The sequence below is a fragment of the Pantoea sp. X-Soil-TKNS-1279 genome (assembly GCF_059730565.1).
This window is the reverse complement of the sequence record NZ_AP035948.1, coordinates 1,779,710-1,835,388: the sequence shown is the minus strand read 5'-3', so window position 1 is coordinate 1,835,388 and position 55,679 is coordinate 1,779,710. Positions and strand designations below refer to the sequence as shown.

At 54.8% G+C, this 55,679-nt stretch carries 60 protein-coding genes and 1 pseudogene (2 of these 61 running past the window's edge); 30 read left to right on the top strand and 31 right to left on the bottom strand.

Translation table 11 applies throughout. From position 1 onward, the window contains the following. A protein-coding gene (locus tag AC6I8N_RS08725; RefSeq protein WP_497830515.1) for a CoA transferase crosses the window boundary here: on the top strand, positions 1-1,187 show its 3' portion. 178 nt of this gene lie to the left of the window's left edge; the window shows 1,187 of its 1,365 coding nt (coding positions 179-1,365); the start codon falls outside the window, past its left edge; its stop codon occupies positions 1,185-1,187. 1 nt (position 1,188) lies between these two features. Here the strand turns inward: AC6I8N_RS08725 and AC6I8N_RS08720 are convergent, their stop codons facing one another. Both AC6I8N_RS08720 and AC6I8N_RS08715 read right to left on the bottom strand, forming a co-directional pair. Then, the gene (locus tag AC6I8N_RS08720) at positions 1,189-1,749 is read right to left on the bottom strand and encodes a TorD/DmsD family molecular chaperone (protein WP_497830514.1); all 561 of its coding nucleotides are present in this window, start codon (positions 1,747-1,749) and stop codon (positions 1,189-1,191) included. A gap of 27 nt (positions 1,750-1,776) precedes the next feature. Further along, positions 1,777-1,884, bottom strand: a pseudogene (locus tag AC6I8N_RS08715) (phosphatase); the annotation flags it as partial. A gap of 165 nt (positions 1,885-2,049) precedes the next feature. Here AC6I8N_RS08715 and AC6I8N_RS08710 point away from each other — a divergent pair. After that, a complete protein-coding gene (locus AC6I8N_RS08710; protein WP_497830513.1) occupies positions 2,050-2,310 on the top strand; it encodes a type II toxin-antitoxin system RelE family toxin in 261 nt (86 codons plus the stop codon). A gap of 69 nt (positions 2,311-2,379) precedes the next feature. Beyond that, complete coding sequence (locus tag AC6I8N_RS08705; RefSeq protein WP_497830512.1) at positions 2,380-2,745, top strand: helix-turn-helix domain-containing protein; 366 nt, start codon at positions 2,380-2,382, stop codon at positions 2,743-2,745. 69 nt (positions 2,746-2,814) lie between these two features. On the opposite strand, the gene AC6I8N_RS08700 is transcribed toward AC6I8N_RS08705, so the two are convergent. Further along, on the bottom strand, positions 2,815-3,552 hold the full coding sequence (locus tag AC6I8N_RS08700; protein WP_497830511.1) for a phosphatase: 738 nt from the start codon (positions 3,550-3,552) through the stop codon (positions 2,815-2,817). A 47-nt stretch (positions 3,553-3,599) separates the two neighbouring features. Next, complete coding sequence (ghrA, locus tag AC6I8N_RS08695) at positions 3,600-4,538, bottom strand: glyoxylate/hydroxypyruvate reductase GhrA (RefSeq protein WP_208725279.1); 939 nt, start codon at positions 4,536-4,538, stop codon at positions 3,600-3,602. A gap of 207 nt (positions 4,539-4,745) precedes the next feature. On the opposite strand from ghrA, the gene treA reads away from it, so the two are divergent. Both treA and AC6I8N_RS08685 read left to right on the top strand, forming a co-directional pair. After that, positions 4,746-6,428, top strand: coding sequence for an alpha,alpha-trehalase TreA (gene treA, locus AC6I8N_RS08690; RefSeq protein ID WP_497830510.1), 1,683 nt, complete (start codon positions 4,746-4,748; stop codon positions 6,426-6,428). Positions 6,429-6,660: 232 nt separating this feature from the next. After that, the gene (locus tag AC6I8N_RS08685) at positions 6,661-8,760 is read left to right on the top strand and encodes a TonB-dependent siderophore receptor (RefSeq protein ID WP_497830509.1); all 2,100 of its coding nucleotides are present in this window, start codon (positions 6,661-6,663) and stop codon (positions 8,758-8,760) included. Positions 8,761-8,930: 170 nt separating this feature from the next. Here AC6I8N_RS08685 and AC6I8N_RS08680 read toward each other — a convergent pair whose 3' ends face one another. The 4 genes from AC6I8N_RS08680 to AC6I8N_RS08665 all read right to left on the bottom strand — a co-directional run bounded on the left by AC6I8N_RS08680 (position 8,931) and on the right by AC6I8N_RS08665 (position 10,492). Then, positions 8,931-9,137 carry a hypothetical protein gene (locus AC6I8N_RS08680; protein WP_497830508.1) on the bottom strand — a complete coding sequence of 69 codons (207 nt, stop codon included), beginning with the start codon at positions 9,135-9,137 and terminating at the stop codon, positions 8,931-8,933. Further along, the gene (locus AC6I8N_RS08675) at positions 9,107-9,838 is read right to left on the bottom strand and encodes an SDR family NAD(P)-dependent oxidoreductase (protein WP_497830507.1); all 732 of its coding nucleotides are present in this window, start codon (positions 9,836-9,838) and stop codon (positions 9,107-9,109) included. Before AC6I8N_RS08675 ends, AC6I8N_RS08680 begins: the two co-directional genes overlap by 31 nt. Positions 9,839-9,848: 10 nt before the next feature. Beyond that, the gene (locus tag AC6I8N_RS08670; RefSeq protein ID WP_497830506.1) at positions 9,849-10,103 is read right to left on the bottom strand and encodes an AraC family transcriptional regulator ligand-binding domain-containing protein; all 255 of its coding nucleotides are present in this window, start codon (positions 10,101-10,103) and stop codon (positions 9,849-9,851) included. Between the two features lie 140 nt (positions 10,104-10,243). Further along, positions 10,244-10,492 (bottom strand): GlsB/YeaQ/YmgE family stress response membrane protein, encoded by a 249-nt coding sequence (locus AC6I8N_RS08665; RefSeq protein ID WP_021185669.1) that lies wholly within the window; start codon positions 10,490-10,492, stop codon positions 10,244-10,246. A gap of 183 nt (positions 10,493-10,675) precedes the next feature. Here AC6I8N_RS08665 and AC6I8N_RS08660 point away from each other — a divergent pair, with 183 nt between their 5' ends. Then, positions 10,676-11,410 (top strand): flagellar brake protein, encoded by a 735-nt coding sequence (locus AC6I8N_RS08660; RefSeq protein ID WP_021185668.1) that lies wholly within the window; start codon positions 10,676-10,678, stop codon positions 11,408-11,410. Between the two features lie 216 nt (positions 11,411-11,626). On the opposite strand, the gene AC6I8N_RS08655 is transcribed toward AC6I8N_RS08660, so the two are convergent. The 7 genes from AC6I8N_RS08655 to AC6I8N_RS08625 all read right to left on the bottom strand — a co-directional run bounded on the left by AC6I8N_RS08655 (position 11,627) and on the right by AC6I8N_RS08625 (position 19,165). Next, a complete protein-coding gene (locus tag AC6I8N_RS08655) occupies positions 11,627-13,111 on the bottom strand; it encodes an FGGY family carbohydrate kinase (protein ID WP_021185667.1) in 1,485 nt (494 codons plus the stop codon). A 2-nt stretch (positions 13,112-13,113) separates the two neighbouring features. Next, positions 13,114-14,058, bottom strand: coding sequence for a transketolase family protein (locus AC6I8N_RS08650; RefSeq protein WP_497830505.1), 945 nt, complete (start codon positions 14,056-14,058; stop codon positions 13,114-13,116). Beyond that, complete coding sequence (locus tag AC6I8N_RS08645) at positions 14,051-14,881, bottom strand: transketolase (protein WP_021185665.1); 831 nt, start codon at positions 14,879-14,881, stop codon at positions 14,051-14,053. The genes AC6I8N_RS08650 and AC6I8N_RS08645 overlap by 8 nt, the downstream gene beginning before the upstream one ends. A gap of 91 nt (positions 14,882-14,972) precedes the next feature. Next, positions 14,973-16,082 (bottom strand): ABC transporter permease, encoded by a 1,110-nt coding sequence (locus tag AC6I8N_RS08640; protein ID WP_021185664.1) that lies wholly within the window; start codon positions 16,080-16,082, stop codon positions 14,973-14,975. After that, entirely contained in the window at positions 16,082-17,599 is a 1,518-nt protein-coding gene (locus AC6I8N_RS08635) for a sugar ABC transporter ATP-binding protein (protein ID WP_208725520.1), read from the bottom strand. The genes AC6I8N_RS08640 and AC6I8N_RS08635 overlap by 1 nt, the downstream gene beginning before the upstream one ends. Then, positions 17,599-18,210 (bottom strand): DUF2291 family protein, encoded by a 612-nt coding sequence (locus tag AC6I8N_RS08630; protein WP_497830504.1) that lies wholly within the window; start codon positions 18,208-18,210, stop codon positions 17,599-17,601. The genes AC6I8N_RS08635 and AC6I8N_RS08630 overlap by 1 nt, the downstream gene beginning before the upstream one ends. A 13-nt stretch (positions 18,211-18,223) precedes the next feature. Further along, complete coding sequence (locus AC6I8N_RS08625) at positions 18,224-19,165, bottom strand: D-ribose ABC transporter substrate-binding protein (protein WP_021185661.1); 942 nt, start codon at positions 19,163-19,165, stop codon at positions 18,224-18,226. A 183-nt stretch (positions 19,166-19,348) separates the two neighbouring features. Between AC6I8N_RS08625 and AC6I8N_RS08620 the strand changes: the two genes are divergently transcribed. Then, positions 19,349-20,299, top strand: coding sequence for a sugar-binding transcriptional regulator (locus tag AC6I8N_RS08620; RefSeq protein WP_021185660.1), 951 nt, complete (start codon positions 19,349-19,351; stop codon positions 20,297-20,299). A gap of 39 nt (positions 20,300-20,338) precedes the next feature. On the opposite strand, the gene emtA is transcribed toward AC6I8N_RS08620, so the two are convergent. Further along, on the bottom strand, positions 20,339-20,980 hold the full coding sequence (gene emtA / locus AC6I8N_RS08615; protein ID WP_152521912.1) for a membrane-bound lytic murein transglycosylase EmtA: 642 nt from the start codon (positions 20,978-20,980) through the stop codon (positions 20,339-20,341). Positions 20,981-21,130: 150 nt separating this feature from the next. On the opposite strand from emtA, the gene ldcA reads away from it, so the two are divergent. Both ldcA and AC6I8N_RS08605 read left to right on the top strand, forming a co-directional pair. Beyond that, positions 21,131-22,054, top strand: a complete 924-nt coding sequence (gene ldcA, locus AC6I8N_RS08610; RefSeq protein WP_497830503.1) for a muramoyltetrapeptide carboxypeptidase — start codon at positions 21,131-21,133, stop codon at positions 22,052-22,054. A 24-nt stretch (positions 22,055-22,078) separates the two neighbouring features. Beyond that, entirely contained in the window at positions 22,079-22,741 is a 663-nt protein-coding gene (locus AC6I8N_RS08605; protein WP_497830502.1) for an MBL fold metallo-hydrolase, read from the top strand. On the opposite strand, the gene AC6I8N_RS08600 is transcribed toward AC6I8N_RS08605, so the two are convergent. The 3 genes from AC6I8N_RS08600 to AC6I8N_RS08590 form a co-directional block, all read right to left on the bottom strand. After that, positions 22,742-23,155 (bottom strand): GNAT family N-acetyltransferase, encoded by a 414-nt coding sequence (locus AC6I8N_RS08600; protein WP_021185656.1) that lies wholly within the window; start codon positions 23,153-23,155, stop codon positions 22,742-22,744. It lies immediately after the preceding gene. A 24-nt stretch (positions 23,156-23,179) separates the two neighbouring features. Then, on the bottom strand, positions 23,180-23,563 hold the full coding sequence (locus tag AC6I8N_RS08595) for a hypothetical protein (RefSeq protein WP_497830501.1): 384 nt from the start codon (positions 23,561-23,563) through the stop codon (positions 23,180-23,182). A 123-nt stretch (positions 23,564-23,686) separates the two neighbouring features. Beyond that, positions 23,687-23,911, bottom strand: a complete 225-nt coding sequence (locus AC6I8N_RS08590) for a YgdI/YgdR family lipoprotein (RefSeq protein WP_013508714.1) — start codon at positions 23,909-23,911, stop codon at positions 23,687-23,689. Between the two features lie 99 nt (positions 23,912-24,010). Here AC6I8N_RS08590 and AC6I8N_RS08585 point away from each other — a divergent pair, with 99 nt between their 5' ends. Beyond that, positions 24,011-24,367, top strand: a complete 357-nt coding sequence (locus tag AC6I8N_RS08585) for a DUF4186 domain-containing protein (protein ID WP_208725270.1) — start codon at positions 24,011-24,013, stop codon at positions 24,365-24,367. Between the two features lie 3 nt (positions 24,368-24,370). On the opposite strand, the gene AC6I8N_RS08580 is transcribed toward AC6I8N_RS08585, so the two are convergent. After that, complete coding sequence (locus AC6I8N_RS08580; RefSeq protein WP_036627398.1) at positions 24,371-24,553, bottom strand: hypothetical protein; 183 nt, start codon at positions 24,551-24,553, stop codon at positions 24,371-24,373. A gap of 213 nt (positions 24,554-24,766) precedes the next feature. Between AC6I8N_RS08580 and AC6I8N_RS08575 the strand changes: the two genes are divergently transcribed. Genes AC6I8N_RS08575 through AC6I8N_RS08565 form a run of 3 tightly spaced genes read left to right on the top strand, consistent with a single transcriptional unit; the run spans position 24,767 to position 26,736 of the window. After that, the gene (locus tag AC6I8N_RS08575; RefSeq protein ID WP_497830500.1) at positions 24,767-25,096 is read left to right on the top strand and encodes a hypothetical protein; all 330 of its coding nucleotides are present in this window, start codon (positions 24,767-24,769) and stop codon (positions 25,094-25,096) included. Positions 25,097-25,139: 43 nt separating this feature from the next. Continuing rightward, the gene (locus tag AC6I8N_RS08570) at positions 25,140-25,691 is read left to right on the top strand and encodes a hypothetical protein (RefSeq protein WP_497830499.1); all 552 of its coding nucleotides are present in this window, start codon (positions 25,140-25,142) and stop codon (positions 25,689-25,691) included. Between the two features lie 37 nt (positions 25,692-25,728). Beyond that, on the top strand, positions 25,729-26,736 hold the full coding sequence (locus AC6I8N_RS08565) for a Ppx/GppA phosphatase family protein (protein WP_497830498.1): 1,008 nt from the start codon (positions 25,729-25,731) through the stop codon (positions 26,734-26,736). A 34-nt stretch (positions 26,737-26,770) separates the two neighbouring features. On the opposite strand, the gene AC6I8N_RS08560 is transcribed toward AC6I8N_RS08565, so the two are convergent. Then, positions 26,771-26,980, bottom strand: a complete 210-nt coding sequence (locus AC6I8N_RS08560; protein ID WP_021185649.1) for a DUF2767 family protein — start codon at positions 26,978-26,980, stop codon at positions 26,771-26,773. Positions 26,981-27,109: 129 nt separating this feature from the next. Between AC6I8N_RS08560 and AC6I8N_RS08555 the strand changes: the two genes are divergently transcribed. Both AC6I8N_RS08555 and AC6I8N_RS08550 read left to right on the top strand, forming a co-directional pair. Next, positions 27,110-27,358: an ElaB/YgaM/YqjD family protein gene (locus AC6I8N_RS08555; protein ID WP_021185648.1), complete on the top strand. Its 249-nt coding sequence runs from the start codon at positions 27,110-27,112 to the stop codon at positions 27,356-27,358. A gap of 188 nt (positions 27,359-27,546) precedes the next feature. Beyond that, complete coding sequence (locus AC6I8N_RS08550; RefSeq protein WP_497830497.1) at positions 27,547-30,540, top strand: glycoside hydrolase family 18 protein; 2,994 nt, start codon at positions 27,547-27,549, stop codon at positions 30,538-30,540. Positions 30,541-30,598: 58 nt separating this feature from the next. On the opposite strand, the gene AC6I8N_RS08545 is transcribed toward AC6I8N_RS08550, so the two are convergent. The 3 genes from AC6I8N_RS08545 to AC6I8N_RS08535 all read right to left on the bottom strand — a co-directional run bounded on the left by AC6I8N_RS08545 (position 30,599) and on the right by AC6I8N_RS08535 (position 32,069). Continuing rightward, on the bottom strand, positions 30,599-30,874 hold the full coding sequence (locus tag AC6I8N_RS08545) for a hypothetical protein (protein ID WP_235056625.1): 276 nt from the start codon (positions 30,872-30,874) through the stop codon (positions 30,599-30,601). A 38-nt stretch (positions 30,875-30,912) separates the two neighbouring features. Continuing rightward, complete coding sequence (locus AC6I8N_RS08540; RefSeq protein ID WP_021185645.1) at positions 30,913-31,110, bottom strand: DUF6404 family protein; 198 nt, start codon at positions 31,108-31,110, stop codon at positions 30,913-30,915. A gap of 329 nt (positions 31,111-31,439) precedes the next feature. Beyond that, positions 31,440-32,069, bottom strand: a complete 630-nt coding sequence (locus AC6I8N_RS08535; protein WP_497830496.1) for a hypothetical protein — start codon at positions 32,067-32,069, stop codon at positions 31,440-31,442. A gap of 649 nt (positions 32,070-32,718) precedes the next feature. Between AC6I8N_RS08535 and AC6I8N_RS08530 the strand changes: the two genes are divergently transcribed. Then, entirely contained in the window at positions 32,719-32,904 is a 186-nt protein-coding gene (locus tag AC6I8N_RS08530) for a ribbon-helix-helix protein, CopG family (RefSeq protein ID WP_208725265.1), read from the top strand. A 306-nt stretch (positions 32,905-33,210) separates the two neighbouring features. Here AC6I8N_RS08530 and AC6I8N_RS08525 read toward each other — a convergent pair whose 3' ends face one another. Together AC6I8N_RS08525 and icd are read right to left on the bottom strand one after the other, a co-directional pair. Then, a complete protein-coding gene (locus AC6I8N_RS08525; protein WP_497830674.1) occupies positions 33,211-33,456 on the bottom strand; it encodes an antiterminator Q family protein in 246 nt (81 codons plus the stop codon). 65 nt (positions 33,457-33,521) lie between these two features. After that, on the bottom strand, positions 33,522-34,772 hold the full coding sequence (gene icd, locus AC6I8N_RS08520; protein WP_013508701.1) for an NADP-dependent isocitrate dehydrogenase: 1,251 nt from the start codon (positions 34,770-34,772) through the stop codon (positions 33,522-33,524). A gap of 131 nt (positions 34,773-34,903) precedes the next feature. Here icd and rluE point away from each other — a divergent pair, with 131 nt between their 5' ends. From rluE to AC6I8N_RS08480, 8 genes are all read left to right on the top strand, one after another. After that, complete coding sequence (gene rluE, locus AC6I8N_RS08515) at positions 34,904-35,557, top strand: 23S rRNA pseudouridine(2457) synthase RluE (RefSeq protein ID WP_497830495.1); 654 nt, start codon at positions 34,904-34,906, stop codon at positions 35,555-35,557. Between the two features lie 16 nt (positions 35,558-35,573). After that, a complete protein-coding gene (locus tag AC6I8N_RS08510; protein WP_497830494.1) occupies positions 35,574-36,050 on the top strand; it encodes an NUDIX domain-containing protein in 477 nt (158 codons plus the stop codon). A 38-nt stretch (positions 36,051-36,088) separates the two neighbouring features. Then, positions 36,089-37,201 carry a tRNA 2-thiouridine(34) synthase MnmA gene (gene mnmA / locus AC6I8N_RS08505; RefSeq protein ID WP_497830493.1) on the top strand — a complete coding sequence of 371 codons (1,113 nt, stop codon included), beginning with the start codon at positions 36,089-36,091 and terminating at the stop codon, positions 37,199-37,201. Positions 37,202-37,235: 34 nt separating this feature from the next. After that, positions 37,236-37,877 carry a high frequency lysogenization protein HflD gene (gene hflD, locus AC6I8N_RS08500; RefSeq protein ID WP_497830492.1) on the top strand — a complete coding sequence of 214 codons (642 nt, stop codon included), beginning with the start codon at positions 37,236-37,238 and terminating at the stop codon, positions 37,875-37,877. Positions 37,878-37,925: 48 nt separating this feature from the next. Continuing rightward, positions 37,926-39,296, top strand: a complete 1,371-nt coding sequence (gene purB / locus AC6I8N_RS08495) for an adenylosuccinate lyase (protein WP_021185639.1) — start codon at positions 37,926-37,928, stop codon at positions 39,294-39,296. A gap of 104 nt (positions 39,297-39,400) precedes the next feature. Beyond that, a complete protein-coding gene (gene phoP / locus AC6I8N_RS08490; protein ID WP_021185638.1) occupies positions 39,401-40,069 on the top strand; it encodes a two-component system response regulator PhoP in 669 nt (222 codons plus the stop codon). Positions 40,070-40,072: 3 nt separating this feature from the next. Continuing rightward, positions 40,073-41,533 (top strand): two-component system sensor histidine kinase PhoQ, encoded by a 1,461-nt coding sequence (gene phoQ / locus AC6I8N_RS08485; protein WP_021185637.1) that lies wholly within the window; start codon positions 40,073-40,075, stop codon positions 41,531-41,533. 57 nt (positions 41,534-41,590) lie between these two features. Beyond that, a complete protein-coding gene (locus tag AC6I8N_RS08480; RefSeq protein WP_208725260.1) occupies positions 41,591-42,712 on the top strand; it encodes a ribosomal protein uL16 3-hydroxylase in 1,122 nt (373 codons plus the stop codon). A 51-nt stretch (positions 42,713-42,763) separates the two neighbouring features. Here AC6I8N_RS08480 and pepT read toward each other — a convergent pair whose 3' ends face one another. Beyond that, positions 42,764-43,990, bottom strand: a complete 1,227-nt coding sequence (gene pepT, locus AC6I8N_RS08475) for a peptidase T (RefSeq protein WP_021185635.1) — start codon at positions 43,988-43,990, stop codon at positions 42,764-42,766. A gap of 306 nt (positions 43,991-44,296) precedes the next feature. On the opposite strand from pepT, the gene potA reads away from it, so the two are divergent. The 4 genes from potA to potD are packed head-to-tail and all read left to right on the top strand — an operon-like array spanning position 44,297 to position 48,080. Then, complete coding sequence (gene potA, locus AC6I8N_RS08470) at positions 44,297-45,412, top strand: spermidine/putrescine ABC transporter ATP-binding protein PotA (protein ID WP_497830491.1); 1,116 nt, start codon at positions 44,297-44,299, stop codon at positions 45,410-45,412. Then, the gene (gene potB, locus AC6I8N_RS08465; RefSeq protein WP_200864680.1) at positions 45,405-46,256 is read left to right on the top strand and encodes a spermidine/putrescine ABC transporter permease PotB; all 852 of its coding nucleotides are present in this window, start codon (positions 45,405-45,407) and stop codon (positions 46,254-46,256) included. The genes potA and potB overlap by 8 nt, the downstream gene beginning before the upstream one ends. Further along, complete coding sequence (gene potC / locus AC6I8N_RS08460) at positions 46,253-47,026, top strand: spermidine/putrescine ABC transporter permease PotC (RefSeq protein ID WP_497830673.1); 774 nt, start codon at positions 46,253-46,255, stop codon at positions 47,024-47,026. Before potB ends, potC begins: the two co-directional genes overlap by 4 nt. A 10-nt stretch (positions 47,027-47,036) precedes the next feature. Next, positions 47,037-48,080: a spermidine/putrescine ABC transporter substrate-binding protein PotD gene (gene potD, locus AC6I8N_RS08455; RefSeq protein ID WP_415175147.1), complete on the top strand. Its 1,044-nt coding sequence runs from the start codon at positions 47,037-47,039 to the stop codon at positions 48,078-48,080. A 78-nt stretch (positions 48,081-48,158) separates the two neighbouring features. Here potD and cobB read toward each other — a convergent pair whose 3' ends face one another. The 4 genes from cobB to lolC are packed head-to-tail and all read right to left on the bottom strand — an operon-like array spanning position 48,159 to position 52,182. After that, positions 48,159-48,992 (bottom strand): Sir2 family NAD+-dependent deacetylase, encoded by an 834-nt coding sequence (gene cobB / locus AC6I8N_RS08450; protein WP_497830490.1) that lies wholly within the window; start codon positions 48,990-48,992, stop codon positions 48,159-48,161. Between the two features lie 52 nt (positions 48,993-49,044). Then, positions 49,045-50,289 carry a lipoprotein-releasing ABC transporter permease subunit LolE gene (lolE, locus tag AC6I8N_RS08445; RefSeq protein WP_415175146.1) on the bottom strand — a complete coding sequence of 415 codons (1,245 nt, stop codon included), beginning with the start codon at positions 50,287-50,289 and terminating at the stop codon, positions 49,045-49,047. Next, complete coding sequence (lolD, locus tag AC6I8N_RS08440) at positions 50,289-50,990, bottom strand: lipoprotein-releasing ABC transporter ATP-binding protein LolD (RefSeq protein WP_021185628.1); 702 nt, start codon at positions 50,988-50,990, stop codon at positions 50,289-50,291. Before lolD ends, lolE begins: the two co-directional genes overlap by 1 nt. Beyond that, on the bottom strand, positions 50,983-52,182 hold the full coding sequence (lolC, locus tag AC6I8N_RS08435; protein WP_497830489.1) for a lipoprotein-releasing ABC transporter permease subunit LolC: 1,200 nt from the start codon (positions 52,180-52,182) through the stop codon (positions 50,983-50,985). The genes lolD and lolC overlap by 8 nt, the downstream gene beginning before the upstream one ends. A 230-nt stretch (positions 52,183-52,412) precedes the next feature. Between lolC and AC6I8N_RS08430 the strand changes: the two genes are divergently transcribed. Together AC6I8N_RS08430 and mfd are read left to right on the top strand one after the other, a co-directional pair. Next, positions 52,413-52,622, top strand: a complete 210-nt coding sequence (locus AC6I8N_RS08430) for a hypothetical protein (RefSeq protein WP_021185626.1) — start codon at positions 52,413-52,415, stop codon at positions 52,620-52,622. A 94-nt stretch (positions 52,623-52,716) separates the two neighbouring features. Then, a protein-coding gene (gene mfd / locus AC6I8N_RS08425) for a transcription-repair coupling factor (RefSeq protein WP_497830488.1) crosses the window boundary here: on the top strand, positions 52,717-55,679 show its 5' portion. It continues 481 nt past the right edge of the window; the window shows 2,963 of its 3,444 coding nt (coding positions 1-2,963); it begins with the start codon at positions 52,717-52,719; the stop codon falls past the right edge of the window.

The window sequence follows — 55,679 nt, the reverse complement described above, 5'->3', positions numbered from 1 at the left end:
TGGGACGTTCGGCTCCGGTGAGTGTCAATGTGCGTCTGGCCTCGCGCTGGTTCCAGCACAGTTTTATACCGCTTAACCGCCCATCGGCGGCATTGTGGGATCCGTTCGCCGGGGATTACGCCACGCGTGATGGTTGGATCCGCCTGCATACCAACGCCAGTCATCACCGCCAGGCGATGGAGAAGGTGCTTGGTGTGCATCGCGATCGCACGGCACTGGCAACTGAAGTGCTGAACTGGTCGGCAGCAGCCCTGGAACAGGCGGTGGTGGATGCCGGCGGTTGCGCCGCACAGATGCGCAGCGTCGAGCAGTGGCAGCAACATGCGCAGGGCATTGCCGTAGGTCAGGAGCCGCTGTTCGCGCAACAAGCCACCGCGAGCGGAGAAATTCCCGACTGGCCGCTCAGCGCAGCACGTCCGTTACGGGGCATCCGCGTGCTGGATCTGACGCGCATCATCGCTGGCCCGGTCGCCACACGTTTTCTCGCCAGCCTGGGTGCCGAGGTGCTGCGCATCGATCCTCCCGACTGGCAGGAACCCTCGCTGGAAGAGGAGATCACCAGCGGCAAACGCTGTGCGCGGCTTGATTTGAAAAGTGTGGTCGGACTGGATCAGTTGCGCACGCTGCTCAGTCAGGCTGATGTACTGGTGCACGGCTATCGCGCCGATGCGCTGGAAAATCTCGGACTGGATGCCGCCACTCGCCAGCAACTCGCGCCGGGACTGGTTGATGTCAGCCTGAATGCCTGGGGCTGGCGCGGCCCGTGGCGTAACCGACGCGGTTTCGACAGTCTGGTGCAGATGGCTTGCGGCATTGCACATCAGGGGATGCAGTGGAGCGGCAGCACCAAACCCACACCTTTGCCGGTGCAGGCGCTGGATCACGCCACCGGTTATATGCTGGCAGCCGCCGCGCTGGAGGGATTACGTCAGCGCCGCCTGAATGGCACGGGCTGGCAGGCACGTCTGTCGCTGGCGCGCACCGCTCTGCTGTTGCAGCAACACGGCTTTGCCCCCAGCGGAACGCAGAACGGCATCACGCCGCAGCCTGATGATGTGCTGCCAACGCTGGAAATCACCCATTGGGGGATCGGTGAGCGACTGCGTGCGGCGTCATACTTGCCCGGCACGCCGCAGCTGTGCGCTACGCCGGGCGTCCCGCTCGGCAACAGCGCCGCTCGCTGGTAACTTATTCCGCGTCGCCGGCTTCTTCCGCCAGCTCGTCACGCATCGCCTGAATCGCTTCGCGGCTCAGCATCGCCAGGGTGCGATAAAACGCGGTGCTGGCGTGCGTCTCCACCTTGCCAAGGAAGGTGCCGCACCACGGCAGCAGGTAGTCATCAAACAACGCCGTTTGCGCGGCAGATTCATCTTCCGCCGACTGATCTTCCAGCCAGGATGCCGCCAGCAGCAGTACGCCGAAATGATCGGCAGGCGCGTCGCTCAGTGGCATGCCGCGTGAGCTGAGAAACGCGCGCACCTCCGCTTCGGTCGCACCATTCGGCCACTGTGAGGCATAGGGCGGCACGCTACAGTCGCTGCCGACAAATAACGCGTTATAGTCGGCGGCCAGCGCCTGTGGGTCGCTATTCTGCTGCAACCGGGTCAGCAGCTCATCCTGCTCCAGCGGCCACTGCGCCTGTAATTTCCCCTCACGCAGTAAGGTGAACAGGGGCACCAGCAGCGGGTCCTGCGGCTGACGATTGAACAACGAGCCGATGACACGGCAGAGAATGGAAAACTCATTCATGCAACAGAATTCCTTGAGGCAAAAAAGTTAAAAATCCGCCAGTTCGGCAATGTGCTTGCCGGTACGCTGTTCGAGAAAATCGAGCAGGCGGCGCGGCGTGACATTTAACACGCGATCTTCCGGAAAATCCACTTCACACCTGTCATGTTCCGGAACAACCAAGTTTAGCCAACAAACGGTCCCGCAGTCAGTCATTTCCTGGTAATTAGATATCAATATAAAAAATTGTCAAAGATAAGATAAAAAGCTTATTATCTAATCATCCCTGTCGGGATATGTTCTTAGGGAATTGGGGGCATAATGGTTGAAGTGATTTGGTCGAAGTATGCATTGAAGCAGCTCACCAAAATCGATAACCGTTACCAGAAAGCCATCAGAGAAAAGACCAATCAGTTAATATCCTTCCCTGCGGTGCCACTTGATATCAAGCGGTTGCAGGATCGCAACAGTCAGTACAGATTGCGGGTTGGGGATTACAGGATAATCTTTGAATTGATTAATGGTGAACCGGTAGTGATAACGATTCAGGAAGTGAAACGCAGAACCACCAGAACCTACTGATACAAGGCGGGGCAACCCGCCGCTATGCTCCATGACATTTACTACGACGAGTGGCAACCCGGATAAACTATGTCAAAACAGTACATCTATGATGAAGCAGGAAAACCACAATTCGTTGTACTGCCTGTTTCAGAATACGAAAAACTTCTCGCGGACGCTGAAAGCGAATGGGAGTCTATAGCCATCGTCGCTGGCGAAGAGGATGATGAAACCATCCCTAACGATGTTGTGAACATCATGATGGATCAGGACATCAGTTTGCAGGCTGCATGGCGTGTTCATAGCGGCCTTTCACAATATGATGTGGCTGAAAAATTAGGCACGACGCAAAGTGCGATTTCTCAGTTGGAACGTAAAGAGAGTAGACCCCAGAAGAAAACCCGAGAGCGGCTGGCAAAACTGTACGGCTGCCGCCCGGAACAGTTAGTGCTTTAAAGCCAAAAAGGCCACCTTTGCCGGGTGGCCTGTTCTTGCTTGCCATCACATCCGCTAAGGCAAAAGAGTTTAAAAATCCGCCAGTTCGGCAATATGCTTGCCGGTACGCTGTTCGAGAAAATCGAGCAGGCGGCGCGGCGTGACATTTAACACGCGATCTTCCGGAAAATCCACTTCACGCGCGATACGCAGGCAATGTTCGAAATTTCCGAGGGTAAAGGCAGTATGGGAGTCGGAACCAAATGCCAGACGCCCACCGGCATCGCGTACCGCTTCGGCGATAGCACGGCAGTTAGGTTCACTGCCCGGACGAGAATGGGTGAACGATGAGTTGTTCAGCTCCAGCGCCACATCATAATGCGCCGCCGCTTCCGCAATCGCGCGGATATCCACCGGGAATTTCGGGTTGCCCGGATGGCTGATGATATGCACCAGGCCGCTCGCCATCGTGGCGATCATCGCTTCGGTATGATGCGCTTTGTCGTGCGGGGCATACACCGGTTCATGGAACCCGGCGACGATCAGATCCAGCGCATCCAGCATCGGGCCACTGCAATCAATCTCGCCCTGCTGGTTTTTGATATTGGCTTCAATACCGCGCAGCACGCCCACACCGTCAATCACGCGCGGCCAGATACGCATGTTAACGAAGTGCCAGTAATGCGGCGCATCGGCCATATCCGGGCCGTGGTCGGTAATCGCGAATAACTTCAGACCGTTCTGTTTCGCCTGCACGACATAGTCATGCAGGGTGCTGTAGGCATGGGTGCTGGCCACGGTGTGCATATGTAAATCAACGGGATACATCGGATTCTCCTGACAGACCGCCTGCCACGCGCAGGCAGCAAAGTAAATTAATAACCGCGCTGACGATCCACCCGTCCGGTGGGCTGCTGTCCCTGCTCCAGCTCAAGTATGGCACCGGCAATATAATCCATCGCCTCATGCGGTAAGGTAATGGCCGCATTATGGGGCGTGATTGTGACATGCGGATGTGACCAGAGCGGATGGTGCGCCGGTAGCGGCTCGGTCTGGAACACGTCCAGAGCTGCCGCCGCCAGTTGGCCGCTGTTGAGTGCCGCCAGCAAATCGTCTTCCACCACATGCGCACCTCGTGCGATGTTGAGGAAATACGCCCCTTGTGGCAAACCACTAAGCAACTGGCGATCAATCAGGTTGGTGGTTTCAGGCGTGGTTGGCAGCAGGTCAATCAACACCTGAGTGCCATCGAGAAACGCGGGCAACTGATCACGGTCATGGAACGTGGTCACCCCCTCAAGCGTTTTCGCTGAACGGCTCCAGCAACGTACCGGGAAGCCCCACTGACGCAGGCTCTGCGCCACGCTACTGCCCAGCACGCCAGCCCCGAGAATACCAATGGTGAAGTTTTCACGCGTGTACGGTTTGAGCTGCTGCCAGTGTGCCTGTTGTTGCTGGCGCTGATAATCGGCAAAGCGGCGGAACCAGCCGAGTACGCACCATGTCGCGTATTCCTGCATCTGTCGTGCCATGCCGGTATCTTCCAGCCGGAACAGCGGCACCTCTGCCGCCAGCATTTCCGGGTGCTGACGCAGTTGCTGTAAAATTTCGTCCACGCCTGCGCCCATCGCAAACACGCCTTTTAACGCACGTCCACGCAGCATTTCCACCGGTGGTGAACGGACCACCGCATAATCCGCCGGTGCATTATCGTCTGGCTGCCAGCGACGGACCTTAGCCTGCGGTAAGCGCTGACGTAACCCACTGAGCCAGCTCTCGGGGTCCATCGACGGGTGATACCAGATAATCTCCATACTGCTCTCCTTTTTTTCTTTCAGCCTCAGGGAAATAGCGTCGCAGGGCAAGCAAAAAACTTAGCGCGAATGCAATTTCTTCCGTGATTAATTCCAGGTGCTTCACATTTCCTGTGCCATAAGCGGCTAAGCCCGGTGATAGCGACTAAAGTTGTTTGGGTGGTCAATGCGTTAGCGCACCACCTTTTCGGACAAGGAGAAAAACCGATGATAAAAAATGTCGTATTTGCATCAGGGCATCTGCGCCTGTTGCTCAGTACCGCTCTGCTGATGGGAAGTGCCGTGACTCATGCCGAAGATAATGGCCGTATGCTTAACAACCAGCCTCAGCCACCCGATATCCGTCTCGGCCCTCTTTTTAATGCGGTGCAACAGGCAAAATTTTATCCGGACCAGAAAACCTTTGCCGATGCGGTGCCGAAATATAACCCCTCATCGATTCTCGCCGACTGGCAGATGCAGAAAAGCCAGCGCAACTTCGACCTGAAACATTTCGTTGATGCCAATTTCACGCTGCCCAAAGAGCAGGATAAATACGTGCCTCCCGCCGGTCAGAGCCTGCGTGCCCACATAGATGGCCTGTGGCCGGTACTGACACGATCCACACCGCAGACCAGCCAGTACGATTCTCTGCTGCCGTTGCCCAAACCCTATGTGGTGCCCGGTGGTCGTTTCCGTGAGGTGTATTACTGGGATAGCTACTTCACCATGCTCGGCCTGGCGGAAAGCGGCCACTGGGATCGGGTGCAGGATATGGTGGATAACTTTGCCTCGGAACTGGATCGTTACGGCCATATCCCCAATGGCAACCGCAGCTACTATCTGAGCCGCTCGCAACCACCGTTTTTTAGCCTGATGATCGACCTGCTGGCGTCCCACGACGGTGACAGCGTCTACACCCACTATTTGCCGCAGTTACAGAAAGAGTATGACTACTGGATGGCGGGCAGTGACACGCTGGCTGCCGGTCAGGCCAGTAAGCGGGTGATTAAACTGAGCGACGGTACTCTACTCAACCGTTACTGGGACGATCGCGATGTGCCGCGTACCGAATCCTGGCTGGATGACGTGAATACCGCGAAGAAATCGACGCAGCGTGATAAGGCGCAGGTGTATCGCGATTTGCGCGCCGGCGCAGCATCCGGTTGGGACTTCAGCTCACGCTGGTTTACCGATGCGCACAATCTGGCGACCATTCGTACCAGCCAACTGGCCCCGGTCGATCTCAACAGCCTGCTGTTCCATCTGGAACAGACGTTATCTAAAGCCGAGAAGCTGGCGCATCACAATGATCAGGCGCAGCAGTTTGCCAGCAAAGCGGAAACCCGCCAGGCGGCGATCAATCGTTATCTGTGGGATGAGCAGCACGGCTGGTACGCCGACTACAACTGGCAAAGTAAGCAGGTTCATCCACAACTCACGGCGGCAGCGTTGTTCCCGTTATATATGCAACTCGCCAGCGATAAACAGGCGGATCGCACCGCTACTGCCGTGGAAAAACAGTTGCTGAAACCCGGCGGGCTGGTGACCACTACCATCAATAACGGCCAGCAGTGGGATGCCCCTAACGGCTGGGCTCCGTTGCAGTGGGTCGCGGTGACCGGACTGGAACATTATAAGCAGCCGCAACTGGCCCAGCAGATTGGTCAGCGCTTTTTACAGAACGTACAGATGACCTATGACAAGGAGCATAAGCTGGTTGAGAAATACGTGGTGGAAGGGGCGAAACTCGGCGGTGGCGGCGGGGGGGAGTATCCGTTACAGGATGGCTTTGGCTGGACCAACGGCGTAACCCTGATGCTGCTCGACAAATATTGTCCAAAAGAGAAAACCTGCGACAGCGCGCACGATATTCCGAATATGCCCACGCTGACCGCGACACAACCGTAATCCTTCTCTCCTGGCCGGGTCATTCGATCCGGCTATTTATCCATCGTAGCGGCGCGATTTATTGCGCATTTACGCGTTCGATGTCGGTAAAAACCGCGCGATAAATCGCGCCGCTACGCAATGCCCGGTTAATCAAACCTTCATTTACATCTTGAAACGCCTTTATCGAAAAGATAATAATTCTCACTCTTATAACGATTTCTATTATCTCATTTCTTTCGAAGGAACTAAGATGACCTGCCTGTTTACCCTCAATCGTTGCCGCGTGCTGTGCGCACTGGCCCTGGCGTTACCCGGCATCAGTTTTGCTGAAGATACGTTGGTGGTCACCGCACAACCGCAGGAGAGCGCCACCTCCCCCACGCAAGGCTATCTGGCGACACGCAGTAGCGGCGCAACTAAAACCGACCAGCCGCTGATCACCACGCCGCAGTCCATTTCGGTGGTGACGCGCCAGCAGATGGAAGATCAGGGCGCGACCGATCTTAACCAGGCGTTGAATTACACCCCTGGCGTGTTTACCAACTTTGGCGGCGCAGCAACCCGTTACGACACCATCTCGCTACGTGGCTTCCACGGCGGTGATGTCGATAACACCTTCCTTGATGGCCTGCGCGTCATGAGCGATGGCGGCAGCTTTAATATCCTGCAAGTGGATCCCTGGTTCCTGGATCGCATTGATATTATTAAAGGCCCCTCGTCGGCGTTATATGGCCAGACGGTGCCCGGCGGCCTGGTGAATATGGTGAGTAAACGACCGCAATTCGCTGAAGAGGGACATTTCCGCCTGTCGACCGGTACCAACGCGACCAACAGCGCGGCCTTTGATTACACCAACGCGATTAACGATCAGTGGGCATTTCGCCTGACCGGCATTACCCGCAACAGCGACACGCAATACGACCATACTCGCGAAGAGAAATACGCCATTTCGCCGCAGCTGATGTGGCAACCCAATGACGATACCAGCCTGATCCTGCGCGCTTATCTGCAAAAAGATCCGTCAGGCGGCTATCATGGTTCGGTGCCTGCCGAAGGTACGCTCTACAGCCACAATGGCCGCAAACTGAGCGACAGTTTTTATGAAGGCGATAGCGCGCTTGATCAGTTCAAACGTCATCAGCAGATCTACAGCTACGACTTTTCCCATCGTTTCAATGAAGTGTGGTCAGTTCACTCCACCGGCAGCTACAGCCACTCGAATGTCGATCTGGATCAGGTCTACCAGATTGGCTGGGATGCAACTAACCCGGACCTGCTGACGCGCTATTATTCTGGCGAGCGTTCGTCGCTGTCAGCCTGGGCAACCGATAACCAGTTGCAGGCGGATTTCAGCACCGGTGCGGTACAACACCGCGTCACTCTCGGGGCGGAATATCATCGTTATAAGAACGATATTCTCAGCGCCAGCGGCTACGCCAGCTCACTCAATCCGTGGACCGGCGTCGCAGTGGGCGGCATGCCGGACTACGACTGGGCAGCTGAGACGCGTCGTTACTATCAAACCGGTTTGTATTTGCAGGATGAACTGCAACTGGACCGCTGGCACCTTGATCTGTCTGGCCGCTATGACCGCATCGTTTCAGAAAATGGCACCAGCCGCCGCCAGGATGATCACGTTAGTGGCCGTGCCGCCCTGCTGTACGCCTTCGATAATGGACTCTCCCCGTATGTCAGCTGGAGCCAGGCCATCACCCCTGCTTCTCTGACCGACCCCTACGGCAACCAGCTAAAACCGACGACCTCTGAACAATACGAGGCCGGCGTGAAGTATCAGCCGGTTGGCACACGCGATATGTACTCGATTGCGGTGTACGACCTGACGCAGAATGATGTTGCCAACCGTGATGTGATTTCCGGCACCTATACGCCATCGGGCAAGGTCCATTCACAGGGTATCGAGCTGGAAGCACGTAACCAGATTACGCCACGCTTCAGCACCATCGCCGGATATACGCTGAATCATCTGCGCTTTAAAGATTCTGTCGATGGCAACGACGGCCATACCCCGTATGTCACCCCCAACAGCATGGCGTCATTCTGGGGTCATTATCAGTTCGACTACGGTCTGAGTGCCGGAGCTGGCGTGCGTTACATTGGTAAGCAGTGGGCGGATAACGAAAACACCACACGTTTGCCTTCGGTGACCTTGTTTGATGCGTCATTACGTGCCGATTTGGCCGCGTGGAACAGCAGCCTGAAAGGTGCATGGTTGCAGGTCAGTGGTAATAACCTGACCGATCGTAAATATCTCGCCGCCTGCTATGGCACCGGTTATTGCTACCGCGGCGCGGAACGCACCGTGACAGCGACCATCGGTTACGATTTCTGATGCCCCGACCGCATCTGCTGAAATCATCAGATGTGGTCTGAATCAGCGCGATACCCCGGTTGCCAGACGCATTAAGCGGTCAAACGCACGGTCAGATAACCAGCGACGCAGGAAGAGCAACGGTCTGGCACCGAAACCGACGGCGTAGCGCGTTTTGGGGCGGCGTGCCTTTACCGCTCTGGCAATGGTGTTGGCGGAGACAGACGTTTACGGCCCGCCTCCCCACCCATCGATTCGGCCATCGACTTCGCCTGCCCGGCATAAGCTCCCTGGCCAGAAACCTCGCGCAACTTGTCGGCGGCAATATCGGCCCACTCAGTGCGAATTCCCCCCGGTTCAACCACCACTACGTCGATGCCGAAAGGTTGCACTTCCATGCGCAGACAGTCGCTGATGGCCTCCAGTGCGAACATTGCACGCGCGCCTCGTCCAACGGCACATCTTCCACCGCGCCGTACGAGCCATAACCGGCATTATTCACCAACACGTCAATACGTCCTGACCTGGCGATGATCCGGGCGATACCCGCCTGCATCGATGCATCATCGGTCATATCCATCGCCAGGACATGAACACCGCTATCGGCCAGATTTTGCATCCGTTCAACACGGCGCGCGGCAGCATATACCGTGAAACCCAGGGCTTTGAGACGATGCGCGGTCGCTGCACCAATACCGGAAGAAGCGCCTGTGACAAGAGCAACTTTGGTGGTCATAACAGATTTCCTTAAACGAAAACGCAAGAACCAAGCGGCCAGGATTAGCCACTTTGTTAGCGAGAGAGTGTAGGTAATGGGTGAAGGCATTTCTCTGGCGAAAAGCGCCAAGTGCTCGAAACCGCGGATGTTATGGCCTGACGGGAGGACCACCCGCAACGCCCGGACCGGTTCACGCGTCGCCAGCCGAACGAATCTCAGGAAAAAGGTGATCTCAGCGATTTGCTGTGAGTCCGGGACCTCAGCGGGTAACTCAAGCCAACGTGGCGCTACCGTCAACTCACCCTGCTGACCGACCTCCACCGTCAGGCTCATTGGTGCTACCAGCTGCTTATATTTTGCGAGACGCTGAACCGCCTGCATCAGATTGGCGCTACACAGGGCCGCAAACAGCGGCGGGTTGAAAGACCGCAGCCACTATGCGCAGAGGGAACAGCTCGTCACCAGCTTCCGCCGCCATCGCACGCCAGAAGCGAAAATATTCATCGGACGTCAGCCCGCGATCCTGATGGGAAAACCTGTCTTCCGGCAGCCCCGCACGGCGCAGCACATGGTGAGCGGAAATCCCCATGTCCCTGAGCAGCGGTTGCCACCCGATATCCAGCGCAAAAGTATGGTTACGTTTCATTTTTTCAGTATAACGCTGCCAGAGAGACGCTGGCTGGCAAAATACGCCAACTTACCTGCCAAGTGCGCCAGCAACATGCGTGGAATGTAAAAAACCCGCCATCTGCTGCCAGATGACGGGTTTCAGGGAAACCGGATGGGTTAACTGCGCACTTTACGATAAATCCACAGCACCACAATGGCACCAATCACCGCCACTACGAAGCTGCCGAAGTTGAATCCGTCCACCTTACCAAAGCCAAACAGGGTACTGATCCAGCCACCAACCACCGCACCCACTACGCCGAGAACTACGGTCATAATGAATCCGCCACCGTCTTTACCCGGCATAATCCATTTAGCGACAATCCCGGCGATCAGACCAAAAATAATCCATGAAAGAATACCCATTTGTTGCTCCTTACTTTATTAATCAAGGTGTTCACAGCGCTAAGTATAGACGGAATATTTTGAGCTGCTGCACAAACGCAACGGGAAATAATAGTTAGCAGGCTAAAGCTTTTTTATCATGTACCGATAACTGACGGAAAGCCGCGCACGCGTGATAGTAACGATCGGATAGTGGAGCAGGACGTGAGAGAAGCCGATAAAGAACAATATATTAAACGAGGTACATTGGCCGTTCTGAATGTAATGAAGGACCTGTTACGTTTCCAGACCCCGCTAATGGTGAACTTCTCGCGCGGACAGTTTATCAGCCGCATGCTGGCGGCCGATGAAGATCAGGTGATCTTCGATCTGGGAAGCCATAGCCAGGATAATGAGATGGCTTTGCGGAGTGGTGAAGTCAACATCGCCGCTGAGACTCAGGGGGCAAAAGTCGAGTTCAGTCTGAGCAGTTTGCAGAAGGTGGACTACGAGGGGTTGCCTGCCTTTGCCGCTGCCCTGCCGGAGCTGGTGTGGCAAATTCAACGCCGTGAATTCTTCCGTGTTAACGCGCCGATGGAGCCTGTCTTCTGGTGCCACAGTGAATGGCCGGATGGTAACAAAGCACGCTTTCGCTTGCAGGATCTGTCACTGGGTGGCATTGGGGTACTGGTGGATGAAAAACTGCCGGAAGATTTAAACAGCGGCGACACCTTTAAGAAACTGCGCGTCGAACTGGGCGAATATGGTCAGTTTGAGGTGACGGCACAACTGCTGCACATCGGTGAGCGCAGCACCATTACCAGTAAGAATGAAACCCGCGTGACACCCCGGCTAAGCTTCCGTTTTACCGCCATCGAGCCAGTGCAGGAGCGCCAGCTACAGCAGGTGATTTTTGCGCTGGAGCGCCTGGCGCGTGATAAGGCGAGTCGGTTTCAGTAGTATTGCATTGGCTTCTTTTCCCCTCACCCTAACCCTAACCCTCTCCCGCAAGCGGGAGAGGGAACTGATCGAGCACAATTTCCACAAGTGGGAGAAGGAAACTGAACGAGCACATTTTTCGTTAGCGGGAGAAGGGAACAGTTCGGGCAGATTGCACGTCTCCCTCTCCCGCTGGCGGGAGAGGGCTGGGGTGAGGGCTCAGGCCGCACCTTCCAGTCAAGGCTGGTAACGACAGCGTGCCACGGCTGCCAGCCATCCCTGATAATTTTCCTGCATGCTTTGCGCCTGCTCCTGTCGCGGATAGATCACGCTTCCCCCCTGTAACGCCGCCATGTCACTGCCCTGCTGCCACCAGCCCAGTGTGCGTCCGGCCAGCAACGCGGCTCCCAGCGCTGAGACTTCGGGAGTGGGTACGCGGCGCAACGGGCGTTGCAACACATCGGCCTGCAACTGCATCAGCCAGCTATTTTCCGTGGCGCTACCGTCAACGCACAGGGCCGGAAGCTGCACGCCACTCGCCTGCTGCATGGCAAAAAACACATCGGCAATCTGAAAGGTAATGGATTCGAGTGCCACGCGTGCCAGCACCGCCGGGGTTGCCGCATCGGTCAAACCGCACAGCATGCCGCGCGCTTGCAGATCCCACCAGGGCGCGCCGAGGCCGGAGAGCGCCGGGACAAAATAGATACCCTGGTTGCTCGCGGTGCTTTGCGCCTGTCGGGTCAACTCACGCGGGTCGCTGATGCCAATCATCCGTCCCAGCCAGGCAGCCCCCGAGCCGGTATGGGTGATGTTGCCCTCAAAGGCAAAGCGTAAAGTGCCATCATGCCACGCCACCGTGGTGCTCAGGCCATTTTCGGTCAGTAACGGTGTCGCCATCGACATCATCAACGAGGAGCCGGTGCCGTAGGTGGCTTTCACCACTTCCTCGCTACCGCTACGCTGTGCCTGAAGCGCGGCGTGGGAATCACCGATGCGTGCCAGCAGCGGCGTGCCGGGTGGCAAACCGGGGATATCCTCAATCGCCACTTCCCCCTGCGCACTGGCCGACGGCACGATGACCGGCAGCGCCGCGCGGGGAATGTGAAATAGCGCCAACAATTCATCATCCCAGTCGCCACTGTGCAGGCTATACAACTGGGTGCGCGCGGCGTTGGCATGATCAGTGACGAAACATTTGCCGCCCGTAAGCTGCCAACTGAGCCAACTGTCGACCGTACCAATACACAACTCCCCCGCCTGCGCACGCGCCAGACCATCCGGCAAGGTCGCCAGCATACCGGTCAGCTTGGCCGCGGGAAACATCGGGTCCACCGCCAGCCCGGTCAGGCCGGTGATACGCGGTGCTTTTCCCGCCTGGCGTAAGTCACGACAGAACGATTCGGAACGGCGATCCTGCCAGCTCACCAACGGGGTTAAGGGTTGCCCATCGCGCCGTTGCCAGATCAACACCGATTCACGCTGGTTGCTGATCGCCACCGCCTCCACAGGCTCGCCGTGGCACTGCGCAAGGCAGTCGCTTACCGCCTGTTTCACCGCCTGCCAGATGGCTAAAGGGTCCTGCTCGGCCAGGCCAGGCTGAGGATGGTTGAGTGCCAGCGGCTGACTGCCGCGCGCCACCACCGCGCCACTGCGATCCACGGCGATCGCCTTGGCGTTGGTGGTGCCCTCATCGATCGCCAGAATTAACGGACCTGCCATGTTTACTCTCCTGTGCAGATACGCAGCGCATTTTTCACCACGCTGGCCGCATCGATGCCATGTCGCGCACGGGTTGAGGCACGGTCGCCCGCAATCGCGTATTGCCCATCGGGAATGCCGAGCCGCAATAACGGAATGCCACATCCCCCTTCCGCCAGCACCTCAGCCACCAGGCTACCGACGCCACCATTGACGTTGTGCTCCTCAACGGTAATCACCGCAGGATAGTGATTTAACAGTTCGCGCAGTTGTTGGGTATCACAAGGGCGAATCGATGGAATGGCGATCACACCTGCGTCGATTCCCTGGCTTTGCAGTTGCTCAGCCGCATCGACAATCTCATGCACCGTCGATCCCATCGCCACCAGCGCAATATCTTTTCCGCTGCGCAAGACATCGATATTGCCGGGACGGAACTGGTAGCTGTCATCGTGCAGCTGGCGCAAGTCCTTGCCGTCGAGACGGATGTACACCGGTCCAACATGATCCAGCGCGTAGTCGATTATCTGACGACACTCCAGCGGGCAGGATGGCGCATAAATTTCGATGTTGCCGAAACCACGCATAATCGCGATGTCATCAATGCTATGGTGGGTACTGGCGAGCGGGCCGTAGCTGGTACCGGCATTCAGACCAAACAATTTGACGTTGGTGTTGTTGTAACAAACATCGACTTTCACCTGTTCATTGGCGCGTGAAATCAGGAAGGGTGCGGCGTTGCAGGTCACCGCCACTTTGCCACCAATCGCCAGCCCGGCCGCGGTGCCAACCAGCGTCTGTTCGGCGATACCGACGTTGACCAGCCGATCCGGAAACGCCTTGATAAAGGGAGCGATTTTGGCGGTGGAGGTCGAATCCGCCACCACCGGCACCAGATCAATACCGCGATTGACCGCATCGATAAAAGCATTGACCATGACATTGGCCAGGTGTTGTGCGTTACTCATCTTTCAACTCCTCCAGCGCCTGAGCGATCTCTTCTCCCTTCGGTACCCGGTGATGCCACTCAGCTTTGCTTTGAATAAACGAGATACCAAAGCCCTTCTCGGTATCGGCCACCACCACCTGCGGTTTGCCGTTACGCGGCAGGTTTTCCAACGTTGTCACCACTGCCGCCATATCGTTGCCATTACATTCCGTGACCTCTAAACCAAACGCGCGCCATTTCTCAGGGAGCGGATCGGTATTCATAATGTCGCGGGTATGCCCTGCCAGCTGTAACTTGTTCTTATCGTTGATGATCACCAGGTTATCGAGGCCATAATGGGCCGCAACCAGCGCCGCTTCCCAGTTACTGCCCTCTGCCAGCTCACCATCGCCGGTCACCACATACACCATTCTGTTGCTGCCATCTTTTTTCGCGGCCAGCGCGATGCCCACCGCCACCGGCAATCCGTGGCCGAGTGCGCCGGTATTCAGCTCCACGCCCGGCGTTTTTTGTCGCACCGGATGACCCGGCAGATGGGAGTCGGAATGTTGATAGCTGGGGAGCCAGTCAGTCGGGAAATAACCGGCTTCAGCCAACACGCAGTAATAGCCACCCACCGCATGGCCTTTTGACTGGATATACATATCGCGTTGCGGATCGTTGATGCGGTCCGGCGCGCAGTTGAGAATGCGAAAATAGAGCGCCGTCAGGATTTCGACCTGCGACAAATCGGCCCCGGTGTGTCCACCCGCCGGGCTACCAGCGTTGAGCTGGATGATGCGACGACGCACCGCGCGCGCTTTGGCGGTCAGCTCGTCCACAGAGTATTTGAAAGGATTCATGGTTACCTCTGAATTTTAAATCGTTACTGAATATATATTCCTGCATAACAAAAAAAGGGGGACAGACAAATGCCGTCTGCGCCCCAACCGATTAAAGCTTCGTTCCGCTGCCTCCCTCTTCAATCAGCGCTTTCTGGGCCACCACGGCGGCCTTTTGCTGCATCCGGCTCTGCATCTGGTCGATGATTACAGCGACGATAATGACGATACCTTTGATCACCATCTGCCAGAACTCGCTGACCCCCATCATGATTAAGCCGTCGGCGAGAAAGCCGATGACAAAGGCCCCCACCAGCGTGCCGAGGATGGTACCGCGTCCTCCTGCCAGTGAGGTGCCGCCGAGCACCACCGCCGCGATGGCGTTCATTTCAAAGGAGGTACCGTTGGCCGGATGACTGGCAACCAACTGCGAGGACACCACAATCCCGGCAATCGCTGCACAGAACCCGGACAAGGTATACACCCAGATTTTTACCTGCCTGACCTTCACCCCGGAGAGTTCTGCGGCACGTTCGTTATCGCCAATGGCATACACCTGGCGGCCAAAGGGCAGCCGTCGCGCAATGTAAGCAATCACCAACGCCAGCACGATCATCATCCAGATAGCCCAGGGCAAACCGAGAAAATAACCGGCACCGATTTTGTCAAAGCCGGTGTTGCCGAGCAGTGGATTCCCTTGAAGCCCAGGGAAGGTTTCACCTCCGGACGTGAGCATCGCCGCGCCTCGCAGGATGTACATGGTGCCGAGGGTGCAGATAAAAGGCGCAACGTTGTAACGCGTGATAATCCAGCCATTTGCCGCGCCGATTAACGCGCCGACCAGCAGCACCAGCGGCACAATCACCCACACGCTGGGGAAAATGGCGATGCCGAACATTGGCAACACAATCCCTTTGGTGATCAACCAACCCGCGATCATGCCGCACAGGCCCAGCGTGGCACCGATGGAGAGGTCAATACCGGCGGTAATGATGACAAAGGTGATACCCAGCGCCAGAAAGGCGTTGATCGCGATATGCTTCACCATAATCACCATGCTGCCGAGCGAGAGAAAATCCGGCACCGTGGCCGAAAAGAACCCGACAATCAAAAACAATGCGATAAAGGTGCGCAGTTTTAACAACAGCAGGATCAGGCCTTCACGAGAGGTAACGGCTTTTGCGGGTTGCGCGGCGAATGCCACGGCACTGTTGCTTTTCATCACGAGAACCCCTGTGCACTTGCTTTAACCAGCGCCGCTTCTTCCGCTTCTGCACGCGGAAGGTCGGCCGTAAGTTTGCCGCCGGACATCACCAGAATACGGTCAGCCACCGCCATGATCTCTTTCAGGTCGGAGGTGGAGAACAGCACCGCAATACCCTGCTCCGACAGCCGTACCATCATGCGGAACACCTCCGCTTTAGCCCCGACATCAATGCCGCGACTCGGCTCGTCCAGCAGCAGCAGGCGCGGATTGGTCAGCAACGAACGGCCAATCACCACTTTTTGCTGATTGCCCCCGCTCAGCGCGCTGATGGCGACATCCGGTGACGACACCTTGATCGCCAGGTTGCCGACGGTACTGGTTACCGCTTCCCGCTCGGCCTGCTGCGCAATCACCATGCGATGTGACAGACGACGCCACAGGCTGGCGATGGTCAGGTTGCTCGCCACCGACGAGATGGGAAAGATGCCCGCGCGTTTGCGATCTTCCGGCACCAGACTCATCCCCATGCGGATGCGTTCAGCGGTGGGCAATCGCGTGGGCAGCGGTTTGCTGTCGAGCCACAATTTGCCGAGATAGTTGCGCTGGCTGCCGAGCAGGCATTCAAACAATTCGGTGCGACCGGCGCCCATCAGGCCATAAATGCCGACAATTTCCCCGGCACGCACCTGGAAGCTGACATCATCCACCAGCGTATTGCCGTTCGGGCTGACGCAGGTGATGTGCTCCGCTTCCAGCACTGCCGCACCGAATTGCCGATGTGCGGGGAGGAAATTGCTGACCGGTTCACTACCCAGCATTTCACGCACAATCCACGGCACATCGATATCGCTGACCTGCGCTTCGGCCTGAAAGCGTCCATCACGCAGAATGGTGATCACATCACCAATCGCCATTAACTCCTCCAGTCGATGCGAGATATAGATAATGGAGACGCCCTGACGCGTCAGTTCGCGAATCACCCGGAACAGGATTTCCACCTCGGTTTTACTCAGCGCCGAGGTCGGTTCGTCGAGGATCAAAATATCGGCATCTTCCGCCAGCGCTTTGGCGATCTCCACCAACTGCTGCTGACCCACCTTGAGATTGCCCACTTTCTCCTGTGGCGCGATGGGTTGATCGAGGCGCTGCATCAACGCGGCGGTGCGTCGCGCCTGTTCAGCCTCATTGATCGGACGGATACCCCGCTGAATCTCGCGGCCGAGAAAAATGTTCTCAGCCACGCTGAGGTTTTCGAACAGGTTCAGCTCCTGATGCACCATGCCGATACCGTGACGGGCCGCATCGCGGGTACTGTGGAACACCACCTTCTGGCCATTAAGAAACATTTCGCCGCTGGTCGGTTGCTGCACGCCCGCGAGAATTTTCATCAGCGTCGATTTACCGGCGCCGTTCTCGCCGATGATGACGTTGACCTTGCCACGCCAGACGCGATAATCCACGCGGTCCAGCGCCAGGGTGCCGGGAAACAGCATCGACATATGATTCGCTTGCAGGATAATTTCGTCGCTCATCATCCATTCCCCTGTTGCAGCTGGATCGCCACCACTTCATCGACCGTGCCCGGCCCCATCGTCACCGCCAGCAACATCTGCACCGGTTTGCCTTGCCAGCTACTGTCCACCGTGGGCAGTTGTTTCACCGCATGACGGTTTAACGCTTTGGTCAGCTGTGCGTACTGCACCTGATTGGTGAACTCCTCAAAGCGGAAACCGGCGGCATCACGGATGGCGTTGCTACGCAACACCGGGCCAATCAACACCTTGACCGGTTTACCGTTGACGGTGACGGTCAGCACCCGCTCACGATCGTTACTGCTATCCAGTGCCGTCACGGTGCCGCCCGCGCGCACAAACACGCTTTCGCTGGTGCCCGCTTTCAGCGTATGGCTTTTGGTTTCCATATCGCTCCAGCTGAGCGCCTGTTTTTCTGCGGGCTGTGCCACCCGACTTTGCCAGCTCTCCTCGGCGATCTGCTGCGGCGTCTGATTGGTATAGCCGGGTTTGGCGTGGGGATCTTTCGGCATGATGGGATTGCCGTTTGCGTCGAGATCCACCACCGTGCACGCCGTCAGCATCAACGCCAGTGCCGCCATGATGATTACGCCTGTCGCTCTGCCCTTCATGCCGTACTCCCGCTTACTGCGCCAGACGGAAGTTTTTCAGCTTCGCGGCGTTGCTGTCGTCGATCAGCACGCAATCCATCAGCTGTTTCTCTTCCTTCTGCGCTTTGCCGTGCGTCAGGTAATAATCCGCCTGCTCCACCGCCATTTGTGCCTGATCCCAGCCCGGCTGGAGCACCGTGGCTTTGATATTGCCTTTATTCAGGATCGAGTCGCGGGTGTAATCGCTACCGTCAAAACCCACCACAATGACGTTGGTTTTACCTGCGGCTTTCAACGCCGCTTCAGCGCCAAGCGCCATCGTGTCGTTACCGGAGATCACGCCGACGATATTCGGGTTCTTCTGCAAAATGGTTTCCATGCGGCTGAAGGCTTCCGTCTGGCTCCAGTTGGCACTCTGCTGCGCCACCATCTTCATGTCGCCGTAGTCATCCAGCACATCGTGGTAGCCCTGTGAACGCACACCCGCGTTGGTGTCAGATTCTTTGCCCAGCAGCTCAACGTAATCCCCTTTTCCGCCCAGCAGCTTGGCGAACTTCTGCGCGCCGAGTTGAGCACCCTGATAGTTGTTGGAGACGATTTGCGCCACCGCCACGCCGGTCTTGTTAATTTCGCGGTCAATCAGGAACGTGGGGATACCAGCATCTTTAGCCTTCTGTACCGGCCCTACCGTGGCATCCGCCCCGGCGTTGTCGAGGATGATCGCTTTGGCTTTGCGCGCGATGGCGGTTTCAATCAACTGGTTTTGTTTGTTGACGTCATCATCGTGCGAGGCCACCAACGTGGTGTAGCCCAGCGCTTTTGCCTTCGCCTGCGCACCATCGGCTTCGGCTTTAAAAAAGGGGTTATCGTGTGACGGGGTAATAATGGCCAGCAGGCCCTTATCTGCCGCCTGTGAGGCCGCAGATAACGTCAGGAGTGAAGCCAGCAGGGTAACTTTGACGAGGGATGCTTTCATTGGTTTTTCTCCGCTTGAATATATATTCAAATGCGATTTTATATGCATAATGACTATGCACCCCAACGAGGATGCCGTCCAATGCCGGATCCTGAAAAAGCGAAAACGATCACAAATTGTTCAGCGTTGTTATTTATGACCGGCTGATTAACAATACCAGGCAGATTTGGAGAGGGATAAATCATGGCAAAACAGGATGAACAGCGGCTGATGGTGAAGATTGCTACCCTTTATTATGTTGAAGGGTTGAAGCAATCGGATATCGCACAGCTACTGAAATTGTCGCAATCCTTTGTTTCACGCATTCTCAATCGCAGCGTAAAGGAAGGCGTAGTAAAGATTAGCGTGGTCCCGCCCGCGAATGTGTTTCCCGAGCTGGAGAAAGCCATCGAGCAGACTTACCAGCTTCCGCAGGCGATCGTCGTCGATGTGCCGGAGCAGGCTTCCGCCTTACAGATTAAACAGGCGATTGGCTCAGCTGCTGCGCACTATCTGGAAACGCGTTTACGTGCCGATGAGTTGATCGGCATCTCCTCTTGGAGCGGGACGATCCGGGCAATGGTGGATGCACTGCATCCGCTTAACGCGCCCTGTCGCGGGGTGATTCAGTTACTCGGCGGTGTCGGCACTAACGGCAATGTTCAGGCTACCATCCTGACACAGAACCTCGCGGCGCTGTTAAATTGCCCGGCATGGCTGCTGCCATCACAATCGATTGAACATTCGGTGCAGGACCGTCAGCGCTTGTCGGTGAATCCCGATGTTGCCGTGGTGCTGGAGAAATTCGAGCAGGTGGATCTGGCGATTGTCGGCATTGGCGATCTGGAGCCTTCCGCGCTGTTGCGTAATTCCGGCAACTACTACGATGAAGAGATGTTACGCACCCTCGCCCAACGTGGCGCGGTGGGTGATATCTGTCTGCATTACTTTGACGCTGATGGGCAGCCCGTCCTGAACACCGCTGAAGATCCGGTGATTGGTATGGAGCTGGCACAGGTGAAAAATTGCCCGCAGGTGGTAGCACTGGCGGGTGGCAAGGAGAAAGCTCAGGCGATTCGTGGTGCGTTGCGCGGAGGCTATGTGAAGGTGCTGATTGTGGATTATCCCACCGCAAGGTTGTTGGTGGAGGGGTAAGCCAACCGTAGCGGCGCGATAAATCACGCCGCTACGGGATTAACTGATGGTGCGATACGCGGTGGTGACTTTCCACAAATAGCGCGGCGCCTGGGCTGCCGGATGTTTGTTCTGTACGTGCTGATAGAACTCGTCCGGCGTCATCGCATTGATCATTGCAATGGCACGATCGCGGTCGCGTGAGAAGGTTCGCAGCAACGCACCGGCACCGTTAGCATAGGAAACAATGGTGGCGTAACGCAGAGTCAGCGGATCACGAATGCCTGCCAATTCCGATTCCTGCAAAATACGGATATAGGCCGCGCCAATATCGATGTTTTTTGCCGGGTCGCGTAACTCGGATGAAGTGGGCTGACCACGACGTCCCTGGGCGCGATACACCGCACGGCCCGCCGTTGAGGCTTTGATCTGCATCAGTCCGACCGCATTTGATCGGCTGATCACGCTGGGGTTACCCCCTGATTCGACACTAATAATGGCGCTGATAAGCTTTTCATCAACGCCATAATGACTGGCGGCATCTTCAGTAAACATTGACCAGGCGTCATTAAGTTTTGACGGTGGAGCCTGGGTTAAAGGTGTATTCTTCTCTGGCGTTACCACGGTCTGCGGTTCGCTGGCACAGCCCGCCAGCAATAACGCAGAGAGCATAAGTAGTCGGATTTTCACTGAATGTTGGATTCCGCAATAGATTCGGCGCAACCTATCATACCTGGCTTGCCGCAGGGTAAAATTACCGTTTGTCCTAAATTCGTAAAAAAACTTGCCAGGTCGTGACTTCCGTAACGCATTTCGTCATCATCGGCAAGCCAACCCACACAGGATGAGAATATGGTTGCCCCCCGTTCGATACGTCTGATCGCCCCTTCCGGTTATTGCCACAATCAGGATGCTGCCCAACGCGCCGTGACACGTTTACAGGCAGAAGGCCACCATATCGACAATCAAATCGCCATCGCTCGTCGCTTTCAGCGTTTTGCCGGAAGCGATCAGCAGCGGCTGGATGACGTCAATCAACTGGCCTCACTCAGCACCTTGCCGGACATCGTGCTGGCGGTACGTGGCGGCTATGGCGCATCGCGTTTGCTGGATAATGTCGATTATGTGGGTCTACAGCGCCAGTTGCTGAATCAGCCGGTCGCCTTGTGCGGCCACAGTGACTTTACCGCGCTGCAACTGGCACTGCTGACGCAAACCGGGTTGATCACCTTCAGTGGGCCGATGCTGGCTGGTAATTTCGGCGCAGAGACATTATCTGATTTTACCGTTTCGCACTTTTGGCAAGCGCTGACTTCACCTACAGTCAAGTTACACTGGCGCAGCAGCAGCCCGGATGAAGGCCGCTGGCAGGGCACCTTGTGGGGCGGTAATCTGGCAATGATCTGTTCGCTGATTGGCACACCCTGGCTGCCACAGATTGAAGACGGCATTCTGGTGATCGAGGATGTGAACGAACATCCGTTCCGCATTGAACGCATGCTGATTCAGCTGCATCAAAGCGGCATTCTGGCACGGCAAAAAGCCATCGTGACCGGCAGCTTCACCAGTACCACCCTGTCGGATTACGACAATGGTTTCAATTTCGAGAGCGTCTGGCAACGCGTGCGGGATGAGTATCAACTGCCGGTGATCAGCGATTTGGCCTTTGGTCACGGCGCTGAAACCGTTACGCTTCCTCTCGGCGCCAGCGCCAGTTTGCAGATTCAGCACGGAGAAGCCCAGTTCGCCTTTACCGGCCACCCGACATTGCGCTAACGGCATTGCCGCAGGAGACCGACATTGAAGCCGCTTTACGAGGACTTGTGGATCTCCACACCCGAATTTCCCGCAGACAATGCGGAAAGTGACCTGATGATGCATGGGTTTATGTTGCGCCATCCGCGCGGCAACCTGTTGATTGGACGGGTCGAAAACCAGCTCGATCATGAGGTGCTGGCCGATGTGGGTGGCGTGATTCGTCATTATCTTACCCACTGGCATGAGGCTGCTCCCGGCGCGCTGATGATTCAGCAGCGCTTTAACAGCGCGTTATATTGCCACAACCGGGCGCTCGGTCCGGTCAGCCTGATCATTGAGCCGGATGATACCTTCAGCCAGCAGAAGGTCCACTTTGGTGATTTCCATCTGCTTCCTACCCCAGGACATACCCCAGGCAGCAGCAGCTACCTTTATCATTCGCCGCTGGGTCGCACCTATCTGTTTGTTGGCGATACGCTGACGCGCGAACATAATCGCTGGATTAGCGTTCTGGTACCGGAAAGCAATCCGGCTGAATTATTACAATCACTCGATCTCTACCGTTCATTACGCCCGGATGTGGTGCTGATGAGCACCACCCGCGGCCATCTGTCATGGCAGAAAATGACGCTGAAAAGTTGGTTAGCGGCGATCGACGAAGCAGAACAGGCACCGCTGGATTTACGCCAGCGGCCGCCTGGTTAATCAGAGGGTTTTGCTGAGATAGTGGCGCTGATGATGCCGTGGATAGTTATCCAGGCTAAAGCGTAAGGTGTAACCGAGCTTTTCGTAGAAGGGTCGTGCCTGGAAGCTGGCTGTATCCACCTGGGCATAACAGCAGCCGCGCGCGCGTGCCTCTTCTTCCGCAGCACCTATCAGTTTGCTGCCCACTCCCTGCCCGCGCAGCGCGTCACTGACCCATAGCATATCAATACGCAACCAGTTGCCACTGGTGGATCCGGTCAGTCCCGCCAGTTTTTTCCCGTCGGTATCGGTAACAAACACGCCTATCGATTTGATTTCATCGACATTGATAAAGCGGCTGTTAAACGCATTCAGCCCGAGGCGAACCTCATCGAGATCCTGATGAGTGACGCTTTCCGTGACCTTAAGTTGCATAGTCGACTCCTTGTGGCAGCAATGTTATGAAGGCGGATGCTGGTTATCGTCGTAACGCTCCAGCGAGAGGATATCAATATCGCGCTTTTCCGTGCGATTGCAGGGCACCAGCTTATCGCTGTCAGCATAAACGAAAAAGGTATCACCATTGTTTTTATTCACCATTAACTGGTCACCATTACGGAAACGGGTAATCGCCACCGGATCACCGTCCTGCAAATGGGTACGTTGCTGACCCGCAGCAATCTGGAAATGGTGTGTCGGCCACATTAGCATGCTGAGGCCATACTCGGCGCGCGAGACGGTCATGGTTGGGCGGCCCGGGCAGGCGATCTGGAATTCGCTTTCACTCCAGGCGGGCACAATCTGGCACGCCAGCAAACCTGCGACAATAGCTATCGCCTTCATTGGATTCTCCGCTGAGGTTAGGTAATGATTTCATTAGGGTTTTGCAGAGGGTATCACAAAATAAATGCGTGCGGCGCAGGATGGCCCGCTAAAGGCGGGCCGCAAGGTTCTGGCGAGGAAAAATCAATTATCGACTGAAGACATGTCTTTGATCTGGCTTTGATTTATCTGCTGCTCCTTACCGTAGATATCTTTGTAAGTAATCATGCCAGTATCTTTATCAACCACCGGTTTGCCCTCGGTGACAATGGTTTGACCATCATTGGTGTGCATCACATGGTCAGATGCGCAACCGGCCAGCAGCAGGCCCAGACTAAAAGTACCAATCAGAAACAGTGTTTTTTTCATCTCATCCTCCTTTTGGACTCAGGGTCAGGTTTAGCACAGGTAACAGGAAACTGAACCAGGATAAAGACTAATGCGCTATGATCGCGCCAGGAGGATGTTATGAGAGATGAAAACGCGCTCTTTGCTCGCCTGGCACAATCGACCTTTCGCAGTCGCTTTCACCTGGGGCCAAAGGAACGGCAGTATTGCCTGGATAAAGGGCCGGAGATTATCGGCCAGCATGCGGCGGATTTTATTGCGCGTCGCCTGGCGGATGCTGAGCCACAAAACGACGGGAAACAGACGCCAATGCGAGGTCATCCGGTGTTTATCGCCCAACACGCGACCGCAACCTGCTGTCGAGGGTGTCTGGCAAAATGGCATGGTATTGCGGCACATCAGCCGCTATCGACTGACCAGCAGCAATACATCGTACGCATTATCCACCGCTGGTTGTCAGGAGAAATGAATCGCTAAGGACTACTCTTCGGCGGCCACTTCAGCCGCCACTAACATCAACGCCAGGCCGGCATCATCAGGATTAAATTGTTGCATGGTTGCGCGAATTGCCGCGACACAGTTCATCACCTGCTGCTTTTGTTCAGCTTCAAGCTTATCAATCGCATGCTGAAGAATCATTAGACTGGCTTGTTCTTCTCTCATTCATTCCCCCCGGTTAGGCTGGTCCATCGCGCAAGAGTGGCAAGAATAACGTTTATCTGCTAGCAAAGTCACCCCCTTAACATTCTCATCGCTTAACGATTACGCAAATAGCAAATGGGAAGCGGCGCCAGACCTGCTATGATCAGCATATCGTGGTCATTCAAGAGAGTTTTCGTGCCACGGCAAACCAGGGATCGAACCAGGAACAGGACCATGTTGCGAACTACCGTTGTACTCACCTTATTGTTACTGGCAGGCTGTAGTTCTGCCCCAAAAGGGGTAGATTGTCCCGGACAAGTCGCTACCATTTATGGTCAGGCGATGGGCAACTCCGAAGCACGTATTTTCGACCTGGTTAGCGCCTTCTCCGTCAGCAAAGATGGCGTCATGGTAAAAAGTGGCCCCCTCCACTCAAACGATCGCTTTCAGTACGTCCCTTCGGCGGTGACCCGCGAGGGCTATTACGCCCAGCGTTTGTCGGATAAACAGTTCCGCCTGATTAATCCGTATCAAAACACCATGATCACCTGGACATGCCCGTAAGCCGTGTTTATTGTCAGAAATCGTCAAGCTGAGAGACTGGGTCATGGAAAAGAGTCTGGATAATAACGGCTATATCGAATTTCCCTTCCCCGCGACCGCCAATGCGGATGGTTCAGTCAACCCCTGCGGCATTGATCTCACCCAGGAGACTGACCGCATTGAAGAGATTGCGGTGTGTCAGCACTCCGCCAATCTCCGGCGTTTGCTGGAAGAAGTGAATTTACAGGACGGCCTGTTTATGACGCTGGCCTGTGACTGGCAGCAACGTGACGATGGGGTGTGCGGTTTTATTGATGTGGCTTTCCGCCCCCTCTACTCGGCCAGCAGCAAGGACGAGGCTCTCGCTCTCGATCAGGCCTTTGAAATCTATCTCTCCCGCCAGGAGAAGCAACACAATATGGCCGGTGGCGCATTGGTTAATTATGCGCGCGCAGTGCTTGACTGGAGCTGGTCACCCCTGCATCAACGCCATTTGCACTATGAAAAAGTCACCCTACGCTACTACTGCCAGCAGGCGGAAGATGCCGAATGGTGTTTTGATCATCTGCGTCATTTCCTCGTGAGCTGGTATCCGGCTTATCGCGGTACACGTTAATTTTCCCTTTCATTATTTTCCTCTGACAGGAGCCGCTATGCGACTTGTGGTACGCGTTGTAGTGCTGTTTTTTGCCGTATTTCTGCCTTCACTGGCCTTTGCTGATAACTGCTGGCAAACCCGCGCCGGAATCGATATGGGGTCCGGTACCACCAAAATTGCCGTGACTGAAGTGAATATCTGCCAGCATCAATTGGGCAAAGTGCTGTTTGAAGATCAGCGCCCGGTGGGTTACAACGATGCGCTGTCACGTTCCGGCAACAACCAACTGGATGAGGCGATCCAACAACAGGGATTGACTGCCTTGCAGCAATTAGTCACTCAGGCTCGGCGCTATCACCCGCAGCGTATCAGCGGTGTCGCCACTGCGGTGTTCCGTTCTGCCAGTAACGGCCAGGCGGTGATTGACCGTTTTAATCAGCAAGCGGGTGTACAACTCAAAATCATCAGCCAGCAGCAGGAAGCCGAACTGGGATTCCGTTCCGCTAAAGCGGCACTGCATGACCCGACATTACGCGATAACGACCTGCTGGTTTGGGACATCGGCGGCGGCTCGATGCAGATGACCGCCTGGCGTGACCAGTCAGGTAAGACGGTTTCCGACGTCTACCAAGGTAAACTCGCTTCGGTCACGCTGAAGAACTTTATCGTCGATGTATTAAAGAACCAGCCATCTGCCACCTCTCCCAATCCAATTGGCTCCTGGCGCCCTTCCGTGCTGCGCTTTGTCGAGTTTTACGCCCACAACGATGTCCCGCCGCAGATTAAACAAGATCTCGCTACGCGCCGGGTGATCGGGATCGGCGGCGTACACGGTTTCTCGATTAAGAATCAACTGAAAATCAAAGATAATCGCTATGACCTGGCGACTCTGGAACAGGTAGCAAAACAGCAGGTATGGAAAGGTGACAGCGAACTCACGGGCGATTACCGCGCTACCGATGTCAGCAATTTGCTGTTGGTGGAAGGCTATATGCGCGCCCTTGGCATCAGGGATGTCACTGTCGTTAAAGCCAGCCTGATTCAGGGCGTCGTACTGGAATAAAAGACAGCCAGGCGTCGGTCTGACGCCCGGGCTCTCAGGACGGTTTTACCAGCCGGATAGCATGTTCCAGCATACGTTGTTCATCGCGTTCATCATGGGCGCGATGCTGACGAGTACGCTTTAGCAGGCTGGTGATCTCTTCCCTTTTGGTTTCGTGCCCGCACTCCGCCAGCACAATCACCGCATCACCAATTACCCGGCAAACTTCGTCGTAATCGTCTTCACTTAATACGTCACGTTTCATCGCCCCTCCTGACGTCAAATACCTTAACCAAGCCTGGTCAGGATTTCGTTATCCTGCAAACCCCGGTTGCTGCTCACGTATTCCCTGACTACGCTGAAATGGCAATTCACTATTATCAGGGAGTCATTTATGACTGGAAAAGCGGAAGCAAAATTGAATGAAGCCGCAGGTGCGGTGGAAGAAAAAGTGGGTGAAGTCACTGGATCACGCCGACATCGGTTCAAAGGTGCAGCACGGCGCTACCCGGCGCAGGCCAGCTATGTCGCCCAGGATGCTGCCGATTGTGTGATTAAAAGCGTGCGCGAAAATCCGGTGACCGGAATAGCCATCGCCGCCAGTGTCGGTGTGGTGATCGGTTTCTTACTGGGGCGCAAGTAAGCGTTTGATTTGCGCATGGAGGCGCAAACTTAATTCAGTGAATGTAAGTTTATGTTTTAAAATATTCGGCTTTGCCTGAGTTCTCTTTAATTCCCTCCTCATTTCTATTGTTCACAGAGAATCCTCTCAACTTATTCCCTGAGCATTTTATTTATTATTTTCATCGAATTATACAATGGAGATGTTCAGTGAAGAAGTTATCAATTATTGCGATAGCGACGCTATCTGCAATTTATGGCAGCAATGTATTTGCAGTTGAAGTAACACCAGAAGAAAGCGGAAAAATCAGTGCCGATCTTCATGGCTCCGCAGGTGAAGTCAGCCGCCATCGTGGTGAGCGACTGAAAACCAAAATCCAGTGGAAAGCCTGGAGTAATGATATGGAAGGGCTGCATCCGCATAGCCCGAAGAACTATCAAGTCTATAAAGTTGAATACGCGAAGCCAGGTGACATTTATCCGTCATCGGGTAACAGCAATGAAATGATTCTCAAAGAGAACGAGAATGGTTTTGCCGCCAATCTGGAAAAGAACGTCCCTTTCCAACTGAACAGCAACAAGATTGTTGGGATGTATTATGACGAGTGGGCCTACTGGGAACGCTCGTTCTCAGCTGATTTAGTTCCGGCCAAAAACCTGACACACATTTTCTGGAGCTTCCTTGGCCTGTGTGACTTTGGTGCACAACGACCCGGCAATGTCACCCTGCCCAGCACCGGCAACACCGGCCTGATTGCAGAAGGTAACGAACGCGGACAGAAAATCCTCAGAGGCATGTGCGGCCAGGGCAACCTGCCGACAGAAAGCGGCGATACCAGCTGGCAAGGCAACGATACCCCGGCTAAACAGCAGGGCGATTTCAATGTCACCCGCTACGATCCGCAAGCGTCTTATTATGGCCTGAAAGCGCTGGAAAGAATGAAGAAAGCGAATCCGCAGCTGAACGTGATGGTCTCCATCGGCGGCTGGTCGATGAGTGCGCCGTTCCATGCGATGGTGGAAACCAAAGAAGGTCGCGATATCTTCGTTAACTCAGTGATGAACTTCCTCAGCGAAAATCCGTTCGTGGATGGTATTGACCTTGACTGGGAATTTGTCGGTTCTACCGGACCGTCAGCGATGGGCAATCTGGCCACCGATGGCTATCAGAAAGAAAAAGAACGCTATACCGCGCTGGTCAAAGAACTGCGTAAAGCGATGGATGCCAAATATAGCGGTGCACAGCGTAAGCAGTTGAGTGCGGCCGTCAGTGCATCACCGGCAAAACTCGCTGCGATCGACTTTAACAGCCTGAAAGATGATTTTGATTTTATCAATATCATGACCTACGACATGTACGGTGCCTTCGCCCGTAACCCGGGTCACCAGGCTGCCGTCTATGCCAAACCGATCGCCGGGACATATTACCAGCAGGGTGGTAAGGACAAAGTCAAAGACGAAGCCGGTAACATCATCATTGATGGCCAAGGCAACGATATGACCGGCGAGCAAACGCAGCGCGGATTCAGCACCGAAGGCGCAGTGAAAGCCATTCTGGATAACAACCCGGACTTCCCCTCAGAGAAACTGGTGGTGGGTGCAGCGGCTTACAGCCGTGGCTGGCATAGCGTCAGTGTGAAACAGGAACACGATAAACTGTTCTGGCATGGTATCGCCAACGGTGAAGAAGTGAGTCGTAAAGGGCTTGGCAGCAACGGTTCCTATGAGCATGGCGTGACCGATTATCGTGAACTGTACGATAACATCATCAGCAAGAAACAGGACGTTTACTACGATAAACAGGCTGAAGCCGCGTATATCTGGAAACCCATCGCTAAAGTCAATGGTAACCCAACCGCACAGGTTGAAACCTTCGATTCCCAGCGTTCCGTGATTGCGAAAGGCGACCTGGTGAAGAAATACAAACTGGGTGGCATGTTTGCCTGGGCAGCAAGTAATGACAATGGTTTGATTCTGAACAGTATGAACGCCGCCGTATGTAACAAGCAGGCTAATGGCAGCTACTACAACTTCAGCGAAGATTATAACGGCGTTGTGGATACCAAAGTCATTGATTCACAGAATGGCGTACCGACCAAAGTGGACGAGATCATGTCCGGTCCCGTCGCGTACAACTTCAACGGTCAGAACTATTGCAACTCAATACCGGAAATCCAGGCACCTACCGTTACACTGGATAAAACCAGCATCAATGTGGTGGGCACCAGCGACTATGGCTTTGGCTACCCGGTAATTGCTGGCAGCAACCAGGATTCTGTGACCTGGAAATGGGAACGCATTGAGGGCAACAGCGATATTTATCTCAAGTCTTACGATAAAGCGTCAGCTGAAATTGTCGTACCGAAAAATCTGTTTGATGTCTCTGCGAAATTCCGTGTAACCGCAACCAATGGCGACAAAAAATCTGGCGAAGCTTTTGTCACCGTGAATGTTGTAAAACCTGCCGTTTCCATTAGCGGTTCGAATAATATGGCCTCAGCAAATCCGGTTAAACTGGAAGCCGAAGCTAACTTTGATCAGGTGACTTATGCATGGACGCTGAAGCATGGTGCACAAGTCGTTGCCAATGGTATCGATCAGAACGGACAGATCAAAGCGGGTCTGGCTGCGGGAGATTATCTTGCTGAGGTGACAGCCAGCAGTGTGAAAGGTGCGCGTTCTGCCACTCAAACACACGCGGTGAAAGTGACTCAGGAAGTGCAGAATAACGATCAGGCATTTATCAATGGCATGAAGTTAGGTCTGCAATTCAAAGACGAAGGCAACAGATACTTCATTACAGGTACAGTAGCATCTTCTCAGACACCAACCAGTAAACCCAATTACTCATGGTCGCCAATGGGTGGTACTCAGGAAAGCACCAACGGACTGTCTTATTTCACCTTCTCAGTGGAAAAAACCAGCAGTCCTCAGCTGATGAATCTGAAGGTGGACGTCACCGCAGGTAAAGAGACGCGTCAGTTGATGGAAAACTTTACGGTTCCGGCGTTATCGGGTTCCGCAGGTTATCCAGCCTGGGCTTATGGCAACAACTACAAAGCCGGTGATGTGGTGACCCACAAAGGTAAAGTGTTTGAGTGCGTGGTAGCAGGCTGGTGTAGCCAGACAGGACAATGGTCTCAGCTGCATTATGAGCCAGAAGTCGGTATCAGCTGGACTCAGGCGTGGAAATACCACAAATAATTAAGCAGCAACTCGCTTAATCATGACCTAAGCTGCGGTAGCGTCTACCGCAGCTTTTTTATTGGTGGTACCCCACCTCATCCCGCCGTTCCTGGATGTGTTCATCCGGCGTTTCCGCCACATCCGCTATGCCACTGTTGCCGGCATCAAGGTGGCGGCCACTGTATGCATGCATATGTGGCGGCCCTGGTAACGGTTGCGCGCATGACCCAAACGACAACAGCAGAAAAAACCAGGCGGCCAGCGGCATCTTCCTCATCATCAACTCACCTGCACAATGATCCAAAAGTGCGACCAGCGTGCCTGAACCGATGCAAATTAATGTCAGCGCCACGCAAAGCTACGTGGGCAGCATTGAGCAGATGCGAACAATTATGCCTGTGATTTACGTGCCTTATAGCGCGCCACCATGGTTATCAAGGCCTGGTAGATCAAGCCTGCATACAGGCTCATGACTACCGCCATGCCAGGTTCTTTGCCTTGACTCTGCCAGGAGACGAACCACATAAAAATGCCCCATAGCAGCGAAAACAGCAGCCAGCCTTTAACAAATTTCATCACGCCCTGCATCGTACCCTCCTTTAGATGAGCGCTGACGATAGCGGTTTGTACGCGAGATGACACGAAATGTTGTCTGTGTATGTTAACTGGCTCAAAATTTTGCGGATGGATCGTGGCGGCGCGATTTGTCGCATCGCCCGAGAAGAGGTAATGCCCCACCCGGCGCTTATCTCCGGCACTCGCAATGGCTTAGCTCTTGAAGGGGCATAAGAATCATCTCAAAAAACCGCGCTAAAAACTTAACTTTTATTGCCATGCTTATTATTAGCTAAATAATTATCACTTTACTCAAAAGTGTGGTCATTCTGTCAGAGGCTCACCATGACATGGGGACTGGATTAATTAATCAACTTTTTGCGACGGGCATCCATGAAAGACAGTTTATCGCCTTGACCATTGCACGGCACGGCGTGCCAGTAAAGGCGCACATAGCCGCCCTGGTGCTTCTGCTTACAGCTCTCCGCCACTTCATACGCTAACCGGGAGGCGTTAAACAGGTTCAGATAATGATCGCTTTTAAGGTCATCTATCACGGCCTGCTTGAGATAGGCGTTTATTCGACTGTCGCGCATCATCGACACGAAATCACGAACAGCCGTGTAGGCAAGGTTCCGGCATTGCAGACGTATTTTGCCCTGGCTGTACCTTTCGCAATTCGAAATGTCTGTTTCTACTGAGCTGAAAAGGAGTGAAACCGGAAACTCCGCGGGAGTCATGACTTTTGCCTCGGCCGGATTTCTTTTCGCTGAGAGTTTTATCATGGGATTCAATGTCATTATCTCTCGGGAAACTGGCTCAAGTTCGGTCGGCAACTTACTCAAATCAGCGCTTTCCAGCGGCACATAGGGATCATCTTTCTTGAGTAAGAGACCTGACGGCTGTTCAGATTTCAGTACCGTCTCCGTTGAACCGTGTCCGGTGCAACTTGATAAAACAAAAGCAAAAATCAGTAAAACCCAACGTTTCAAAACAGCATACCTACGCAACAACTCAAAGAGGGCCAAGAGGGTAACGCATCTGCACCCTGAAGATCAGCATTCCGTGACGGCGTTTTGTAACAAAAGTATCTTGTGTTTGAGTGACAGACTCAGGAGCAGCCAGTTGCTGACATTTTCATGGCCTCTAACCTCCGTGGTTACGATCGGTGCTGTCTGTAGTATCAAAGAATAGTTACCTCAGCGTTGCTTATGTACGTCACTCACACTGGCTTAGTTATTAAAGGGTAAAAATGAACAAGAGCACACATATGTGCCCTCTGATAATGAAAACCCCGACGCGCACCGGCAATTAATTTCTCAGTTCGTCAACCACAGGGGCTTATGAATTACGGAAGAAAACTTAAGTCTTCTTCCTTTGGCCCTTAACACTTACAACATTAATGATGTTTTTAGAAATTGTGATTAAGAGAACAATCACGCACATTATTGAAAAAATAGATTTTTAACAGCAATAAATCTCATCAACAAAACCTCATTAAAGCCAAGCTAATTCTAAATTTGAAAGCTATAGTTAGGTCTCACCTGGGATGGTTTATATAGGCATCGCCATGATGTTTTAAGCCAATCTAACTGATAATGATTACCGCCTGATTTCGCGCCACCTCATAAGGGTTATAATATGATTCAATCAGCAAGTAGCATTCAGAAACGCAGCGATGAGAAGCGTGGATTTAAACCTAAAACCTATAAACTCTCTTTGACTGCCATCGAGAAGATAGAGTTACTGGCCCGGGAGAAGGGTGTTTCCCAAGGGACAATCATTGCCGATGCAATAATGAACTATGATGGGTCACAAAAAAGTTAAGCCACGAAATTATTTAATTCAAAACCCCAAGGCCTGGTTAGAGGCTATTTCTGGCATTAAAAGCAATGGAAAAATATTTAGCTTTACGATGATAAGTAGTCCTGCGTAGTAATGACGCTTATCACGCTGATAACAAAAATCCCCTGAAACACGGTGGATATATCGGGATTGGCTTTTCTTTTGCTAACACGACGAATGAAGTGGTCAATAGCTGCACTACAGACCGTGAAAATGAATGCGAGACACGATCAAATTAATGTCCTGGTTGCCAGTCTTCAAAGGTTTGTTAATAATCTGTACGGTTTGTTATTCCCTCCTCATGATTCCCTCAGTGACCTTTAGTTTCTTCCCGGAGGAACGTTTCGCAATATCTTTCACATAGTGGTCCAGGAGGAGTTGGTATTCATTTTCTCGCTTTTTCTTGAGTCGGCCTACGCATGTCTCAATGTTCAGAGCATCATGTTCTGAACAGGTTATGACACCGGCCTTTTCAGGAATACTTATACCAAGACCAGAGCGGTGACAATCAACATCAAAGCAGATGATTAGCATGCATGCCGCACCAACAAAAACGGGAGCCATTGGCTCCCGTTTTGCACTCTACCCGCTAAGGCAGATTACATATTCGCGATAATCGCGTCGCCAAACTCTGAACATTTCAGCAGTTTAGCGCCTTCCATCAGACGTTCGAAGTCATAGGTCACGGTTTTGTTGGCGATTGCGCCTTCCATGCCTTTAACAATCAGGTCTGCGGCTTCGAACCACTCCAGATGACGCAGCATCATCTCAGCGGAGAGGATAACGGAACCTGGGTTCACTTTATCCTGACCCGCATATTTCGGTGCAGTACCGTGGGTCGCTTCGAACAGTGCACATTCGTCACCGATGTTGGCACCCGGTGCGATACCGATACCGCCAACCTGCGCCGCCAGGGCATCAGAGATGTAGTCACCGTTCAGGTTCATACAGGCGATCACGTCGTACTCTGCCGGACGCAGCAGGATCTGTTGCAGGAAGGCGTCAGCGATGACGTCTTTCACGATGATCTCTTTGCCGGTGTTCGGGTTTTTGAACTTCATCCACGGACCGCCATCGATCAGTTCGCCACCGAACTCTTCTTTCACCAGCTGGTAGCCCCAGTCTTTGAAAGAACCTTCGGTGAACTTCATGATGTTGCCTTTGTGCACCAGGGTCAGGGAGTCACGATCGTTAGTGATGGTGTATTCCACTGCGGCACGCACCAGACGTTTGGTGCCTTCTTCTGAACACGGCTTCACGCCGATGCCACACTGCTGCGGGAAGCGAATTTTCTTCACACCCATCTCTTCACGCAGGAACTTGATCACTTTGTCCGCTTCCGGCGTACCGGCTTTCCACTCGATACCGGCATAGATATCTTCGGAGTTTTCACGGAAGATCACCATGTCGGTATCTTCAGGACGTTTTACCGGGCTCGGGGTGCCTTTGTAGTAGCGTACCGGACGCAGACATACGTAGAGGTCCAGCTCCTGACGCAGCGCAACGTTCAGAGAACGAATACCGCCACCAACCGGGGTAGTCAGCGGGCCTTTGATGGCAACGCGATATTCTTTGATTAAATCGAGGGTTTCCTGCGGCAGCCAGACGTCCTGGCCGTAGAGTTCTACTGATTTCTCACCGGTGTAAATTTCCATCCAGGAAATTTTTCGCTCGCCGTTGTAGGCTTTCTTCACAGCGGCATCAACCACTTTCAGCATCACAGGCGAAACGTCAACACCGATGCCGTCACCTTCAATGTAGGGGATGATCGGGTTATTAGGTACTACCAGTTTGCCCTGATCCAGGGTGATTTTCTGACCTTCCGCCGGAACAACTACTTTGCTTTCCATTAACCTCTCCTTCGAGCGATTTTTTGTTAATGATTTGTAAGATGCGCGTCAATACTACTTGAATATTTCCGCCGCGCCAATCACCGCAGTTTCGCGTTATAATGCGCTGATTGTCACCGACTGCAAAGCCCATGCGAAAAACTTCTCAACGAATTCACCAGGATAAACGATTCAGCGGCCCGGCACGTAAGCCTGTCCGCCGTGATACGCGGCCCAAAGGCCCGGTACGCGTCATACTCTTTAACAAACCTTTCGATGTTTTACCGCAATTTAGCGATGAGGACGGACGCCGGACGCTCAAGGATTTCGTGCCCGTCACCGACGTCTACGCCGCAGGCCGCCTCGATCGCGACAGCGAAGGGCTGATGGTGTTAACCAATGATGGCGCACTCCAGGCACGGTTGACACAGCCCGGTAAACGGACCGGGAAAATCTATTTTGTGCAGGTGGAAGGCGAACCGCAGGAATCAGATTTATCCCGCCTGCGCGCGGGCGTGACGCTGAATGATGGCCCCACCCTGCCTGCCGGTGTCGAGCGCGTCGCCGAGCCGGAATGGCTGTGGCCACGCCAGCCGCCGATTCGCGAACGCAAAGCTATCCCCACCAGTTGGCTGAAGATCACCTTATATGAAGGGCGTAACCGTCAGGTGCGACGCATGACGGCACACATAGGTTTCCCTACCCTGCGCCTGATTCGCTATGCCTTGGGGGAACATCAGCTGGATAATCTGGCACCGGGCGAATGGCGTGATATCAGCGCACAATTTTCAATAACTTCAGGTTAACAATCCGGGAGGATCGATGTTTAAACCTCATGTCACGGTGGCGTGTCTGGTGCAGGCACAAGGTCAGTTGCTGGTGGTGGAAGAACAGGTCAATGGCCGCGCTACCTGGAATCAGCCCGCCGGTCATCTGGAAGCGGATGAAACCCTGTTGGAAGCGGTACAACGCGAGCTGTTTGAAGAGACCGGCATCACCGCCACGCCGGACTATTTTCTCGGTGTGCAGCAGTGGATCGCCCCGGATAATACGCCTTTTGTGCGGTTCCTGTTTGGCCTGGATCTGGCAGAAACGGTCGCCACTACGCCACATGACGATGACATCGATTGCTGCTGGTGGCTGACGCCAGAGCAGATTATCAGCGCCGATAAGCTGCGTTCGCCGCTGGTGGCGGAAAGTGTGCGGCTGTGGCAACAGGGGGCACGCTATCCTCTGCAACTGGTTGCTCCGTTCCAGTGGCCATTTCACGAGGGTGCGCACCCGGCTTCCGCGTGCTAGAATACGCCGCCTGTTTTTATCGTAATCAAGAGTGCGTCATGTCTGACAACAGCCAGAAAAAAGTGATCGTCGGTATGTCCGGCGGCGTCGATTCTTCCGTTTCCGCCTGGTTACTGCAACAGCAGGGTTATCAGGTCGAGGGCCTGTTCATGAAGAACTGGGAGGAAGACGACGGCGAGGAGTATTGCACTGCCGCTGACGACCTGGCTGATGCGCAGGCCGTATGTGACAAACTCGGTATCAAATTGCACAAAGTTAACTTCGCCGCCGAGTACTGGGACAATGTTTTTGAGCATTTCCTCGAAGAGTACAAAGCTGGTCGTACGCCGAACCCCGATATTCTCTGCAACAAAGAGATCAAATTTAAAGCGTTTCTCGAATTCGCCGCTGAAGATCTCGGTGCTGACTTTATCGCGACCGGCCACTATGTGCGTCGTCAGGATGTTGACGGCCAAAGCCGCCTGCTGCGCGGCCTCGACGGCAATAAAGATCAGAGTTACTTCCTGTACACCCTGAGCCATGAGCAGGTTGCGCAAAGCCTGTTCCCGGTGGGTGAGCTGGAAAAACCAGAAGTGCGTCGCATTGCCGAGCAGCTTGATCTGATCACCGCGAAGAAAAAAGATTCCACCGGCATCTGCTTTATTGGCGAACGCAAATTCCGCGATTTCCTTGGTCGCTATCTCCCGGCTCAACCGGGCGAGATTGAAACCGTTGACGGCGAAATCGTCGGTGAGCATCAGGGCCTGATGTACCACACCCTGGGCCAGCGCAAAGGATTGGGCATTGGTGGTCGTAAAGAAAGCAATGACGATCCCTGGTACGTGGTCGATAAAGACGTCGCCCGTAACCGTCTGATTGTGGCGCAGGGTGGTGATCATCCGCGTTTGATGTCCGTGGGGCTGATTGCCCAGCAGTTGCATTGGGTGGATCGTCAACCGATTACCGCGCCGCTGCGTTGCACGGTGAAAACCCGTTACCGCCAGACCGATATCCCGTGCGAAATTTTCCCGCACGGCGATGACCGTATTGAAGTGCGTTTTGATGAGCCGGTTGCGGCTGTCACGCCGGGCCAGTCTGCCGTGTTTTACCTCGGTGACGTTTGCCTGGGTGGCGGCATTATTGAACAGCGTCTGCCCTGGGCAGCGGCCTAAGGTCGGCGCTGCCGACGCGTATACAGGAGTAACCGTGGCTAAGAACTATTATGAGATAACGCTGGCACTGGCGGGCGTCTGCCAGGCTGCGCATCTGGTGCAGCAGCTGGCGCATCAGGGTACCTGCAATAATGACGCGCTGAGCGTGTCACTGCGCAGCCTGCTTGATCTCAATCCCGACTCAACGCTGGCGGTGTATGGCAATGATGAGGCCAACCTGCGGCTCGGGCTGGAGACGCTAATGGCGGTGCTGAACAGCAGCAGCCGCCAGGGTGCCGGTGCAGAATTAACGCGTTACACCCTGAGCCTGATGGTACTGGAGCGCAAACTGCACGGGAACAAACAGGCATTGAACACCCTGGCCCAGCGCATCAGCCAGTTGGATCGCCAACTGGCGCACTATGAACTGGAATCCGACACCATCACCAGCGCGATGGCTGCGATTTATGTCGATGTGATTAGCCCGCTTGGCCCACGTATTCAGGTGACCGGCTCCCCACAGGTGCTGCAAAGCCCACAGATTCAGGGCCGTGTGCGCGCCGCGCTGCTGGCGGGTATCCGTTCTGCCGTATTATGGCAGCAGGTCGGTGGTGGCCGCCTGCAACTGATGTTCTCGCGTCAGCGTTTGCTGAGTGAGGCAAAAACCATTTTATCCCGGCTGGGAACGGCGTATTAAACGTCTTTCCGGCATTACGCTTTGTTAAACGATTCAGGAGTTGCACTGATGGAATTATCCTCTCTGACCGCCGTCTCACCTGTCGATGGTCGTTACGGCGATAAAGTCAGCCCGCTGCGCGCGATTTTCAGCGAATACGGTTTGCTGAAATTCCGCGTTGAGGTTGAAGTTCGCTGGTTACAGAAACTGGCCGCGACCGCAGAGATCAAGGAAGTTCCTGCATTTGATGCTGACGCAAACGCTTTCCTTGACGCTATCGTCGCCAATTTCAATGAAACTGACGCAGCGCGCATCAAAACCATCGAGCGCACCACCAACCACGACGTGAAAGCGGTGGAATACTTTCTGAAAGAGAAAGTGGCCGACGTCCCTGCCCTGCACGCGGTATCTGAGTTTATCCACTTCGCCTGTACTTCCGAAGATATCAACAACCTGTCGCACGCGCTGATGCTGGAAACTGCCCGCCGTGACGTGATTCTGCCGTACTGGAGCAAAATCATTGCCGCAGTGAAAGGCCTGGCGCAGGAATATCGCGACATTCCGCTGCTGTCGCGTACCCACGGCCAGCCTGCCACCCCGTCCACTATGGGTAAAGAGATGGCGAACGTCGCTTACCGTATGGAGCGTCAGCTGCGTCAGCTGGGCAACATCGAAGTGCTGGGCAAAATCAATGGTGCGGTAGGTAACTACAACGCCCACATCGCTGCCTATCCGGAAGTGGACTGGCACCAGCTGAGCGAAGCCTTCGTTACCTCTCTGGGCATCACCTGGAACCCCTACACCACGCAGATTGAGCCGCACGACTACATTGCTGAAATGTTCGACTGCATCGCACGTTTCAACACCATTCTGATCGACTTTGATCGCGATATCTGGGGCTACGTGGCGCTCAACCACTTCAAACAGAAAACTATCGCCGGTGAGATTGGTTCTTCGACCATGCCGCACAAAGTTAACCCGATCGACTTCGAAAACTCCGAAGGTAACCTCGGTCTGGCGAATGCGGTGATGCAACATCTGGCCAGCAAACTGCCGGTTTCGCGCTGGCAGCGTGATTTGACCGACTCCACCGTCCTGCGTAACCTGGGTGTTGGCGTGGGTTATGCGCTGATTGCCTACCAGGCGACGCTGAAAGGCATCTCTAAGCTGGAAGTGAACCGCGATCGTCTGCTTGACGAGCTGGATCACAACTGGGAAGTTCTGGCGGAGCCAATCCAGACGGTAATGCGTCGTTATGGCATCGAGAAGCCGTACGAGAAACTGAAAGAGCTGACGCGCGGTAAACGCGTGGATGCGGCCGGTATGCAGGCGTTTATCGATAGCCTGGAACTGCCGGAAGAAGAAAAAGTGCGTCTGAAACAGATGACGCCGGCAAACTACCTTGGCCGTGCGGTCCAGATGGTTGACGACCTGAAGTAATCGCCACCCACGCAGGCGCGCCGCGGCTCGCCTGCGTTAATCTGCGGTTTAGCTGACCTGGCATATACTTTTCTCCATCAATGTGTTGAAAGTAAGGAAATGCTATGCGTGTTCTGGTTGTGGAAGATAATGCGCTGCTGCGTCATCATCTCGCCGTGCAATTGCGCGAAATGGGCCATCAGGTGGATGCCGCAGAAGATGCGAAAGAAGCCGATTATTTTCTCCAGGAGCATGTGCCGGATATTGCGCTGGTCGATCTCGGCCTGCCGGGCGAAGACGGTATGTCACTGATCCGCCGCTGGCGTGGTGATGCTATTCGCCAACCGATTCTGGTGCTGACCGCGCGTGAAGGCTGGCAGGCAAAAGTGGAGGCGCTGGAAGCCGGTGCCGACGACTATGTCACCAAACCTTTCCATATCGAAGAAGTGGCAGCACGTTTGCAAGCGCTGATGCGTCGTAACAGCGGTCATGCTTCCCAGATTATCTCGATGCCCCCGTTTCAGGTTGACCTCTCGCGTCGCGAGCTGACCATCAATGAAGAACAGGTCAAACTGACGGCGTTTGAATACACCATCGTGGAAACCCTGATCCGCAACGCCGGTAAAGTGGTCAGCAAAGATTCGCTGATGTTGCAGCTTTATCCCGACGCCGAACTGCGTGAAAGTCATACCATTGATGTGCTGATGGGGCGTCTGCGTAAAAAAATTCTCGCGCTCTATCCGACGGAAGTGATTAACACCGTACGCGGCCAGGGCTATCGCTTCGATCTCTGATAAATGAACTGGTTGCGTCGTCTGCGTCCCTTCTCACTGCGCGCCCGCTTTTTGCTGGCGACGGCAGCCATTGTGTTGTTTCTGTCGCTCTCCTACGGCATGGTTGCCGTGGTGGGTTATGTGGTGAGTTTTGATAAGAACACCTACCGCGTGATGCGAGGCGAGAGCAACCTGTTCTTTACCCTCGCCCAATGGCAGGACAACAAACTCACCATTGCTCAGCCTGAGCGCATGACGCTGAATTTCCCGACGCTGGTGTTTATCTACGATGAACACGGCAAATTGCTGTGGCAACAGCGCGATGTCCCGGAGATTCGCAAGAAAATTCAGCGCGAGTGGTTACTCAAACCAGATTTTTACGAAATTGATACCAGCAATCGTACCAGCCTGGCGGCGATGGGGAATAACCCGGTGGCGCAGAGGCAATTACACGCCTGGGATACCGACAGCAACGACACCTTTACCCACTCGGTTGCCGTCAATCGCTACGATGCCACCACCAACTTACCGGCGCTGACGATTGTGGTAGTCGATTCGATCCCGCAGGAACTGCAACATTCGGATGTGGTGTGGTCATGGTTTAGCTATGTGCTGGCCGCGAATCTGCTGCTGGTGATCCCGTTACTGTGGCTGGCCGCGCACTGGAGCCTGCGACCCATTGGCGATCTCACTTCTCAGGTCCGCGAGCTGGAAACCAGCCAGCGTGAAAACCTCGATGATAATCCTCCGCAGGAACTGAAGAGCCTGGTTCGCAACCTGAATTTGCTGCTTTCCAACGAACGACAGCGTTATACGCGCTATCGCACCACACTGTCCGATCTCACCCACAGCCTGAAAACCCCACTGGCGGTGTTGCAGAGTACGCTACGTTCACTACGCAGTGGCAAAGAGCTGACTGTGGAACAAGCCGAACCGGTGATGCTGGAACAAATCAGCCGTATCTCGCAGCAAATTGGTTATTACCTGCATCGCGCCACCATGCAGGCCGACCATAACCCGTTGCAGCGCGACCTCCATTCCGTCTCCGCGTTGCTCGACAGCCTGTGCTCGGCGTTAAACAAGGTTTATCAACGCAAAGGGGTGGAAATCACCCTCGATATCTCCCCTGAGCTGACCTTTATCGGTGATCAAAACGATTTCATGGAAGTGCTGGGCAACGTACTGGATAACGCCTGCAAATATTGCCTGGAGTTTATTGAGGTCACCGCGCGCCAGACAGACAAAGCCCTGCATCTGTATATCGACGACGATGGTCCCGGCATTCCCGAAAGTAAGCGGGATTTAATCTTTGTACGCGGGCAGCGCGCCGATACGCTGCGTCCCGGCCAGGGCCTGGGTTTGGCGGTGGTGCGCGATATTCTGGAACAATATGCCGGTCAGGTTATCGCCACCACCAGCCCGCTGGGCGGTGCCCGTATGGAAGTCATCTTCCAACGTCAGGAAGTTGAACATCGTCGCGAGTAGAACGGCACGCGGGCTGTTATACTTGCAGGCATTCATGGCCCTAACCGGAACCCTTCTATGGATTATCAGCTCGATCTTAACTGGCCCGACTTTATTCAGCGCTACTGGCAAAAACGCCCGGTGGTGCTCAAACGTGGTTTTAAAAACTTTATTGACCCTATTTCTCCTGATGAGCTGGCCGGTCTGGCAATGGAAAACGAGGTGGATAGCCGCCTGGTGAGCCACAACAACGGCAAATGGCAGGTAAGCCACGGTCCGTTTGAAAGTTACGATCATCTCGGCGAAAACAACTGGTCGCTGCTGGTGCAGGCGGTGAACCACTGGCATGAGCCTTCTGCGGCGCTGATGCGTCCGTTCCGCTTCTTGCCCGACTGGCGCATTGACGATCTGATGATCTCCTTTGCCGTGCCGGGCGGCGGCGTAGGTCCCCATTTCGACCAGTATGATGTGTTTATTATTCAGGGCACCGGACGTCGTCGCTGGCGCGTTGGCGAGAAAGTGCCGATGAAACAGCATTGCCCGCACCCGGACCTGCTCCAGGTGGAACCCTTTGATGCCATCATCGATGAAGAGATGGAACCGGGCGATATTCTCTATATTCCGCCGGGATTCCCGCACGAAGGTTACTCGCTGGAAAACGCGCTGAACTACTCGGTAGGCTTCCGTGCCCCCAGTGGCCGTGAACTGATCAGCGGTTTTGCCGACTATGTGCTGGCGCATGAGCTGGGCAGCTATCGTTATAGCGATCCCGATGTCCCAACGCGTGATTGTCCATCGCAAATCCTGCCATCAGAAGTGGAAGGCATCCGTGCGGCGATGTTGGATGTGATCAATCAGCCGGAACAATTTAACCAGTGGTTTGGCGAATTTATTTCCCAGTCACGTCACGAACTGGATATCGCGCCACCCGAGCCGCCGTATCAGCCAGATGAGATCTACGACGCCCTGCAACAGGGGGACGCCCTGACCCGTCTTGGCGGTCTGCGTGTGTTGACGCTGGGTGATGTGGTGTTCGTTAACGGTGAAAGCGTGGCTTGTAGCCACCCGGAAGTGCTGGCGGCGCTGGCCAATCGTCAGGTGTTGACGCTGGAAGATTTTGGTACTGCGTTGGATGACCCGTCGCTGTTGGCGCAGCTCGCTGCACTGGTCAACAGTGGCTACTGGTTCTTCGCGGACTAACAACAGTATGCACCGAACCGTCACGGCGCGATAAACGCGCCGTGACGGACGTTATTTCTTCTCTGCCACCAGCGCTGCAAGGCGCACAATCACATCCACCGCCTGGGCCATCACGTTGAGTGAAGCAAACTCATGTTTGCCGTGATAGTTGTAGCCACCGGTAAACAGATTCGGGCACGGTAAACCTTTCCACGACAACGCTGAACCGTCAGTACCGCCGCGAATCGGTTTCACGTTTGGCTCGATGCCGCAATCACGCATCGCCTGCAACGCCAGCTCGATAATATGCGGGTGTGGCTCCACCTTCTCCCGCATATTGCGATAGCTGTCGCTGATCTCGACTTTTACCGAACACTCGCCGTGTAATCCCTTGCTGACCCGACGGCCAATCTCTTCCAGCAGCTGTTTACGTTTCGCGTAGTTGTCGGCGTCAAAGTCACGGATGATGTATTGCATCTCGGCATGTTCTACCGTGCCTTTGATGTTGTGCAGATGATAGAAACCTTCATAACCTTCGGTAAACTGGGGTTTTTCCTGCGCCGGAACCTCAGCATGGAAACGCATCGCCAGCTCCAGCGCATTCACCATCACGCCTTTCGCGGTGCCGGGATGCACATTGTTACCGACGATTTTCACCACGGCTGACGCGGCATTAAAGTTCTCGAATTCGAATTCGCCAAGGTCGCTACCATCAACGGTATAAGCCCAGTCGGCGGCAAAATTCTCGATGTCGAAGTACGACGTACCACGACCAATCTCTTCATCCGGCGTAAAGGCGACACGAATCGCACCGTGCGGGATATCCCCTTTGGCAAGGCGCGCCATCGCCGTCATTATTTCCGCCACCCCGGCCTTATCATCGGCACCCAGCAGGGTTTTACCGTCGGTAGTAACCAGCGTATGACCAATCAATTTATGCAATATCGGGAACATCACTGGCGAAAGAATTTCGTCCCCATTGCCGAGGGCAATATCGCCGCCACGGTAGTTCTCAATAATCTGCGGATTGACATTCTTCGCGGTGAAATCCGGCGAGGTGTCCATATGCGAGATAAAGCCAATCACCGGGGTCGGCCAGTCAACATTCGCCGGTAAGGTACCCATCACGCAGCAATGGTCGCTTAAAGTCACATCAACAAAACCCAGAGCCAGCAGTTCTTCCTGTAACTGACGTGCCAGCGTCCACTGCCCTTCGCTGCTTGGCACCTGTCGTGCCTGCGGTTTTGATTGGGTTTCTACCGCCACATAACTGAGAAAGCGCTCAAGTAATTGATCCATCGGTCATCCCTCTAAAGAACCTGCATTATTATCATAGGTCGCTGGTGACGCGATGTTGCGTCAAATCATTATCCATCAGGTTAGTCCTGTCCTGATGATTTGCTTAATCATCAAATAAAGAAAGATGACTTCCCTGCCAGCGTGTGTCCGTACAGCATACTCCGATTTTTTTCAGACTTTTCAAGGTAATTCCTCGCTGAAACATGGCATTGGTGCTTTTTTCAGGTATTATCCCGCCCTTCATCACGGCAGGCCGTTACCAACGACTATGCTGTAATCAGATCATTTTCAGACTGAGTGACTAAAATGACGCAAACACGCGCGCAACAAGCGCTGGTTACGCTTTCTGGCATCAGTAAAGCTTTCGATGGTAAATCCATCATCTCCGACTTTCAGCTGACTATCCGCCACGGCGAATTTATCACCCTGCTGGGTCCCTCCGGCTGTGGCAAAACCACGATCCTGCGTCTGATAGCCGGACTGGAAGAGGCCGATAACGGTCGCATTATCCTTGATGACAACGATATCACCGACACGCCCGCCGAGCACCGCCATATCAACACCGTGTTTCAGAGCTATGCGCTGTTTCCGCATATGTCGGTATTTGAGAACGTCGCTTTTGGCCTGCGGATGCAGAAAACCCCGACGGATGAGATAACCCGGCGCGTCAACGAGGCGCTGGCGATGGTGCAGCTGGAAAGTTTTGCGCAGCGTCGCCCTCATCAGCTCTCTGGCGGCCAACAGCAGCGCGTGGCAATCGCCCGTGCGGTGGTGAATCGGCCAAAAGTCTTGCTGCTTGACGAGTCGTTGTCGGCACTGGATTACAAACTGCGTAAGCAGATGCAAAACGAACTGAAAGCGTTGCAGCGTAAGCTGGGTATCACTTTTGTCTTTGTCACCCATGATCAGGAAGAAGCCCTGACCATGTCGGATCGCATCGTGGTGATGCGTGATGGACGGATTGAACAGGATGGCACGCCCCGCGAGATTTATGAAGAACCCGCCAATCTGTTTGTCGCCCGATTTATCGGTGAAATCAACGTGTTTGATGCCGAGGTGTTGAACAGCGATAACGCACCCTGTGTTCGCGCACGCGTGGAAGGTCGGGAATGTGAGATCCACTGCCCTTTCCCGGTCGTCGCGGGTGATAAATTGCATGTTCTGCTGCGCCCGGAAGATTTGCGTGTGGAAGAGATAGCCGACGACAGCCCCAGCGACCAGCTGATCGGCTATGTTCGCGAACGCAACTACAAAGGCATGACGCTGGAATCTACCGTCGAACTGGAAAACGGTAAGTTGCTTACGGTGAGTGAGTTCTTTAATGAGGACGATCCCGATTTTGACCACTCGCTAAACCAAAAAATGGCGGTGAGCTGGGTGCAAAGCTGGGAGGTGGTGCTGCCGTATGAAACTGATGCGTAATCGCCTGCAAAATTTTATTGTGGCAATGATTGTCGGCTGGCTGGCGCTGTTCGTGTTGCTGCCAAACCTGATGATCTTTGTCACCAGCTTTCTGACGCGTGACGATGCGCATTTCGTCAGCATGGTGTTTACCCTCAGTAACTACAGCCGTCTGGTCGACCCGTTATATGCCGAGGTGCTGCTGCATTCGCTGAATATGGCGGTGATTGCCACCCTCTGCTGCCTGCTGCTGGGTTATCCCTTCGCCTGGTGCCTGACCAGGCTGTCGCCCCGCCTGCGGCCGTTGATGTTGTTTCTGCTGATCGTGCCGTTCTGGACCAACTCGTTGATCCGCATCTACGGCCTGAAAATTTTTCTCAGCACCCGCGGCTGGCTGAATGATTTTTTGTTGTGGCTCGGGGTGATCGATGAACCTTTTCGCATTATGTACACGCCGCAAGCGGTGATCCTCGGGCTGATTTATATCCTGCTGCCGTTTATGGTGCTACCACTCTACTCCAGCCTGGAAAAACTGGACCGATCCTGTCTTGAGGCGGCGCGGGATCTCGGCGCGAATACGCTGCAACGCTTTATCCGCATCATTTTGCCGCTTACCATGCCGGGGATTGTTGCCGGTTGCCTGCTGGTGTTGATCCCGGCAATGGGTCTGTTCTACGTCTCCGATTTGATGGGTGGCGCCAGAAATCTGCTGATTGGTAACGTGATTAAAAGCCAGTTTCTCAACATCCGTGACTGGCCGTTTGGGGCCGCCACCAGCATCGTAATGACGCTGCTGATGGGGCTGATGCTGTTGTTTTACTGGCGCGCGGCGCGACTGCTGAATAACAAAGTGGAGCTGCAATAATGGCACGCTGGTTACGCGGCAGCTTTATGGCCGTCATTTACGCCTGGTTTTATATTCCGATCATTATCCTGATCGTCAATTCGTTTAATGCGTCGCGCTTTGGCATCAACTGGCAGGGATTCAGTACCCAGTGGTACGGGTTGCTGATCAACAACGACAGTTTGCTCCAGGCGGCACAACATTCGCTGCTGATGGGGGTGCTCTCCGCCAGCTGCGCCACGATTATCGGTTCCCTGACGGCAGTCGCGCTGTATCGTTATCGTTTTCGCGGCAAACCTTTCGTCAGCGGCATGTTGTTCGTGGTAATGATGTCACCCGACATTGTGATGGCGATTTCGCTGCTGGTGCTGTTTATGTTGCTGGGCATCTCACTCGGCTTCTGGTCGCTGTTGTTTTCGCATATCACCTTTTGCCTGCCGTTTGTCGTCATTACCGTGTATTCACGTCTGAAAGGGTTTGATGTGCGTATGCTGGAGGCCGCCAGGGATCTCGGCGCCAGTGAACTCATCATCCTGCGCAAGATATTGCTGCCGCTGGCGCTGCCCGCGGTGGCTGCCGGGTGGCTGTTGAGCTTTACCCTGTCGATGGACGATGTAGTGGTTTCCTCCTTCGTCACCGGCCCAACGTTTGAAATTCTGCCGTTGAAAATTTACTCGATGGTGAAAGTCGGCGTCTCGCCCGAGGTGAACGCGCTGGCGACAATTTTGCTGCTACTGTCGCTGCTGTTGGTGGCAGCCAGTCAGCTGTTATTGCGCGATAAAACTAAATAGAGGACAACCCATGAATAAATGGTCTCACTGGCTGGCGGCTGGGGCGCTGGCACTGGGCATGCAGAGCGCACAGGCTGACGACAGCAACACGCTCTATTTCTACAACTGGACCGAATATGTGCCGCCGGGGCTGCTGGAGCAGTTCACCAAAGAAACTGGCATCAAGGTGATTTACTCCACCTACGAGTCTAACGAGAGCATGTATGCCAAGCTGAAAACCTGGAAAGATGGCGCGTATGACCTGGTGGTGCCCTCCACTTACTTTATCGCCAAAATGCGCAATGAAGGGATGTTGCAGAAAATTGATAAGTCCCAGTTAAGCAACTTTCACAACCTCGATCCGAATCTGCTCAACAAACCGTTCGATCCCAATAACGATTACTCGATCCCCTATATCTGGGGCGCAACCGCGATTGGCATCAATACCGACGCCATTGATCCGAAAAGCGTCACTGGCTGGGCCGACTTGTGGAAGCCGGAATATAAACAAAGCCTGCTACTGACCGATGATGCACGCGAAGTGTTCCAGATGGCGCTGCTTAAGTTGGGATACTCGGGCAACACCCGTGACCCGAAGGAGATCGACGCGGCTTATGAAGAGTTGAAAAAGCTGATGCCGAACGTGCTGGCCTTCAACTCCGATAACCCAGGCAACCCTTATATGGAAGGGGAAGTGAATCTCGGCATGATCTGGAATGGTTCCGCCTATGTTGCGCGTCAGGCCGGCACACCGTTGCAGGTCATCTGGCCGAAAGAAGGCGGTATTTTCTGGATGGATAACCTGGCGATCCCGGCCAATGCCAAAAACAAGGCCGGCGCGCTGAAGTTGATAAACTTCCTGCTACGCCCGGAAGTCGCCGCAAAAGTGGCGGAAACCATTGGTTATCCGACGCCAAATCTGGCGGCGAAGAAATTGTTGCCGAAAGCGGTGGCGGAAGACCCGTCGCTGTATCCCTCAGCAGACGTGATTAACCACGGCGAGTGGCAGAATGATGTCGGCGATGCCAGCGTGCAGTACGAGACATTGTTCCAGAAACTCAAAGCGGGACGTTAACAAAAATGCGCGATAAATCGCGCCGCTACACCTACGTGCAGGTTTCGTAGCGGCGCGATTTATCGCGCCAATTTTTATCTATTTATACAACCCACGCAGAAAGGTGTGCACAAACTCCGGCACCACTACGCTCGCCAGGCCGTACTGACCTTCAGCAAATTCGTTACCGATATGGCTGGGTTCCAGATTCAGTTCCACCGTATGCGCGCCCTGTATTTTCGCCTCATGGACAAAACCGGCCGCCGGATAGACATGACCAGAGGTGCCAATCGCGATAAAGAGGTTCGCGCTATCGAGTGCCTGATAAATCTCTTCCATCCCCAGCGGCATTTCACCAAACCACACCACATGCGGACGCAATGCGGAAGGGAACTGACAGCAGGTGCAGCGGTCATCCGGGGTGAGATCGTCGGTCCAGTCAATCACCTGGCCGCTGCTGACACAGCGCACTTTCAGCAATTCACCGTGCATATGCAGCACGCGTTGGCTACCGGCGCGTTCGTGCAAATCATCGATATTTTGCGTCACCAGCAGGAAGTTATCGCCCAATACCTGCTCCAGCTCCGCCAGGGCCAGATGCGCCGCATTGGGTTGGATGTCAGGTTGTTGCAGTTGACGCCGACGCGCATTGTAAAACGCCTGTACCAGCGCCGGATCGCGGTAAAATCCTTCCGGGGTGGCAACATCTTCTACCTGATGTTCTTCCCACAGGCCATCCGCCGCGCGGAAGGTGCGAATACCCGATTCCGCTGATATTCCCGCCCCGGTTAACACCACCACATGCGGTAAGGGATGCGCGGCCAGCTCGGCTTTACGATCGCGTTCAAAAATACGCTGGCGAAAGCGCTGATGCACTTTACGACGCGTTTTTTTATAGCGGGCGAGTCGTAAGCGACGACGGGGTGTGCGCATAAAGGCTCCTTAATCTGCGCAGCCGCGATACCGCCGCTGCGCCTGTTTGCGGTTACTGCCCGCTCAACACGCGGGCCGGGTCGATGCGGCTGGCGCGACGGGCCGGATACCAACTGGCGAGCAGGCTCAGAATTATAGCCGTGGCCAGAACGGAAATCACATCCAGCCAGTGCAGCTCTGACGGCAGGAAGTCGATAAAGTAGATATCTCCGGCCAGCAACTGATGGCCGGTAAGATGTTCCAGGCCACGCATAATCGGTGTCAGATTCAGTGCCACCAGCACGCCAACCACCACGCCACTGACGCTGCCCAGCAACCCAGCGAGCAGCCCGTACCAGATAAAGATGGCGCGAATCAGGCCATCCTTCGCCCCGAGCGTGCGCAGCACCGCGATATCGCTACTCTTATCCTTCACCGCCATCACCAGCGTCGAGACGATATTGAAGCAGGCGACGCCAATCACCAGCACCATCGCCAGATACATAATGGCGCGGATCATCTGAATATCACGGTACATATAACCGTAAGTCCCAATCCAGCTACGGATATAGACGTACGAATGGGTCACTTCACCGGCGTCACGCACCAGTTTCTGCGCCTTGAAGGGGTCGCTCATCTTCAGCGCGATACCGCTGACGCTGTCACCCATATCCAGATACGTTTGCGCATCAGCCAGCGGCACCAGCGCCAGGCTGTGATCCAACATGCCGCTGAGTTGCAAAATACCGCTCACCTGCAAACGGATGCGTTTCGGCTGAAGCAGCTTATTTTCGCCATCATTGTTGGGGATCATGATGGTGATCCAGTCACCCTGCTTCACGTTTAGCGACTTAGCGATACCACCGCCCAAAATGATTTGCTGTTTTCCGGCCGCAAATTGTGACCAGGCATCACCGGCAACAAAACGCGGCAGCGCACTGAGGCGCGGCTCCTGTTGCGGATCCACCCCTTTGACCTGGAGCGCCTGTAACTTCGCGCCGCTCTCAATCAAGCCGGTAAAGTTGACGTAAGGGGCGGCGGCGGCAATACCCGGCACCTGCTCGATCGGCGCAATCATCGGCTGCCAGTTGCGAAACGGCTGGTTTACCGGCTCGATTTCACCGTGCGGCACCACCGCCAGAATGCGGTTATTCAATTCCCGTTCGAAGCCGTTCATCGCACTCAGGCCGATGATCAACACCGCCACGCCCAGCGCGATACCGACGGTGGAGATAATCGAAATCAGCGACACCATGCCGCCACGCCGACGGCCACGGCTGAAGCGCAGCCCCAGCAGTAGGGATAACGAAGGCGTCATTACTGCGCTCCCAGCGTTAAATGTTCGCTCAACTGACCGTCGCGCATCTCCATCTGACGGCTGAGACGTTTCGCCAGTTGTAAATCGTGTGTCACCACCAGAAATGCGGTGCCCTGGCGGGTATTGAGTTCACCCAGCAACTCAAAGATCGCATCAGCGTTGCGGGCATCGAGGTTGCCGGTTGGCTCATCCGCCATTACCAGACGCGGGCGATTCACCAGCGCACGGGCAATCGCCACACGCTGCCGTTCACCACCGGATAACTCGGAAGGACGGTGCGCAGCGCGTTTCTCCAGCCCAACGGCCGCCAGCATCTCACGGGCGCGCGCTTCCGCTTCACCTTTGGCAGCTTTGCCAATCAGCAGCGGCATCGCCACGTTTTCCAGCGCGGTGAAATCCGGCAGCAGGTGATGGAACTGATAAATAAAGCCCAACTCGCGGTTGCGCAGCTCCGCTTTGGCCGAAGAGGACATCGCATTCAGCGATTTACCATCAAAGATCACATCGCCAGAGGTTGGCGCATCCAACCCGCCCAGCAGATGCAGCAAAGTACTCTTACCGGAACCGGAGCTGCCGACAATCGCCGTCAGTTCACCGGGTTGCAGGCTGAAAGCCACGTTGCGCAGCACATCGGTCTGCACGCTGCCTTCCTGATAGCGTTTGCACAGGTCACGACACTGCAACAAAGGGGTGTTACTCATAACGTAAAGCCTCAGCGGGTTGAACGGCGGCAGCGCGCCATGACGGATAAAAAGTAGAAAGCAGCGCCACGGCCATCGACACCAGCGCAATGGTGACCACCTGCCAGACATTGATGTCCACCGGCAACGCGGCACCATCGAGGAACAAGCCAATCACCGGCAGCAAATGGTTGAGCTGGCTGGCGAGCAACACCCCCAGCAGCGTGCCGAGCAACGCACCGATAATACCGGCGCTGGCGCCCTGCACCATAAACACCGCCACAATCTGCCGACGGGTTAAGCCCTGGGTTTGCAGAATCGCCACTTCGGCCTGCTTTTCCATAATCAGCAGGCCCAGCGAGGTAATGATGTTAAACGCGGCGACAGCAATGATCAGACTGAGCAGCAGCCCCATCATATTTTTCTCCATGCGTACCGCCTGGAACAGATCGCCTTTGCGCTCGCGCCAGTCTTTCCACACCAGGCCATCGGCCAGTTTTTGCTGGCTGAGGGTATCCACGTCGAGCGGTTTATCCAACCACAGACGCCAGCCGGTGATGTTGCCAAGCGGATAGCGCATCACGCGTGAGGCATCCTGCTGATTCACCAGGATCTGGTAGCCGTCCACTTCGCTGTTGGCGGCATAGGTACCTGCCACGGTAAAGATACGCTGGCTCGGCACACGGCCTACCGGCGTAAACTGGCTGACTGACGGCACCATCAGACGCAGCTGGTCGCCACGTTTGACGCCCAACTGCCCGGCCAGTTGCTCACCGAGAATCACGTTGTATTGTCCGGCTTGCAGCACGCTCTGCGGGGTATTGACCAGATAAGGGGTTAAAGGGTCTTTTTCGTCCGGGTTGATGCCAAGCATCACCCCGACTGAAACATTGTGGGCGCTTTGCAGCACCACATCGGCGGTGGTCAATGGCGCGACACGGCTGACGCCCTGCAAATTAAGGCCTTGCGCCGTGAGTTGCTGCGGATTGATGCTGCCTTTATCGCTGGTCACCAGCGCCTGCGGCATCAGACCGAGGATATTGCCCTCCAGCTCGCGCTCGAAGCCGTTCATCACCGACAGCACTGTCACCAGCGCCAGCACTCCCAGCGTAATGCCGATAGTGGAGAGCCAGGAGACGAAGCGACCGAAGCGGTCTGAAGCGCGGCCACGCATGTAGCGCAGGCCGATGAATAACGCGACTGGTTGATACATGAGATCCGTCTTGGCAGTAGCCTGAAAATAAGTAGTGGGATGATAAAGGAGCCGCCTGCTTTATGAAACCTCTAACCCTCTGAGTCTGCGGCAAAGTTGCGTCAAAATGCGTCGCACAGCGACCTCATGCACAAAAAAGCGACAAAATAATGACGTTAATTGTACGTTTATTAGTCAGCCGCTGCGGTAAACTACACTAAGTAGTGATGTTGAGTGTGGGGGTACAACATATGCTCAAGTTTCCCAAAGGCAGTATCGTCAAACACAAATCGGGTGAAATTAAAGGCGTGATCGTCAACGTGTTCGAGCAAGGTGATGCGCCAACCGGTTATTACGTGAAGTGGGACGACGGTAACCACAGTTATCATCTGGAACAGGAACTCTCCTGGGCCAACGTCGATCGACCGCGTATGCATTATACGCAGCAATCAATTAAGTAACGGAACCGGGAAAAAAGCACCGCGACAGGTGATCCTCAGGGCGGATTGTGGAATGATGACGCCCTGGAATAAAAGGAGAGAATGTCGAGACCCCATGTCCGAACAGAGTCGTTATACCCTGCCAGTCAAAGCCGGTGACCACCGTCAACTTGGTCAACTGGTGGGAGCCGCCCAGGCGGTTGAGTGTGCCAGCATCACCGAACATCATCAGGGTCCGGTGCTGATGATTACCCCGGATATGCAATCTGCCCTGCGACTACAGGAAGAGATTCGCCAGTTCACCGATCTGCCGGTCAGTAACCTCGCCGACTGGGAAACGCTGCCCTACGACAGCTTCTCCCCGCATCAGGACATTATCTCCTCCCGTTTGTCCACCTTGTATCAATTGCCGACCCTGACTCAGGGCATGCTGATCATGCCGGTGAACACGCTGATGCAGCGCGTTTGCCCGCACAGCTTTTTACACGGCCATGCGCTGGTGATGCGTAAAGGGCAACAGCTTTCGCGCGATGCCCTGCGCGACCAACTGGAACAAGCCGGTTATCGCCATGTCGACCAGGTGATGGAGCACGGGGAATATGCCACGCGTGGCGCGCTGCTCGACCTGTTCCCGATGGGCAGCGATCAGCCGTACCGCATTGACTTCTTTGATGATGAAATCGATAGCCTGCGCCTGTTTGATGTCGACAGCCAACGCACGCTGGAAGCGGTCGACGCCATCAATCTGCTGCCAGCCCATGAATTCCCGACCGATAAAGCCGCCATTGAACAGTTTCGCACCCGCTGGCGCGAAACCTTTGATGTGCGCCGCGAAGCGGAACACGTTTATCAGCAGGTGAGTAAAGGCACCCTGCCCGCCGGGATTGAATACTGGCAACCGCTGTTTTTCGAGCAGGCGCTGCCGACGTTATTCAGCTACCTACCTGCCAACACTTTGATTGTTAACAGCGGCGACCTGGAAAGCAGCGCGCAGCGCTTCTGGCAAGACGTCAATGCGCGTTTTGAAAACCGCCGTATCGACCCGATGCGCCCACTGCTGGAGCCGGTGGCGTTGTGGCTGCGTCCGGATGCGTTATTCAGTGAGCTGAAAGCCTGGCCACGCGTCCAGTTAAGCAGCGAAACGTTGGCTGACAAGGCCGCCAATACCAACCTCGGCTATCAACCGCTGCCGGAACTGACGGTGCAGGCTCAGGCCAAAGCGCCACTCGATCTGCTGCGTCAGTTCCTGGAACAGTTCAACGGTCCGGTGGTGTTCTCAGTCGAGAGCGAAGGCCGGCGTGAAAGCTTGCAGGAACTGCTGGCGCGCATCAAATTGCGTCCACAGCCCATCATCCGCCTGGCTGACGCCAGCGCACAACCGCACAGCCTGATGATTGGTGCCAGCGAACGCGGTTTTATCGATAACGCACGCCAGCTGGCGTTTATCTGCGAAAGCGACCTGCTGGGCGAGCGTGTCAGCCGCCGTCGCCAGGACAACCGCCGCACCATTAATCCTGATGTGCTGATCCGCAACCTCGCCGAGCTTCACCCCGGTCAGCCGGTGGTGCATCTGGAACACGGCGTGGGACGTTATATTGGCCTGACCCGACTGGAAGCCGGGGGGATTGAAGCCGAATATCTGATGCTCTCCTACGCTGGCGACGCCAAACTGTATGTGCCGGTCTCGTCGTTGCATCTGATCAGCCGTTACGCCGGGGGCGCTGACGAAAACGCGCCGCTGCACAAGCTGGGAAGCGATGCCTGGTCCCGCGCCCGTCAGAAAGCGGCAGAAAAAGTGCGCGACGTGGCAGCAGAACTGCTGGATATCTATGCCCAGCGCGCCGCCAAAGCCGGTTTTGCCTTTAAGCACGACCGCGATCAATACCAATTGTTCTGTGAAGGCTTCCCGTTTGAAACCACGCCGGATCAGGCCCAGGCGATCAACGCCGTACTGAGCGATATGTGTCAGCCGCTGGCCATGGATCGTCTGGTGTGCGGTGACGTGGGCTTCGGTAAAACCGAGGTTGCGATGCGCGCCGCCTTCCTGGCGGTGGAGAACAGCAAACAGGTGGCGGTACTGGTGCCCACCACCCTGCTGGCTCAGCAGCACTACGATAATTTCCGCGATCGTTTTGCCAACTGGCCCATCCGCATTGAGATGCTGTCACGCTTCCGCAGTGCCAAAGAGCAAAACCAGGTACTGGAGCAGGCGGCAGAGGGCAAAGTTGATATCCTGATCGGCACGCACAAGCTACTGATGAGTGACCTGAAGTGGCACGATCTCGGGCTGTTAATTGTCGATGAAGAACACCGCTTTGGTGTGCGTCACAAGGAGCGCATCAAGGCGATGCGCGCCGATGTCGATATTCTGACGCTGACCGCGACCCCGATCCCGCGTACCCTGAATATGGCGATGAGCGGCATGCGCGATCTGTCGATTATCGCTACGCCACCGGCACGCCGTCTGGCGGTGAAAACCTTTGTGCGCGAGTACGATAGCCTGGTGGTGCGTGAAGCGATTCTGCGTGAAGTGCTGCGCGGCGGCCAGGTTTACTATTTGTACAACGATGTGGAAAACATCGAAAAGGCGGCCCAACGGCTGGCGGAACTGGTGCCGGAAGCCCGCATCGCCATTGGTCACGGCCAGATGCGTGAGCGCGATCTGGAACGGGTAATGAACGATTTCCACCACCAGCGCTTCAATGTGCTGGTGTGTACCACCATCATCGAAACCGGTATCGACGTGCCAAGCGCCAATACCATCATCATCGAACGTGCCGACCATTTTGGCCTGGCGCAGCTGCATCAGTTGCGTGGTCGTGTCGGCCGTTCGCACCACCAGGCGTATGCCTGGTTGCTGACCCCACATCCGAAAGCCATGACCACCGACGCACAAAAGCGACTGGAAGCTATCGCCTCACTGGAGGATTTGGGTGCCGGTTTTGCGCTGGCGACCCACGATCTGGAGATTCGCGGGGCCGGTGAATTGCTGGGTGAAGATCAGAGCGGCCAGATGGAAACCATCGGGTTTACCTTGTATATGGAGCTGCTGGAAAGCGCGGTCGATGCGCTGAAAGC

Excerpts from the sequence above, each read along its gene's own strand:
- AC6I8N_RS08720 (WP_497830514.1), bottom strand. The coding sequence starts at position 1,749 with ATGAATGAGTTTTCCATTCTCTGCCGTGTCATCGGCTCGTTGTTCAAT.
- AC6I8N_RS08710 (WP_497830513.1), top strand. The coding sequence starts at position 2,050 with ATGGTTGAAGTGATTTGGTCGAAGTATGCATTGAAGCAGCTCACCAAA.
- AC6I8N_RS08705 (WP_497830512.1), top strand. The coding sequence starts at position 2,380 with ATGTCAAAACAGTACATCTATGATGAAGCAGGAAAACCACAATTCGTT.
- AC6I8N_RS08700 (WP_497830511.1), bottom strand. The coding sequence starts at position 3,552 with ATGTATCCCGTTGATTTACATATGCACACCGTGGCCAGCACCCATGCC.
- ghrA (WP_208725279.1), bottom strand. The coding sequence starts at position 4,538 with ATGGAGATTATCTGGTATCACCCGTCGATGGACCCCGAGAGCTGGCTC.
- treA (WP_497830510.1), top strand. The coding sequence starts at position 4,746 with ATGATAAAAAATGTCGTATTTGCATCAGGGCATCTGCGCCTGTTGCTC.
- AC6I8N_RS08685 (WP_497830509.1), top strand. The coding sequence starts at position 6,661 with ATGACCTGCCTGTTTACCCTCAATCGTTGCCGCGTGCTGTGCGCACTG.
- AC6I8N_RS08680 (WP_497830508.1), bottom strand. The coding sequence starts at position 9,137 with ATGGAAGTGCAACCTTTCGGCATCGACGTAGTGGTGGTTGAACCGGGG.
- AC6I8N_RS08675 (WP_497830507.1), bottom strand. The coding sequence starts at position 9,838 with ATGCAGGCGGTTCAGCGTCTCGCAAAATATAAGCAGCTGGTAGCACCA.
- AC6I8N_RS08670 (WP_497830506.1), bottom strand. The coding sequence starts at position 10,103 with ATGAAACGTAACCATACTTTTGCGCTGGATATCGGGTGGCAACCGCTG.
- AC6I8N_RS08665 (WP_021185669.1), bottom strand. The coding sequence starts at position 10,492 with ATGGGTATTCTTTCATGGATTATTTTTGGTCTGATCGCCGGGATTGTC.
- AC6I8N_RS08655 (WP_021185667.1), bottom strand. The coding sequence starts at position 13,111 with ATGGCAGGTCCGTTAATTCTGGCGATCGATGAGGGCACCACCAACGCC.
- AC6I8N_RS08650 (WP_497830505.1), bottom strand. The coding sequence starts at position 14,058 with ATGAGTAACGCACAACACCTGGCCAATGTCATGGTCAATGCTTTTATC.
- AC6I8N_RS08645 (WP_021185665.1), bottom strand. The coding sequence starts at position 14,881 with ATGAATCCTTTCAAATACTCTGTGGACGAGCTGACCGCCAAAGCGCGC.
- AC6I8N_RS08640 (WP_021185664.1), bottom strand. The coding sequence starts at position 16,082 with ATGAAAAGCAACAGTGCCGTGGCATTCGCCGCGCAACCCGCAAAAGCC.
- AC6I8N_RS08635 (WP_208725520.1), bottom strand. The coding sequence starts at position 17,599 with ATGAGCGACGAAATTATCCTGCAAGCGAATCATATGTCGATGCTGTTT.
- AC6I8N_RS08630 (WP_497830504.1), bottom strand. The coding sequence starts at position 18,210 with ATGAAGGGCAGAGCGACAGGCGTAATCATCATGGCGGCACTGGCGTTG.
- AC6I8N_RS08625 (WP_021185661.1), bottom strand. The coding sequence starts at position 19,165 with ATGAAAGCATCCCTCGTCAAAGTTACCCTGCTGGCTTCACTCCTGACG.
- AC6I8N_RS08620 (WP_021185660.1), top strand. The coding sequence starts at position 19,349 with ATGGCAAAACAGGATGAACAGCGGCTGATGGTGAAGATTGCTACCCTT.
- ldcA (WP_497830503.1), top strand. The coding sequence starts at position 21,131 with ATGGTTGCCCCCCGTTCGATACGTCTGATCGCCCCTTCCGGTTATTGC.
- AC6I8N_RS08600 (WP_021185656.1), bottom strand. The coding sequence starts at position 23,155 with ATGCAACTTAAGGTCACGGAAAGCGTCACTCATCAGGATCTCGATGAG.
- AC6I8N_RS08595 (WP_497830501.1), bottom strand. The coding sequence starts at position 23,563 with ATGAAGGCGATAGCTATTGTCGCAGGTTTGCTGGCGTGCCAGATTGTG.
- AC6I8N_RS08590 (WP_013508714.1), bottom strand. The coding sequence starts at position 23,911 with ATGAAAAAAACACTGTTTCTGATTGGTACTTTTAGTCTGGGCCTGCTG.
- AC6I8N_RS08585 (WP_208725270.1), top strand. The coding sequence starts at position 24,011 with ATGAGAGATGAAAACGCGCTCTTTGCTCGCCTGGCACAATCGACCTTT.
- AC6I8N_RS08580 (WP_036627398.1), bottom strand. The coding sequence starts at position 24,553 with ATGAGAGAAGAACAAGCCAGTCTAATGATTCTTCAGCATGCGATTGAT.
- AC6I8N_RS08575 (WP_497830500.1), top strand. The coding sequence starts at position 24,767 with ATGTTGCGAACTACCGTTGTACTCACCTTATTGTTACTGGCAGGCTGT.
- AC6I8N_RS08570 (WP_497830499.1), top strand. The coding sequence starts at position 25,140 with ATGGAAAAGAGTCTGGATAATAACGGCTATATCGAATTTCCCTTCCCC.
- AC6I8N_RS08565 (WP_497830498.1), top strand. The coding sequence starts at position 25,729 with ATGCGACTTGTGGTACGCGTTGTAGTGCTGTTTTTTGCCGTATTTCTG.
- AC6I8N_RS08560 (WP_021185649.1), bottom strand. The coding sequence starts at position 26,980 with ATGAAACGTGACGTATTAAGTGAAGACGATTACGACGAAGTTTGCCGG.
- AC6I8N_RS08555 (WP_021185648.1), top strand. The coding sequence starts at position 27,110 with ATGACTGGAAAAGCGGAAGCAAAATTGAATGAAGCCGCAGGTGCGGTG.
- AC6I8N_RS08540 (WP_021185645.1), bottom strand. The coding sequence starts at position 31,110 with ATGCAGGGCGTGATGAAATTTGTTAAAGGCTGGCTGCTGTTTTCGCTG.
- AC6I8N_RS08530 (WP_208725265.1), top strand. The coding sequence starts at position 32,719 with ATGATTCAATCAGCAAGTAGCATTCAGAAACGCAGCGATGAGAAGCGT.
- AC6I8N_RS08525 (WP_497830674.1), bottom strand. The coding sequence starts at position 33,456 with ATGCTAATCATCTGCTTTGATGTTGATTGTCACCGCTCTGGTCTTGGT.
- icd (WP_013508701.1), bottom strand. The coding sequence starts at position 34,772 with ATGGAAAGCAAAGTAGTTGTTCCGGCGGAAGGTCAGAAAATCACCCTG.
- rluE (WP_497830495.1), top strand. The coding sequence starts at position 34,904 with ATGCGAAAAACTTCTCAACGAATTCACCAGGATAAACGATTCAGCGGC.
- AC6I8N_RS08510 (WP_497830494.1), top strand. The coding sequence starts at position 35,574 with ATGTTTAAACCTCATGTCACGGTGGCGTGTCTGGTGCAGGCACAAGGT.
- mnmA (WP_497830493.1), top strand. The coding sequence starts at position 36,089 with ATGTCTGACAACAGCCAGAAAAAAGTGATCGTCGGTATGTCCGGCGGC.
- purB (WP_021185639.1), top strand. The coding sequence starts at position 37,926 with ATGGAATTATCCTCTCTGACCGCCGTCTCACCTGTCGATGGTCGTTAC.
- phoP (WP_021185638.1), top strand. The coding sequence starts at position 39,401 with ATGCGTGTTCTGGTTGTGGAAGATAATGCGCTGCTGCGTCATCATCTC.
- phoQ (WP_021185637.1), top strand. The coding sequence starts at position 40,073 with ATGAACTGGTTGCGTCGTCTGCGTCCCTTCTCACTGCGCGCCCGCTTT.
- AC6I8N_RS08480 (WP_208725260.1), top strand. The coding sequence starts at position 41,591 with ATGGATTATCAGCTCGATCTTAACTGGCCCGACTTTATTCAGCGCTAC.
- pepT (WP_021185635.1), bottom strand. The coding sequence starts at position 43,990 with ATGGATCAATTACTTGAGCGCTTTCTCAGTTATGTGGCGGTAGAAACC.
- potA (WP_497830491.1), top strand. The coding sequence starts at position 44,297 with ATGACGCAAACACGCGCGCAACAAGCGCTGGTTACGCTTTCTGGCATC.
- potB (WP_200864680.1), top strand. The coding sequence starts at position 45,405 with ATGCGTAATCGCCTGCAAAATTTTATTGTGGCAATGATTGTCGGCTGG.
- potD (WP_415175147.1), top strand. The coding sequence starts at position 47,037 with ATGAATAAATGGTCTCACTGGCTGGCGGCTGGGGCGCTGGCACTGGGC.
- cobB (WP_497830490.1), bottom strand. The coding sequence starts at position 48,992 with ATGCGCACACCCCGTCGTCGCTTACGACTCGCCCGCTATAAAAAAACG.
- lolE (WP_415175146.1), bottom strand. The coding sequence starts at position 50,289 with ATGACGCCTTCGTTATCCCTACTGCTGGGGCTGCGCTTCAGCCGTGGC.
- lolD (WP_021185628.1), bottom strand. The coding sequence starts at position 50,990 with ATGAGTAACACCCCTTTGTTGCAGTGTCGTGACCTGTGCAAACGCTAT.
- lolC (WP_497830489.1), bottom strand. The coding sequence starts at position 52,182 with ATGTATCAACCAGTCGCGTTATTCATCGGCCTGCGCTACATGCGTGGC.
- AC6I8N_RS08430 (WP_021185626.1), top strand. The coding sequence starts at position 52,413 with ATGCTCAAGTTTCCCAAAGGCAGTATCGTCAAACACAAATCGGGTGAA.